This is a genomic window from Enterovibrio calviensis DSM 14347, assembly GCF_000621165.1.
Taxonomy (GTDB): domain Bacteria; phylum Pseudomonadota; class Gammaproteobacteria; order Enterobacterales; family Vibrionaceae; genus Enterovibrio; species Enterovibrio calviensis.
The window spans coordinates 56,410-114,080 of sequence record NZ_JHZA01000017.1; the positions used below are offsets into that span (position 1 = coordinate 56,410).

Annotated in this window: 47 protein-coding genes (1 of these 47 running past the window's edge); 11 read left to right on the forward strand and 36 right to left on the reverse strand. The window is 46.9% G+C overall.

Annotation, left to right across the window (positions count from 1 at the left end; genetic code table 11):
* The 7 genes from Q365_RS0114255 to Q365_RS0114285 all read right to left on the reverse strand — a co-directional run.
* Window positions 1-647: the 5' portion of an L-iditol 2-dehydrogenase gene (locus Q365_RS0114255; RefSeq protein ID WP_028023979.1), read on the reverse strand. It extends 163 nt beyond the left edge of the window; 647 of the gene's 810 nt are visible here — the first part of the coding sequence; it begins with the start codon at window positions 645-647; its stop codon lies off the left edge, out of view.
* The gene (locus Q365_RS0114260; protein WP_028023980.1) at window positions 644-2,044 is read right to left on the reverse strand and encodes a mannitol dehydrogenase family protein; all 1,401 of its coding nucleotides are present in this window, start codon (window positions 2,042-2,044) and stop codon (window positions 644-646) included. Before Q365_RS0114260 ends, Q365_RS0114255 begins: the two co-directional genes overlap by 4 nt.
* Window positions 2,037-3,140, reverse strand: a complete 1,104-nt coding sequence (locus Q365_RS0114265) for an ABC transporter ATP-binding protein (protein ID WP_028023981.1) — start codon at window positions 3,138-3,140, stop codon at window positions 2,037-2,039. The genes Q365_RS0114260 and Q365_RS0114265 overlap by 8 nt, the downstream gene beginning before the upstream one ends.
* On the reverse strand, window positions 3,137-3,970 hold the full coding sequence (locus Q365_RS0114270; RefSeq protein WP_028023982.1) for a carbohydrate ABC transporter permease: 834 nt from the start codon (window positions 3,968-3,970) through the stop codon (window positions 3,137-3,139). The genes Q365_RS0114265 and Q365_RS0114270 overlap by 4 nt, the downstream gene beginning before the upstream one ends.
* Window positions 3,971-3,979: 9 nt before the next feature.
* The gene (locus Q365_RS0114275; RefSeq protein WP_028023983.1) at window positions 3,980-4,840 is read right to left on the reverse strand and encodes a carbohydrate ABC transporter permease; all 861 of its coding nucleotides are present in this window, start codon (window positions 4,838-4,840) and stop codon (window positions 3,980-3,982) included.
* 65 nt (window positions 4,841-4,905) lie between these two features.
* Window positions 4,906-6,222 carry an ABC transporter substrate-binding protein gene (locus tag Q365_RS0114280; protein ID WP_028023984.1) on the reverse strand — a complete coding sequence of 439 codons (1,317 nt, stop codon included), beginning with the start codon at window positions 6,220-6,222 and terminating at the stop codon, window positions 4,906-4,908.
* Between the two features lie 233 nt (window positions 6,223-6,455).
* The gene (locus tag Q365_RS0114285; RefSeq protein WP_028023985.1) at window positions 6,456-7,355 is read right to left on the reverse strand and encodes a mechanosensitive ion channel family protein; all 900 of its coding nucleotides are present in this window, start codon (window positions 7,353-7,355) and stop codon (window positions 6,456-6,458) included.
* A 431-nt stretch (window positions 7,356-7,786) separates the two neighbouring features.
* On the opposite strand from Q365_RS0114285, the gene Q365_RS25740 reads away from it, so the two are divergent.
* Window positions 7,787-10,468 (forward strand): M4 family metallopeptidase, encoded by a 2,682-nt coding sequence (locus Q365_RS25740; protein WP_051563798.1) that lies wholly within the window; start codon window positions 7,787-7,789, stop codon window positions 10,466-10,468.
* On the opposite strand, the gene Q365_RS0114295 is transcribed toward Q365_RS25740, so the two are convergent.
* The 7 genes from Q365_RS0114295 to Q365_RS0114325 form a co-directional block, all read right to left on the reverse strand.
* Complete coding sequence (locus Q365_RS0114295; RefSeq protein WP_028023986.1) at window positions 10,465-11,067, reverse strand: chloramphenicol phosphotransferase CPT family protein; 603 nt, start codon at window positions 11,065-11,067, stop codon at window positions 10,465-10,467. The two genes, Q365_RS25740 and Q365_RS0114295, sit on opposite strands and share 4 nt — an antisense overlap.
* A gap of 204 nt (window positions 11,068-11,271) precedes the next feature.
* Window positions 11,272-12,555 carry a cytosine deaminase gene (locus Q365_RS0114300; RefSeq protein ID WP_028023987.1) on the reverse strand — a complete coding sequence of 428 codons (1,284 nt, stop codon included), beginning with the start codon at window positions 12,553-12,555 and terminating at the stop codon, window positions 11,272-11,274.
* 56 nt (window positions 12,556-12,611) lie between these two features.
* Window positions 12,612-13,136 carry a DUF4136 domain-containing protein gene (locus tag Q365_RS0114305; protein ID WP_028023988.1) on the reverse strand — a complete coding sequence of 175 codons (525 nt, stop codon included), beginning with the start codon at window positions 13,134-13,136 and terminating at the stop codon, window positions 12,612-12,614.
* Window positions 13,137-13,492: 356 nt separating this feature from the next.
* Window positions 13,493-14,155 (reverse strand): hypothetical protein, encoded by a 663-nt coding sequence (locus Q365_RS0114310; RefSeq protein WP_028023989.1) that lies wholly within the window; start codon window positions 14,153-14,155, stop codon window positions 13,493-13,495.
* A gap of 243 nt (window positions 14,156-14,398) precedes the next feature.
* Window positions 14,399-15,148 carry a LytR/AlgR family response regulator transcription factor gene (locus Q365_RS0114315; RefSeq protein WP_028023990.1) on the reverse strand — a complete coding sequence of 250 codons (750 nt, stop codon included), beginning with the start codon at window positions 15,146-15,148 and terminating at the stop codon, window positions 14,399-14,401.
* A complete protein-coding gene (locus tag Q365_RS0114320) occupies window positions 15,136-16,161 on the reverse strand; it encodes a sensor histidine kinase (protein WP_028023991.1) in 1,026 nt (341 codons plus the stop codon). Before Q365_RS0114320 ends, Q365_RS0114315 begins: the two co-directional genes overlap by 13 nt.
* Before the next feature lie 359 nt (window positions 16,162-16,520).
* Window positions 16,521-18,341 carry a diguanylate cyclase domain-containing protein gene (locus tag Q365_RS0114325; RefSeq protein ID WP_028023992.1) on the reverse strand — a complete coding sequence of 607 codons (1,821 nt, stop codon included), beginning with the start codon at window positions 18,339-18,341 and terminating at the stop codon, window positions 16,521-16,523.
* A gap of 317 nt (window positions 18,342-18,658) precedes the next feature.
* Between Q365_RS0114325 and Q365_RS0114330 the strand changes: the two genes are divergently transcribed.
* Entirely contained in the window at window positions 18,659-20,251 is a 1,593-nt protein-coding gene (locus tag Q365_RS0114330) for an ABC-F family ATPase (protein ID WP_028023993.1), read from the forward strand.
* 80 nt (window positions 20,252-20,331) lie between these two features.
* Here the strand turns inward: Q365_RS0114330 and Q365_RS0114335 are convergent, their stop codons facing one another.
* Window positions 20,332-22,131 (reverse strand): M3 family oligoendopeptidase, encoded by a 1,800-nt coding sequence (locus Q365_RS0114335; protein WP_028023994.1) that lies wholly within the window; start codon window positions 22,129-22,131, stop codon window positions 20,332-20,334.
* Window positions 22,132-22,293: 162 nt separating this feature from the next.
* Window positions 22,294-22,503, reverse strand: a complete 210-nt coding sequence (locus tag Q365_RS0114340) for a DUF2986 domain-containing protein (protein ID WP_028023995.1) — start codon at window positions 22,501-22,503, stop codon at window positions 22,294-22,296.
* 335 nt (window positions 22,504-22,838) lie between these two features.
* Between Q365_RS0114340 and Q365_RS0114345 the strand changes: the two genes are divergently transcribed.
* A complete protein-coding gene (locus Q365_RS0114345; protein ID WP_028023996.1) occupies window positions 22,839-23,360 on the forward strand; it encodes a DUF3332 domain-containing protein in 522 nt (173 codons plus the stop codon).
* 149 nt (window positions 23,361-23,509) lie between these two features.
* Window positions 23,510-23,860: a DMT family transporter gene (locus tag Q365_RS0114350; protein ID WP_028023997.1), complete on the forward strand. Its 351-nt coding sequence runs from the start codon at window positions 23,510-23,512 to the stop codon at window positions 23,858-23,860.
* Window positions 23,861-23,965: 105 nt separating this feature from the next.
* Here the strand turns inward: Q365_RS0114350 and Q365_RS0114355 are convergent, their stop codons facing one another.
* Window positions 23,966-24,916, reverse strand: coding sequence for a sensor domain-containing diguanylate cyclase (locus tag Q365_RS0114355; protein ID WP_028023998.1), 951 nt, complete (start codon window positions 24,914-24,916; stop codon window positions 23,966-23,968).
* 164 nt (window positions 24,917-25,080) lie between these two features.
* The gene (locus tag Q365_RS0114360; protein WP_028023999.1) at window positions 25,081-27,054 is read right to left on the reverse strand and encodes a methyl-accepting chemotaxis protein; all 1,974 of its coding nucleotides are present in this window, start codon (window positions 27,052-27,054) and stop codon (window positions 25,081-25,083) included.
* Window positions 27,055-27,404: 350 nt separating this feature from the next.
* On the opposite strand from Q365_RS0114360, the gene Q365_RS0114365 reads away from it, so the two are divergent.
* A complete protein-coding gene (locus Q365_RS0114365) occupies window positions 27,405-27,719 on the forward strand; it encodes a hypothetical protein (protein ID WP_028024000.1) in 315 nt (104 codons plus the stop codon).
* A gap of 157 nt (window positions 27,720-27,876) precedes the next feature.
* Here the strand turns inward: Q365_RS0114365 and Q365_RS0114370 are convergent, their stop codons facing one another.
* Entirely contained in the window at window positions 27,877-28,170 is a 294-nt protein-coding gene (locus Q365_RS0114370) for a hypothetical protein (protein ID WP_035025066.1), read from the reverse strand.
* A gap of 224 nt (window positions 28,171-28,394) precedes the next feature.
* Here Q365_RS0114370 and Q365_RS0114375 point away from each other — a divergent pair, with 224 nt between their 5' ends.
* Both Q365_RS0114375 and Q365_RS0114380 read left to right on the forward strand, forming a co-directional pair.
* Window positions 28,395-29,180 (forward strand): alpha/beta fold hydrolase, encoded by a 786-nt coding sequence (locus tag Q365_RS0114375; RefSeq protein ID WP_051563799.1) that lies wholly within the window; start codon window positions 28,395-28,397, stop codon window positions 29,178-29,180.
* A gap of 187 nt (window positions 29,181-29,367) precedes the next feature.
* A complete protein-coding gene (locus Q365_RS0114380) occupies window positions 29,368-29,637 on the forward strand; it encodes a hypothetical protein (protein WP_028024003.1) in 270 nt (89 codons plus the stop codon).
* Window positions 29,638-29,794: 157 nt separating this feature from the next.
* Here the strand turns inward: Q365_RS0114380 and Q365_RS0114385 are convergent, their stop codons facing one another.
* The 5 genes from Q365_RS0114385 to Q365_RS0114410 all read right to left on the reverse strand — a co-directional run bounded on the left by Q365_RS0114385 (window position 29,795) and on the right by Q365_RS0114410 (window position 35,287).
* Entirely contained in the window at window positions 29,795-30,586 is a 792-nt protein-coding gene (locus tag Q365_RS0114385; RefSeq protein WP_035025055.1) for a substrate-binding periplasmic protein, read from the reverse strand.
* 168 nt (window positions 30,587-30,754) lie between these two features.
* A complete protein-coding gene (locus Q365_RS0114390) occupies window positions 30,755-31,813 on the reverse strand; it encodes an endonuclease/exonuclease/phosphatase family protein (RefSeq protein ID WP_028024005.1) in 1,059 nt (352 codons plus the stop codon).
* Between the two features lie 134 nt (window positions 31,814-31,947).
* Entirely contained in the window at window positions 31,948-33,219 is a 1,272-nt protein-coding gene (locus Q365_RS0114395; protein WP_028024006.1) for a quaternary amine ABC transporter ATP-binding protein, read from the reverse strand.
* Complete coding sequence (locus tag Q365_RS0114400) at window positions 33,212-34,111, reverse strand: ABC transporter permease (protein ID WP_028024007.1); 900 nt, start codon at window positions 34,109-34,111, stop codon at window positions 33,212-33,214. The genes Q365_RS0114395 and Q365_RS0114400 overlap by 8 nt, the downstream gene beginning before the upstream one ends.
* Before the next feature lie 183 nt (window positions 34,112-34,294).
* A complete protein-coding gene (locus Q365_RS0114410) occupies window positions 34,295-35,287 on the reverse strand; it encodes an ABC transporter substrate-binding protein (protein WP_028024008.1) in 993 nt (330 codons plus the stop codon).
* Window positions 35,288-35,707: 420 nt separating this feature from the next.
* Between Q365_RS0114410 and Q365_RS0114415 the strand changes: the two genes are divergently transcribed.
* Together Q365_RS0114415 and Q365_RS25745 are read left to right on the forward strand one after the other, a co-directional pair.
* Entirely contained in the window at window positions 35,708-36,460 is a 753-nt protein-coding gene (locus Q365_RS0114415; protein WP_028024009.1) for a response regulator transcription factor, read from the forward strand.
* 67 nt (window positions 36,461-36,527) lie between these two features.
* Window positions 36,528-38,198: a sensor histidine kinase gene (locus tag Q365_RS25745; protein WP_035025058.1), complete on the forward strand. Its 1,671-nt coding sequence runs from the start codon at window positions 36,528-36,530 to the stop codon at window positions 38,196-38,198.
* A gap of 42 nt (window positions 38,199-38,240) precedes the next feature.
* On the opposite strand, the gene Q365_RS0114425 is transcribed toward Q365_RS25745, so the two are convergent.
* From Q365_RS0114425 to Q365_RS0114475, 11 genes are all read right to left on the reverse strand, one after another.
* A complete protein-coding gene (locus tag Q365_RS0114425; RefSeq protein ID WP_245621554.1) occupies window positions 38,241-39,206 on the reverse strand; it encodes an HlyD family secretion protein in 966 nt (321 codons plus the stop codon).
* A 501-nt stretch (window positions 39,207-39,707) separates the two neighbouring features.
* Complete coding sequence (locus Q365_RS0114430) at window positions 39,708-40,472, reverse strand: enoyl-CoA hydratase-related protein (RefSeq protein WP_028024011.1); 765 nt, start codon at window positions 40,470-40,472, stop codon at window positions 39,708-39,710.
* Window positions 40,473-40,483: 11 nt separating this feature from the next.
* Window positions 40,484-41,821: a ferredoxin reductase domain-containing protein gene (locus Q365_RS0114435; RefSeq protein ID WP_028024012.1), complete on the reverse strand. Its 1,338-nt coding sequence runs from the start codon at window positions 41,819-41,821 to the stop codon at window positions 40,484-40,486.
* A gap of 3 nt (window positions 41,822-41,824) precedes the next feature.
* Window positions 41,825-43,444: an AMP-binding protein gene (locus tag Q365_RS0114440; RefSeq protein WP_028024013.1), complete on the reverse strand. Its 1,620-nt coding sequence runs from the start codon at window positions 43,442-43,444 to the stop codon at window positions 41,825-41,827.
* 364 nt (window positions 43,445-43,808) lie between these two features.
* Entirely contained in the window at window positions 43,809-44,300 is a 492-nt protein-coding gene (locus Q365_RS0114445; RefSeq protein ID WP_028024014.1) for a gluconokinase, read from the reverse strand.
* Between the two features lie 76 nt (window positions 44,301-44,376).
* Window positions 44,377-45,693, reverse strand: coding sequence for a TRAP transporter large permease (locus tag Q365_RS0114450; RefSeq protein WP_028024015.1), 1,317 nt, complete (start codon window positions 45,691-45,693; stop codon window positions 44,377-44,379).
* Window positions 45,686-46,243: a TRAP transporter small permease subunit gene (locus Q365_RS0114455; RefSeq protein ID WP_028024016.1), complete on the reverse strand. Its 558-nt coding sequence runs from the start codon at window positions 46,241-46,243 to the stop codon at window positions 45,686-45,688. Before Q365_RS0114455 ends, Q365_RS0114450 begins: the two co-directional genes overlap by 8 nt.
* A gap of 77 nt (window positions 46,244-46,320) precedes the next feature.
* Entirely contained in the window at window positions 46,321-47,337 is a 1,017-nt protein-coding gene (locus Q365_RS0114460; RefSeq protein ID WP_028024017.1) for a TRAP transporter substrate-binding protein, read from the reverse strand.
* Between the two features lie 369 nt (window positions 47,338-47,706).
* A complete protein-coding gene (locus Q365_RS0114465) occupies window positions 47,707-49,200 on the reverse strand; it encodes a CoA-acylating methylmalonate-semialdehyde dehydrogenase (RefSeq protein WP_028024018.1) in 1,494 nt (497 codons plus the stop codon).
* Between the two features lie 16 nt (window positions 49,201-49,216).
* A complete protein-coding gene (locus Q365_RS0114470; RefSeq protein ID WP_028024019.1) occupies window positions 49,217-50,377 on the reverse strand; it encodes an iron-containing alcohol dehydrogenase in 1,161 nt (386 codons plus the stop codon).
* Window positions 50,374-51,942 carry a BCCT family transporter gene (locus Q365_RS0114475; RefSeq protein ID WP_028024020.1) on the reverse strand — a complete coding sequence of 523 codons (1,569 nt, stop codon included), beginning with the start codon at window positions 51,940-51,942 and terminating at the stop codon, window positions 50,374-50,376. The genes Q365_RS0114470 and Q365_RS0114475 overlap by 4 nt, the downstream gene beginning before the upstream one ends.
* A 277-nt stretch (window positions 51,943-52,219) precedes the next feature.
* Between Q365_RS0114475 and Q365_RS0114480 the strand changes: the two genes are divergently transcribed.
* The gene (locus tag Q365_RS0114480; RefSeq protein ID WP_028024021.1) at window positions 52,220-53,146 is read left to right on the forward strand and encodes a LysR substrate-binding domain-containing protein; all 927 of its coding nucleotides are present in this window, start codon (window positions 52,220-52,222) and stop codon (window positions 53,144-53,146) included.
* A gap of 157 nt (window positions 53,147-53,303) precedes the next feature.
* On the forward strand, window positions 53,304-55,823 hold the full coding sequence (locus Q365_RS0114485) for a CoA transferase (RefSeq protein WP_028024022.1): 2,520 nt from the start codon (window positions 53,304-53,306) through the stop codon (window positions 55,821-55,823).
* Between the two features lie 123 nt (window positions 55,824-55,946).
* Here Q365_RS0114485 and nhaC read toward each other — a convergent pair whose 3' ends face one another.
* On the reverse strand, window positions 55,947-57,377 hold the full coding sequence (gene nhaC / locus Q365_RS0114490) for a Na+/H+ antiporter NhaC (protein WP_028024023.1): 1,431 nt from the start codon (window positions 57,375-57,377) through the stop codon (window positions 55,947-55,949).
* Between the last annotated feature and the right edge of the window lie 294 nt (window positions 57,378-57,671).

The following is a 57,671-nucleotide window of genomic DNA, read 5'->3' on the forward strand; positions in this document are numbered from 1 at the left end:
CGGTGCTCATATTTAGCAAACAACGCATCAACGTTGTCCCACATGGGCGTATCAACCACGCCGGGGGAAATACCGTTCACCGTGATACCGTGTTCAGCCAACGCTAAGGCGGCAGATTGAGTATAATTGATCACTGCAGCCTTGGTTGCGCAGTAATGCGCCACTAGCGCTTCACCGCGACGGCCTGCTTGTGACGCCATATTAATGATTTTCCCCCCGTTACCCGCTTGTACCATTTCCTTTGCGACGTCTTGCATCAAAAAGAACATGGCTTTGACGTTGACGTCAAAAAGTAGATCAAACTGAGCCTCCGTCGCTTCAAGCAATGGTCCCATGTCAAACACGGCGGCATTGTTGAACAGCACATCAATAGCGCCAAACTGAGACACCGTCGAACTGACCAAGTGGCGGCGTGCATCGGCGTCGGTAATGTCGGCATGCAAGTAACAAAGGCTGTCACCGTATTGGTCAAGCAACGCTGACACACCTGTTGACGGTTCTTTGGGTAAATCAGCAATCACACATTTTGCGCCGCTGGCGAGATACGCATAGGCGACAGCAAGACCAATACCGCCATTGGCGCCGGTTAACAGCGCCACTTTTCCTTGAAGTATGGGTTTTCCATGTTGCTCAATGGCGAGTGTCATGGGTAGCGCTCCTCGTAGCTGTCTAAGGTTTGCTGGATCTGGCTTGCAAGGGCTTGGTGGAACATTGGAAAACGCGAGGTTAGTCCCTGCCAAATGTCTGGGTCACTGAGAAATGCTTCGATAGGCTCAGGGCTTTCCATCCAACGTTGTGCGACCGAGAGGTAAGGGTCTTTATAGTTGAACGTAAAACGGCCACTGAGATTGAGGTGAAGGAAGCAGTACCAGTGAGCGATCAAGTTAACCGCTGCTGTTGGCATGTAGTCGCGATCGAGGTTGAGTTTCACCGTAGGCAAAATGAACTGCGGAAACTTACTGATACTGTCCATCGCGATACGCTCAATGGAATCTGCAATGTAGCTATTGCTAAAACGGGAAATGATAATTGCGCGATATTCCTCGAGATCAAACGGGCGATCGTAAATGGTCGGTATCACTTCGTTTTGGTGATACTGCTTGAGCCATTCATTGAGTTCTGAATCACGAATATTCTCGTCATAGGTTATGTACCCTCGCAAAGCCCCAACATAGGAAAGCAAGAAATGACCGCCATTGAGAATGCGAATTTTCGCTTCTTCAAAGGCATGAACATTGTTGGTGAAAGTCACGCCTACTTTTTCTAGCGGCGGGAAAGTCGTGGCAAAATTGTCTTCTATGACCCACTGTTCAAAATCCTCCCCCATGATGGGACACGCATCGTCCATGCCCGTGTGCAGTTTTACGTCTTCAAGCAATGAAGCAGGAGGGACGGGGGTAATTCTGTCTACCATGGAACACGGGAAGGTCACGTTATCATCAAGCCAAGTTTCAAGCTCAGTGAGTTGTGCGGCTTGAACAAACTGATAGAACACTTTCTTGAGCCTATTACCGTTATCGCGCAGGTTATCGCAAGTCGCAACGGTGATGGCACCGTGCGGCATTTTTTGGCGTGCTAATAACGCCAATGCGAGAAAACCAAATAGTGTTTTAGGTTGACCGTGTTGTTGGCGTATTACTTCAACATCATGGGCGATTTCAGCATGGGTGAGATTAAGGTCATCACTGTCCGTTAAATAGTAACCGCCTTCGGTCACCGTAATGGTAATGGCTTTGACTTTGTCATCATTGAGCACATGGGCAATGACACCTGCGTTTTCAGATGCATCTTCAACGGCATTGATACTGCGTATTTTAATGAATTGTGCCGACCCGTCTGGCGCAATACGTTTAAAGTGGTAACTGCCGTTTTGTTTTTTCAGTGCCGTTGGGATCGCTCGTGTTTCCTGCCGAAGATTGATGTCCGTGTAATACCAGCGCTCGTCTTCTGGTAGCGTATCGTTCAGCAATTGGAGGTAATAGGCCTGATGGCCTCGGTGAAAAGCACCGATGCCAAAATGGACGAGACGATTGTTTTCAGACATGGCTTACCTCACCGTAGATGTTGGTGGCTTTATCATCACTATCAAATAAGTACACTTTTTCTGAATCGAGCTTTATACCGATGGTTTCACGCAGTTTCGGTGTGTGGATTGGATCGGCACGCACCACGATGGTTTCTCCGCTTAATGTGCGGACATAGGTCAGTGTTTCACTGCCTAGTTGCTCGATAACTTCCACGTCGCCCTTTAAGTCGCCGTCTTCGGGGCCGCAAAGAGTTAGCGATTCAGGACGAAAACCAATGCTGGCAGAAGACACTGCACGATCTTCATAGGCAGATTTGGACAACTGAATGTTAGCGTCATCGTTAAATTGAACAGTGAGTTTGTCACCATCCACAACCTTATTTACTGGCAAGACATTCATCTTAGGCGTACCGATAAATGTCGCCACAAAGCGACTCGCTGGCTGATGGTACAGTTCCAACGGCGTGCCGATTTGTGCAACTTCACCTTGGCTCATGATCACCACTTTGTCAGCGAGGGTCATGGCTTCGATTTGGTCGTGTGTCACGTAGATCATGGTGCTCTCTAACTCTTGATGCAGACGCGAAAGCTCAATACGCATTTCGACACGCAGCGCCGCATCAAGGTTAGACAAGGGCTCATCAAACAAGAAAACTTTCGGGTTTCGCACAATGGCACGGCCAATGGCGACACGCTGGCGTTGACCGCCAGAGAGCGCTTTTGGCTTACGATCGAGTAGGGCTTCCAGCTTAAGTGCTTTCGCCACTTTCCCGACTTTTTCTTCGATCTCTTGCTGAGGTCGCTTTGCTAACTTCAGCGCAAAAGACATGTTGTCTTTGACCGACATGTGGGGGTACAGCGCATAGCTTTGAAACACCATAGCCACGTCGCGTTTTGACGGATGGGTTTCAATGATGGATTCCCCGTCAAGATGAATGTCGCCATCAGATGACGATTCAAGCCCTGCAATGGTGCGAAGTAAGGTGGATTTTCCGCAGCCTGATGGGCCAACAAATACCACAAATTCGCCTTTCTTGATTTCAAAATCAATGTTCTTAAGTGCCAGCGTTTCGCCGTATTTTTTGTATAAATTTTTGACTTGTAAGTAACTCATTTCACAGCCCCGAAGGTTAATCCTTGAACCAGTTGTTTCTGACAGAACCAACCAAGAATGACGATAGGCGCACACGCGAGTGTGGACGCAGCAGACAACTTCGCCCAGAACAAACCTTCCGGACTTGAGTACGTCGAAATCATGGTGGCGAGGGTTCCAGCATTGGCTGACGTCAGGTTGATTGACCAGAATGCTTCGTTCCAACTCAGCACGATAGATAGCAGCGCCGTTGATGCAATTCCGCCTAGCGACAATGGCAGCAGTACATGGCGAATCTCGCCCAGTGTGTCTGCGCCATCAAGACGAACGGCTTCAAGGATGTCACGCGGGATGTCCTTGAAATAAGAGAACAACATCCAGACCACGATGGGCAAATTGATCAAGGTGTAGATAATCGTCAGTGCAAAGGTGGTATCTAACAGCCCTGTTTTCTGACACAAGACGTAGATAGGAACCAGAACGCCGACTGCCGGCAACATCTTGGTGGAAAGCATCCACAACAGCATATCTTTGGTGCGTTTTTGAGGATAAAACGCCATCGAGTATGCGGCAGGAATAGCGATTATCAGTGCCAAAATGGTCGAACCGAAAGCGGTGATTACGGAGTTAATGGCAAACTTCATGTAGTCACTGCGCTCTTGAACAATGCCAAAGTTCTCAGCCGTTGGTTCAAAAATGAACGTTGGAGGAACAGAAATCGCCTGTTGCTCAGTTTTGAATGCCGTAATAAGCATCATGAAAATCGGGAAGAACACCAGCAGTGCTAACGCCCAGCAAATAATCGGCCTGAGCCATCCCGTTTGATCAATAAGTGAAACATTTTTAGCCATGATGCCTCCTTAAGCGACCAAGTTTTTGCCGATTGCTCGGATAAGAAAGAACGCCACAATGTTGGCAAGAATGACCGCAATCAAACCGCCAGCCGAAGCGACACCCACATCAAACTGCATCAACGCTTGTGCGAAGATCAGATAGGCGAGGTTGGTTGATTCATAGCCCGGACCACCACCGGTAGTCACAAATATCTCTGCAAAGATGGATAGCATGAAGATGGTTTCAATCATCATGACGACGGCGATTGGACGCGCTAGGTGCGGCAATGTGAGGTAACGGAATACTTGCCAGCCCGTTGCGCCATCAAGCAATGCTGCTTCTTTTTGTTCATGGTCCATCGATTGCAACGAGGTAATGAATATCAACAGAGCAAAGGGCATCCATTGCCAACTTATCATGGCGATAATCGACCCCAGCGGGAACTGGGTGAGCCAGTCTATGGGCTCCAATCCTACGCTTTCCCAAAGTGATGCGAGAACACCGTACACCGGGTGCATCATCATGTTTTTCCATATCAGTGCATTCACTGTGGGCATGATGAAGAAAGGTGAAATCAATAAAACGCGCGCTATCCCGCGGCCAAAAAAGGGTTTGTCGAGTGCAATAGCAATCAACAAAGCGCCGAGTACGGTGACCACCAATACCATGCCTACCAAGGTCAAGGTATTGAACAATGCCGGCCAGAAAGCGTCATCTGTGTAGAAGAAATCGAAATTCATCCATCCGACGAACTCGTTCTCTCCGGGGTAAAGCAGGTTATATCTGATGGTTGAGAAATAAATCGTCATAGAGAGCGGGACGATCATCCATAGCAGCAAGCTGATAAAGGATGGGGCAACCAACAGTCGAGGCAACCATTTTTGCATGAGCGACTACCAATAAACGGAAGATGAAGCCGGGCAGAGGGCTGCCCGGCAAAGGGAGGTGCGTATTACTTGTAGTAGCCAGACTTACGCATTTCGCGATCCGCTGACTTGTTAGCACTTTGAAGCGCTTTTTCTACTGTGGTTTTTCCTGCTAGGGCAGAAGACAACTGTTGTCCTGCTGCAATACCAATCGCTTGGAATTCAGGGATCGCAGCAAACTGAACACCAATATACGGGCTTGGGTTCTGCGTGCTGTTTGATGGGTCTGCTGAGTTAATGGCAGCCAGTTCCGCTTCAGCAAATGATGCTGCGTCTAGGAATGCTTGCGTGTCATACGTTGATTGGCGTGTACCTGTCGGTACGCTTGCCCAACCGTTCTTCTCAGCCACAAGTTTGATGTAGTCTTTTGACGTTGCCCAAGTCACGAACTTCTGCGCAGCATCGACATTCTTCGTTGCTGCAGGTACTGCCAACGCCCATGCCCATAACCAGTTAGCGCCGCGGTCGGTAACGGCAACAGGGGACTGAGCGAAAGCGACTTTGTCGTGTACCTTGCTCTGACTTGGGTCTGTGATAAATGACGCAGCGATAGTCGCATCAATCCACATGCCACATTTGCCTTCGTTAAACAGCGCAAGGATTTCGTTGAAGCTGTTAGAGCTTGAACCTGGAGGACCATACGTGCTGAGAAGGTCTACATAGAAGCTAACTGCATGGTTCCATTCAGGTGAGTTTAATTGTGGCTTCCAATCTTCATCAAACCATTGGGCACCAAATGAGTTCGCCATGGTTGTGACAAATGCTGTGTTGTCACCCCAGCCTGGCTTACCACGGAGACAAATTCCGTAAACGCCGTTGTCTGGATCATGGATGGCAGCTGCAACGTCTTGGATATGTCCCCATGAGGCGCGATCAGGTACTGTCATGCCCGCTTTGTCGACTAAGTCTTTGCGGTACATCACCATCGAGCTTTCACCATAAAATGGCACCGCAAACAGTTTGTTGTCTACCGAGAGGCCTGCGCGCATGGCAGGTAAAAGATCATCGACATCATAAGCATCGTCTGTTTCGATTTCTTTTAACCAACCTTTCTTGCCCCAGATTGGCGTTTCGTACATACCGATAGTCATCACGTCAAACTGCCCACCCTTGGTGGCAATGTCAGTCGTGACGCGTTGGCGAAGTACACCTTCTTCCAGTGTTACCCAGTTGAGTTTTATATCGGGATTTTGTTTTTCGAACTCTTCGCTAAGTTTCTGCATTTCAATCATGTGACCGTTGTTGACCGTTGCAATGGTCAACTCAGTCGCTGCGTATGCAGACATTGAGAAAGCGGTACAGCATGCAGCAAAGGCAGTTAACGTTTTCCTTGTAGACAGCATTTTTAGTTCCTCATGGTTATTAAGATGAACATCGGTTGTTGTTAACATCTGTTTAACAATGTAAGTACAAAAAAAGGCGCCTGTGAATAAAAGCAGTGAATAAAAGTACTTTTTAGTATGAGGAATGATGATTTTTTTACTTAGAAAGTGTGCATTGCAGCAGGTTTGACAGGTAAACAAGACACAGTGCTGTCTGTTATATCAGACAGCATTGTGAGGTGTATTAGCGAGAATTAGCAGTGAAGAGCGTTTGAATCGAGTTCAGATAGGAGATCATCAGCGATCGCAACCGGAGCTTGTTTTAGAATTCGTTCGCAATAAAGCGTCATGAAATCTTCCCTGATCATCTGCTCTAATTCTGGCGCACGTTCGGTCGGGCAGAATAAGCGTATGTGAACTTGTGGGTCGCCAAGATCGGTTGATGTGACGTGGATATGAGGATCTGCACCGGGTAAATCCACACCAGCGTGACGCTCAATCATGTGGTTGTATCGTGTGGCGACTTCGTAGAAATCTTCACAATGATCGTCAATGCGTGCGAGCAAACTTGGGACCATTGGGTAGAGGTTTGCGGTCTCTTTTACGGTTATCTTAAATTCATGATAAACATAGCGTTTCATAAAGTTTAGGTTTTTCACTGGTGTCGTGAAAAACAAGCTGTTAGGAAAGGTGACGGTCTTGCCCGTGTAGGTGTAAGTGCCATGGTGAAGGTCAATCTCTTGAATTTTGGTTGCCATTAGATTGTGTTCGATCACTTCACCACACAGTGAGCCCACTTCAATCCATTCCCCTATCTGAAATGAGCGAGAACTTGCTCGTTGGATCGAACCTGTAAAGCAAAGAATGATTTCCTTTGAAGCCACGACAACTGCGACTGCGATGGCGGTGAGTGACAATGCGAACTCGTTGATTTCTGATCGCCAAACCAAAAACATGACGATGAGAAGAATCGTAAAAGAGCCATTTTTTGTCTGTGATATCCATTTACGTTGCTCTTCACTAAGGAAGTTGGTCTCGCCCCATATGAGCTTGATCATGATGCGCCGAATGGTCCAGATAACGAAAATGATCAGTAAGGTGAGGAGAAATTTGTGTTCAGTAAAGAACGTGATGAGCGACTGAAGTTGTTCCACTGGCGTTTCCTGTTATACGAATATATTCAATAGGTAGAAACCTTTTTTGCCACACTACTGACTATATACTGTCTTATCAAGAGAGGGAGGCGACTGTTTTGAGATCAGCGTAATTACGCCTATATCCATGTAACCTGAATCCTGCATCTTCAGGTTACATGGGCATAGGTTGTCGCATTCAATTAGCGTGTTCACCGAAGGTTTGCGGTGAGAGAGAGCCATCTCCTTTTCCACTGTGTTTTCTGGGGGCATCGACTAGAAATAACTCAAAAGATATTCGGCATCAAACGGTTGCAAAGAAGCCTAATTACTGGGCGATCAGCGAACAAAAAATAAACCATGAGAACTGCTGTATCTGACTTTATCAAATCCAAAACCTCTACCATTATTAAATAGAGACCATATGTCTTATTTTAGATTCTGGTGGCTTAATGAAGATACTCCGGTGCCAATGCTTGGTGATACTTTCAGCAATACTCTCCATTGAATCAGCCAACGGGACCGTGGTGGAATCAGTTAATGGTGATGCTTCTTTATTGTCAGATGTGCAACAGGGGCGTTATTCAACACAACGTTCGTCTTTCTCGGGTTTCGTACCAACAGAAACCGTCGTGCTTCCTAACGGCAAAGTTAAGACCAAACACCAACAATATTATCAAGGATTGCCTGTGCGAAAAGGGCGGGTAGTGTCTGACAAAGACATTAATGGCTTCTCGAACGCACGAGGTAAGCACGTTGTAGGACTGTCCCAGAATTTAACGAAGACATCGCCTTCTGTTAGCCATCATCGAGCAAAACAACTGCTAAAAAATCAGTATCCCACCTCCGCACCATACAACAATATCGTCGTGCCAGAAGACGAGTCGAGTGAGCTATTTGTATGGCTTGATGAAAACAGCCAGCCCCATCTCGTGTATGAAGTGAGTTTTTTCATGCCAACGAGAAAACCCACTCGCCCTCATGCTTACATTGATGCTAAGACGGGCGAAATCTTGAAAATGTGGGAAGGTCTGGCGCACGCGTCTGATATCGGCGGCGGCCCTGGTGGCAATGAGAAAACTGGGCAATACGTTTTCGGTTCTGATTATGCAGGCTTTGCTGTTGATAAAGTGGGTACGACATGCACGATGGAAAATGCCAACGTGAAAACCGTCAACTTAAACCATGGTACTTCTGGGTCGACGGCTTATTCCTATACGTGTAATGACGCGAGTAATACCAATTCATACAAAACCATAAATGGTGCTTACTCTCCGCTTAATGACGCGCATTTCTTTGGCCAGTTAGTGTTTGATATGTATAACGATTGGCTAAGTATGTCACCGCTGACATTTCAGTTGGTCATGCGTGTTCACTACAGCAGTAACTATGAAAATGCTTTTTGGAATGGTTCTTCAATGACATTTGGCGACGGCTACAGCACCTTTTATCCCTTAGTGGATGTTAATGTGTCTGCACATGAAGTGAGCCACGGATTTACCAGCCAGAACTCGAATTTGATTTACTCGGGAATGTCGGGGGGCATCAATGAATCCTTCTCTGATATCGCGGGTGAAGCGGCCGAATATTTTTGGAAGGGCACCACTGACTGGGTTGTTGGTTCGGACATATTTAAAACTGGACTTGGATTGCGATATTTTGTCACGCCATCGGATGACGGACGCTCCATTGATCATGCAAATGAATACTATTCGGGCATGGATGTTCATTACTCTAGCGGTGTATTTAATCGCGCTTTCTATCTCTTAGCGACAACCTCCGGATGGGATGTCCGAAAAGCGTTTGAAGCGTTTGCGTTTGCCAACAAACTTTATTGGGAGGCAGACTCAAATTTCGATGATGGCGGCTGTGGAGTGGTGCGTGCTGCAAGTGACCTTGGCTATAACACGTCGGATGTTGTGAATGCGTTTCAGCAAGTCGGTGTCTATGCGTGTTTGGATGCTACCGAGTTAACTGATGAGGTCCCTGTGACAAACGTCAGTGGTGGCGCTGGTTCAGAAACGTCGTTTTATTTCTCGCTTCCGGTTAATACGGATAGTGCCAGTGTGACGCTATCTGGGGGAACGGGCAACGCCAATATGTTTGTGAAATACAATGATTGGCCTTCGCCGTCTGACTATGACTGTGCGTCGACTGGGTCTGACAACAATGAGGTGTGTGATATCACCTTCCAAGGCAGCGGTGAATATAATGTATTGCTTGTTGGAGACACGAGCTTTACCGGCGCAACTATCGAGTTGGATGTCGTACTGACTCCGCCTCAAGCGTTGTCGATTGGCGACAGTATTTTGAACCTTGCGGGGACACGTGGTGACATGCTGTTCTACACGTTCACGATGCCAGAAATTGGTAATGACGTACGCGTCAGTATCGCCAATGGGAATGGCGATGCCGATTTGTATGTGAATAAGGGGAGCGCGCCATCTCAATCAGACTACGATTGCAGACCTTATTACTATGGCAATAATGAAACCTGCCAAGTTACAGGTGACGCTGGTGAAATTGTCTACATTATGCTCCATGGGTACAGTGATTATTCTGGTGTGACGCTGTGGATCGAGCAGGGGAGTGTGGCGTTACCTCCAGAAGAACGCGCAGAGCCCATTGATCCAAATTCACCGATTGCCAACCTTCAAGGCTTGGAAGATGAAGCGATCTATTATTCTTTCACCGTTACGAGCTCGGGTGTGTTGGCGTCCAATCAATCATCATTAAGCGCAACCGCATTAAATGCATCTGCACTCTCTACAAGCACAGTCACTGTCTCGTTATCAGGAGGGATAGGTGATGCCGATCTTTATGTTCGGGAAGGGGTAGTGCCAACAACGACTGAGTATGATTGTCAGTCTAAGGGGAGCTCAAATCAGGAATCATGCTCACTATCTGGGATGAGCGCCGGCACCTACTATGTGATGATATATGGCTCAGAGGCTTTCGAAGACGCAACATTGTCAATGTCTGAGACAACGTCGACTCAGTCGACCGTCGATTCCGGTGGCGGAGGTGGTGGCAGAGCGCTAATACTTTCTTTACTGGGCGCTATCTGTTTATGCAGCAGACAGCACGCCAAGTCAGCTCGTAATTTTAGGTCGTCATTAACTTCATGCAGCTAGATGGTTTCTGTGTCAGATTCTCTTTCCATTTTTGAAGACACAGATTTAAGGCTGGTATCGGCGCCTTTGAATCCTGAACTGTTTTTCAAACTACTCAATATTTTCTGTGCACTCGTCGATGGAGAGACAGACGTGGTATCTAACTCAAGATCGTAATGCATGCTCGCATGGACGTGAGGGAATTCGCTTTCGGCTAAACCAATGGCCCGATCACCGCGTTGACGCTCACGTTCATTTGCCGTTTTCAACTCGCATTTCACGCCGATTAGACAGACGTCAAATTCAGACAATGCTTCAAGCATGTCGCGTTTTTCATCGTCAGGAATCCACGCATTATCAAGGATCAGTTTGCAACCGGCTTTTGCAAGTCCCTTTGCTGCTTGGTGATAACCGCGCACTAGAGTTGGATAGTCATATCCTTGGCGTGTAATGGCTTTTCCTTCCATCATCTTTTCGAGATCACTGGGTGGTAGTGCGTACAGTACGCTGTCTATGCTGAAGTTGAGATACTGCACGGGTAGCATTTCAATCAGCTCTTTCGCGATACTGGTTTTGCCTGAACTACCTGTACCATTGAGCAGAATGATTTGTGGATACATGGCGTTTTAACCTAGCTGGAATGACATGGGGTGATTTAAACACACAGATTTTTCAGGTGTATAGGTACGTCACAATCAATTGAATAGGGAGTCGCAAATTTCTTAGGAGAGCGCCGATTTTTTTGCACTTACTTCTAATTTCTCCTGCTTTTTGCTTCTTCTATTTTTACCCAAACAAACGGCAGAAGAAGGATTCAGCGAGCGTTACTGGCGTTTGAACGTCACGTTTTCTGTGGTATCGAAGTAAACGGATGTTACTGAAGGTTGGGTCTGCGCAATCACCTTGCCTAAACGAATGGAATACCTAACGGGCACTTGCCGACGAACGGCATCAAAGTCATTCTCTGCAGGCAGAATGATAAGGTTGCCAGGTTTGCCAACGTCGATCCCATAATTATCTTCGATGTTTAGCGTGCGTGCAGAATGGTGACTGATCAGATCAAGAGATTGGTTGAGTTGGTCGTACCCCATGATTTGGCAGACATGAAGGCCCATATGTAGCACTTGCAACATATTCGCCGTGCCGAGTGGGTACCAAGGGTCAAAGACATCATCGTGACCAAAACACACATTGATGTTCGATGCCAGCATCTCTTTGACGCGAGTAATACCGCGACGCTTTGGGTAGTCATCAAAGCGACCTTGAAGGTGAATATTAACCAATGGATTCGCAACAAAGTTGATTTCAGACAGCTTCAGTAGCCGGAACAAACGCGAGGTATAAGCGCCATTGTATGAGTGCATCGCAGTGGTGTGGCTGGCAGTCACTTTATTGCCCATGTTGTATTTGTGTGCCAGCGCGGCCACGGTTTCGACGAAACGCGATTGCTCATCGTCAATTTCATCGCAATGCACGTCAATGAGACGACCATATTGATGGGCTAATTCAAAGGCAAAATGCAGCGATTCAACGCCGTATTCTCGGGTGAATTCGAAGTGGGGAATTGCGCCTACAACATCGGCACCCAGTTTGACTGCTTCTTCTAGAATGGCTTTTCCATTCGGGTATGAAAGAATGCCTTCTTGTGGAAAGGCGACAATCTGAATATCAATCCATTGTTTCATCTCATCTCTCACTTCTAACATTGCTTTCAATGCTGTGAGCGTCGGGTCAGAGACATCAACATGGGTTCGGACGTGTTGAACGCCGTTGGCAATTTGCCACGTAAGCGTCTGTTTAGCGCGTACCTTTACGTCTTCACTCGATAGCGTTGCCTTTCGCTCTGACCATCGCTCAATACCTTCAAACAGGGTGCCAGAAATGTTCCAGCTGGGTTCGCCTGCAGTTTGGGTTGTGTCTAAATGAATATGAGGTTCACAAAAAGGAGGGAGAGCTAGACCGCCTTCAGCGTCAATCGTCTCAATATGTGATTCAACATCGATATCATTGGTGTCGATGGCGGAGATCACTCCCTTCTTTATCAATATGTTGGACGGAGAGTTTTGGCCTCGAATGACGGCATTGGTAATAAGCAAATCAGTTGTCATTAAGCAATCTTCCCTGTCATTGAATATTCACCGATCTTCTAGGGTGAAGCATTAAGCTACTTGGGTATAGGCGGAAACTCTTCGAACATTTCTTTAACCTGTTCTTTTATTAACGCGTTTTTACTCGAAGGCGTCATTCTATCCGTTAGCTTTCTTTTCGATACTGCTCGCCAAATCACTTGATTGGACATTGGATCTACCATTTCAACAACGAGTTGTCCGTAGCTTCGTTCTTCATAGCGTGTTGGCGTTTCATAGCCCATCCCGAATCGTCGTGAGCCATAACCAAAACGAACGGATGAGCCAAAAGCGACATTCTCGGTTTTGGGTTCTATAAAGTAACGAACGTTCACGTTTGGCTCGCTGTCAGTTTCAGTGAGTCCCATTGCCGCTAGCTCCGCACTCACCGCTTGCTTCACACGTCCATCGTCAAGCGATGAAGGGCTTGAACCTTCGGGGCCAACAATCTCGTATGACTGAATGTCATTGTACGCATACTGTTGATCATAATCGGTATAAACATTTTTTGCGCATCCTACTAATGTCAGCATGAAAAAGAGTGAAATCAGACGTAAGTACATAGTGTTCTCTCAGGTTCAGTGAAATCTTTGCTTCGCAAGTGCGAGGTTGCTAAGCATGAGCGGTCTTCGCTTTGGGGGCGTGTCAGTGTCCTATCAAGCTTTATACTTCTTAGGATGGACGCTCACGTTAACATTTCGAATATTAACGTGACTTGAATAAGACCACCAAAACCCTGAAAAAGTTGCCAGAGAGTGCGTGATATTCAGCTGAGGGCAAATAGGAAAATTTCGACGATCGATGCATAGATACTCGCGTATTTACGCTTTGGGAAAGAAAGGATGGAATGTATACCCAAGCAATCTGAAGATGCTCGCTGAATCCTGCATCTTCAGGTTGTTTAAGTATAGTGCTTTGATTAAGCCTTGCTGGTGAGTGAAAGTGCTTTTTTGGTCATAGGATGTGTAGGAGCGAGTTTTTGCATGTTTTGGGCCCACATCTTGGCCATGTCGTTCTCTTTCATGTCTAGAGCTGCTTCAACTGCACCAATATGTATCCATGCTTGTGGTCCAAAAGGATAGTTTTGCAAATGTTCAGAAGCCATCATGTGTTTCAACATCTCATAGCCACGTTCTTTTTGATGGAGGTGCTCGGGGCTATTGACGAATGTAATGGCGGCAATTGAACGAATGAATATACCTTCGTTAAGTCCATAATATGGCTTGGAATAAGAATCTATGCTCAATAGCATTAGCGATTTATTGAGATTTTCAAAGCCAAGCTCAATGTATTCCTTTTGTTTCCAAGGGAACCAAGAATCTCGCGCCTTCATGCTTAGCGTGCTGCCATAGTATGCGGTGAGTAGCGGATCGTTGGGGTATTGTCTCAATAGGCTAGCGACAGAGGTAAGAACAACTTCTCTCGCTTTACTCTCGCCAGAGGATGCGTCGATAAAAAAGTCTTGCAGTGTTCTAGGAGCAGGGTCGGCGTTGACCTGCGCGAACCAAATGGGAAAGATGCTGGTTAGTACAACGATAGCGAGGATCAGTGACCGACCAAATAGATTGTTTTTAAAGGTCATATCCTTGACTCCATTAATATATCGTTGGCTTCTGATTAGTACCAAGTGTGTTCAACATGCTTGGTCAGTAAGGTTACTTTATCGCCAGTTGTGATATTGAAAAGGGCTGTGCGACAAACGGTGAATCTTTGCGATGAATGGTAATTGCCTGTCTTATCACTTAGATAAATGCCCTTAAGGCCCAGAAGCAAAGGACATCTTGCTGGTGGGCATTAGCATCAAGGTAAGGGTATCGGTCTTTAGTTACATTTGTTTGAATAGGGTATTGGCATTGCGGCTGACAGGCAGTTTGATATTGCTGTTGTTGAGCTCAACAACCATTTTTCCAGTGATATCTCGAGAAACGCGATTGATTGAAGAGACCCTAACGACAATTGAGCGGTGTATTTGCCAAAAAGTGTTATTGCACAGACTATTGGATAGACTCTTTAGCGGTGTTCGAATGATATATTCGCCGTCTTCTGTGACCACAGTTACGTATTTGTCTTCGGCTTTAAAGTATTCGACATCATCAACATGAATGAGGTGAATATCTTCACCCTTGGCGGCTTTTAGCCAAGTTAAAGGCGTTTCTTTTTTTACTTGTACTTGCGCCAGAATGCTGAGCAAATCGTCACGATTTAGAGATTGCTCTTGCTGATTGGCAAGTCGCTCACATGTCTTTTGCAATCGAGCTTTGTCGATGGGTTTAACGAGGTAGTCTACCGCGCCTTGCTCGAAGGCCTCGATGGCATAGTGGTCGTAAGCGGTGACAAAAATGATATGGGGTAGCACATTTAGATCATTAATGATGCTAGCGACCTCTAGGCCATTTAGCCCTGGCATTCTAATGTCTAAAAATACCACATCGGGTTTGAGTGCTTTGATTTTTTCAACTGCATCAATCCCGTCCTTAGCACTGGCAACCACATCAATAGATGAGCTGAGTTCACCTAGTAATTTACTTAAATGATGACGCAGTAACGGTTCATCATCAGCTATCACTGCTCGCATAGAATAGAAATCCTCGTCGTGAAACCACCTCTGCTATGAGGAATAAGTTCTAATTTCCCACCATCACCATAAAGAGCACAAAGACGTTGTCGCACGTTTTTCATACTTAGCCCATGACCATTTGATGCGTCATTGAAACCAATGCCGTTGTCTGTTATTTCAACCGTTATCGTATTGCCTTCTTTGGAGAAATTCAGTTGAACATGCCCCCCTTTGATGGACGGTTCGATGCCATGCACGACGGCATTCTCAACAGCAGGTTGAATCAGAAATGGGGGTATAAGTGTTTGTGGTGAAATGGAATCATCCAATGAAATGGTATAGCCCATTCGGTCACAAAGGCGTATTTGTTGAATAGACAAGTAACTATCAAGAAGACGTAATTCATCTGTTAGCGAAATGGTGTCTTTGCGTTGTTGCTTCAGGCTTGCCCGGAGCAGATCCGTGATTTTTTCGAGTAATTTTTTTGCTTTTTGAGCGTCGCTATCAATGAGAACTTGGATGTTGGCTAAGGTGTTAAACAAGAAGTGAGGCTCCATTTGTCCCTGTAGGCTTCTCAATTGGCTATTGATAAGCGCTTTTTCTTGTTCAATTTGTTGGAGCTTAATATCCTTTAATTGTGACTCTGCTTTAGCAACTCGTGCCCGAGTAATGAAAAAGTAAGCCATACAAAAAGCAATGACCACGGTGACAGTCAGTGCAGGCAATATGCTATCAACTCGAGTTAAACCTTTGTGACTGTACATCCAAAGCAACATATTTAACGTACCAATAGGCATTCCCACCAAAGTAGCTAAACCGATGTTCTTCCAACTATTTTTATTGGGATATGTTTTTGAGATGAAATTATTGGATATGGTAAAACTAACGCCATACCCGAAAGAGATAGCGACGTGGTAGAGATACGAGCCTTCAAATAGAAATTGGGTGAGATAAGCAATTACAAGACATAAAAGGACTGAGTAACTGATATTGGAGATATCAAAATGTTTATATGTGGAATTATTAGTCATTTGCCCGTGCCTCTTGAGTCTTAGACGATGTTAATTTTTATCAAGGCAAATCGATACATCTATATAGATGAATAAGAGTGATAATTGTCGAGGAAACTACAATTATCATCCTTCAATCGTTCGAATTGGATTTCATTTTGGAATGTTGTCTAAAAAATAGGCGCAGCAAAAAATATGCGCGCCTTTCGATAAGGTATTTCGGATGCACAGTGGCTTTTCCGTCATGTTTGGGAAAACAATATGGAAAAACAACCAACACAAACACGTTAACAAAGAACGTGTTTGTTGTCAGCATGATGAGATAAACGTCAATATGTGACGATAAGTGGTTTTAAAAAGGTGTAGACGGTGAAGGTAACCTAATTCCCATTCGATGTGCTCGAAGAAGAATGCACCGAAATAACATCCGACCGTGTACCATTCCCGCCTTTCCGCTCCGCATCAATTCGCATCATCTCGCTCGTATTAAACATGTGTTGAGGATTAATACGATCTTCGGTGCTTTCGAGTGAGGATAAACCAATGCTTAATGTGATAGCACCTGTTTGCGACAGGATAAACGGGAGGCTTTTTTGCTTAAGCCCACTGTGCAATTTTTGACAGACGACCTGAGAGTTGTCTCGTGTGGTATGTGGCAAAATGATTGCGAACTTTGCGTTTTGAAGGAAAGCGAGAACATCGGAAGAACGCTGGCATGTGTCTTTGATAATTTGGCTTATCGCTACCAATTGCTTGTCGGCATCTTCTTGCCCCTGCGTATTCACATATGCGTCAAATTGGTCAACGGAAATGAGCAAAAGGCTCAAAGGTGTTTTGTAGCGACTTGCGCGGCGTAACTCTTTGTCCAACATATCATTAAAATGACGAGTATTCCCTAATCCCGTTAGCTCATCAACGATATTGACCTCTTCTAACTGATGGGTGACGTCATCCAACGCTTCTTGGTTTAAATCTAAGGCATGGTTAAGTTCAACATTTTCATCGCTGATCTGATGAATGGTTTCTGTTTGGCGTCTAGCGAGCAATACAAAGGCTAGCACCATCGAACTGAGTCCAAACACGATGACGAGTGTGGTCAGTGCTTCTGTTTTATATTCCTGCCAAATAGGCGCTTGGTAGTTAATGAAACGAGATCCTTCAGGGAGCTTCGCTGACTCAATTTGATGCTTTTCAACGGCCTCTAAATCGAAAAATAGTGAGGCAGGGGCAACTTGATCGGCAGGTAGGGGTGCATTGAGGTCTTGATCTAGCACCTGTAGGGCAAGCTGCGCCGCTGCTTTACCTTGACTGAATCCAGTCACGATTTGTCCGCCCACGGGACCATGACCAATGTGAGAATGCCAAAAGGTATAAACCGGGAACGGGGTAACAGAAGCAAGTAGGCGTGCAGTTTCTGCTGGGCTGTAAAGGCTGCCATCCATCTTTGGAATGGTATTACTCAATGCGAAGAGGAGCGTTTTGGCTGACAGCTGGCTGAGTGATTCATCAAGCTCATCAAGTGGTTTATCGAGATAGATTTCAATGTTCAGTTTCTTTGAAAGCGCAGGGATCACGTTGTCCCTAATGACATCAACCATATGCTGGTTGTGGCCTTCACGCTCTGAGCCAATAAACGCGATGGTTTCAGCTTCTGGGTGGAGTGTTAAGGCGATATCGACAGCATTGAGGTAGTCAGTAAATTCCGAAATACCGGTGATACGCGGGGCATCATTGAGTGTTTTCACTGAAAAGTCGGTCAATGCCGTATAAATGATAGGCTGACGTGGAAACAACGTGTCTTGATGAGCCAAAGCAAACTCAATGGCTGGTTTGTCAGAAGTGACAATAAGATCAGTCGCGTCGTTAACTTTCTTTAACGCAAGAATGTCGGCAAGCTTGTCTTTAATTGGAGCCGCATCATGACGAAGCGTATCGAGGTATACGACGGAAAGTTCGATCGGCTCGGCTGAAGCAGCTAGCGTTTCTCTTAAACCATTCTCAACTTCGTCACTCCATCCATAACCTCGGTGGAATGAGTTGATGAACAGTATTTTCTTGGCGCTCATTTCAGCGGAGACAGGCGTTGATGAGAGAGAGGTGGCACTCGCTGAAAGAAGCAAAACCATCACGACGCTTGCAAATTGAATATTAAAACATCGAGAGACTAGGCCTGTGACCTTACATAGAATGCGTTTGCTCATAGCGTTCTCTTCTACTTTTTTGTCATGTTTAATGATCACCTGACTCACAAGTGAGTCGATTAGCTAGTAAGTGTAGTTACCTTTTCAGCTGTTAAGTCAAACAAATAGCAGGTTTTGAGATGTGTGAGCAGTTAGCATTTTTTTGGATCACGACTGGCAGCATTAATAACAATGATTGTTCTAAGCAATCATTCGCTTTCTCGATACTCGATTTTTTATGACAAGTCTGTGACTCAATTCGCTGTTTGCTTGAAGTAATGGAGCAATCTCTGTACTCTTGCGGCGTTTTGTATTCATAGCTCAGGATTGTAATCACTTTGATTAGTACAGCGAATATTACCCAGCAATTTGGCGCCAAGCCTCTTTTCGAAAACATTTCGGTTAAGTTTGGCGAAGGCAATCGTTACGGCCTCATCGGTGCAAATGGTTGCGGAAAATCAACCTTCATGAAAATCCTGAGCGGTGAGCTGGAGCCAAGTGGCGGTAACGTAAGCGTTGATCCTAACGAACGCGTGGCCAAGCTAAACCAGAACCAGTTTGCTTACGAAGAATTTACGGTTATTGATACCGTCATCATGGGCCACAAAGAACTGTGGAACGTGAAACAAGAACGTGACCGCATTTATGCACTGCCGGATATGAGCGAAGACGATGGCATGCGTGTTGCTGATCTGGAAGTGGAATTTGCGGAAATGGACGGCTACATGGCGGAGTCGAAAGCCGGTGAGCTGCTTCTTTCTGTGGGTATTCCATTGGAACAGCATTACGGTTTAATGAGCAATGTTGCACCTGGCTGGAAACTGCGAGTTCTTCTTGCTCAAGTCCTTTTCGCCGACCCAGATATCATGCTGCTTGACGAACCAACGAACAACTTGGATATCGATACTATCCGTTGGTTGGAAGATACCTTGAATGATCGCAACTGCACCATGATCATCATCTCGCACGACCGTCACTTCCTAAACTCTGTGTGTACGCACATGGCAGATTTGGATTACGGTGAGTTGCGTGTTTACCCTGGTAACTACGACGAGTACATGACAGCGGCATCTCAAGCGCGCGACCGATTGTTGACTGACAACGCGAAGAAGAAAGCGCAGATTGCTGAATTGCAAACCTTCGTTGCGCGTTTCTCTGCTAACGCATCAAAAGCAAAGCAGGCGACATCTCGTGCGAAGCAGATCGATAAGATCAAGCTTGATGAAGTGAAAGCGTCTAGCCGTCAAACGCCGTTTATTCGTTTTGAGCAATCAAAAGAGCTATTCCGTAACGCGCTTGAAGTTGAAAATCTGAGCCAAGGTTTTGACCATGACTTATTCTCGAATTTCTCTGGTATTTTCGAAGTGGGCGAGCGCATCGCGATCATCGGTGAGAATGGCGTGGGTAAAACGACGCTGCTAAATACCCTTGCTGGTGTGCTAGAGCCGCGTACTGGTTTCTACAAATGGTCGGAAAACACTAATCTTGGCTACTACGCACAGGATCACGCGTCGGATTTCGAAGAAGATTTGAAACTGATGGATTGGATGGGTCAGTGGCGTCAAGAAGGCGAAGACGAGCAAGTTGTTCGTGGCTTCCTTGGTCGTATGCTGTTCTCACAAGACGACATTAAAAAGTCTGTGAAAGTCCTGTCTGGTGGTGAGCAAGGCCGTATGTTGCTTGGTAAGCTAATGATGCACAAGCCAAACATGCTGTTGCTTGATGAACCAACCAACCACATGGATATGGAATCTATTGAAGCATTGAACACCGCCTTAGAACAGTTCAAAGGCACATTGTTCTTCGCCTCTCATGACCGTATTTTTGTGGATTCGTTGGCGACCCGTATCATTGAAATCAAAGATAACAAGATCACTGACTTCAAAGGTACCTATGCTGAATTCCTTAAGTCTCGCGGTGTTGACCACTAATCGAGCTTAGTACCAATCCGATTGGTATTAGATAAAAAACACCCGCTTCGGCGGGTGTTTTTGTTTGGGTGCGAGTTAACTTATTTTAGTTTATTGACTAAGGCTTCAAACGCCTCAATGCGTTTTTCGGCGATAGAGATACTTTGCTGCCAGAAATCCGGCTGCTCTAGGTTGGCACCAAGATGTTTGAGTGCGACTTCTTCTGCACTCATTCGTCCTGTATCTTTTAGCAGCGATTTATAGTCTTCATAAAAGCGCTCGCCTTTACTGGTTCGCTGCGCGTAAACGCCCGTGCTGAACAGATACCCAAACAAGTAGGGGTAGTTATAAAAGCTGATTTCCGCGATGCTGAAATGAAGCTTGCTCGCCCAGAACAAATCATTCGGTTCAGACATGGCGTCGCCATACCAATGCTTCCATGTGTCTGACATCAGATTACGCAATTGTCGTGGCGTGAGTTCGCCTTGAAGACGCTGCTCATAGAAAGCCCGTTCGAACTCAAAGCGAACAGGGATATTGAGCATCAGCGCGACGGCAGTTTGCGCTTCTTCCCATAGCATCAGCAACTTGTCGCTGTCACTCTCGGCTTCTTCCAATAACGCATCCCGTACCACATTTTCAGCGAAAATAGAGGCTGTTTCCGCCAATGTCATTGGGTAATCTGTTTCCACCATTGGCATATCTTTCATTACCCAATTGTGGAAAGCATGACCAAGTTCGTGCGCAAGCGTCAGCACATCGGACATACTGCCGCCAAAACTCATGAACACTAATGGGGTTCGCGTTTTCGCAATTTTCGTGCAGAAAGCGCCCATGACTTTATTAGGCTGTGGTGCGGCATCGATCAAGTGTTGTTCGACCATCATATCGACGAACTCTGCCATTTCGGGGTGAACAGAGTTGAAAGCACGACGAATGATGGCTATAGCTTGCTCAAACGAGTAGCTAGTAGGCGCGCTGGCATCCTGCGAGGGCATAGCTGCCATTTCATCCCACGGCGCTAGTGAGTCGCTACCAAACATTTTGGCCATGCTCTTGGCTGCTCTACGTGAAAGGGCTTTATGTTTCTCTGTCACACCCATCATGGCATCAAGCGTTTTTTGCTCGATACGGCTTTGTTCTAGCGCAGGCGCTAGGAAGTGAAGCGGCTTAGTGTGGCTACGTTTTTGGTATTCGGCTAAACGCCCTCCCGCCAGTGCATTAAGAATGGCAACGAAGGTAATTTCCTGTTTTTCCATGGCGCTGTGGATTGCTCGCCACGCAGGCTCACGACGATAAGCGTCTCCGCCATACAGTAAGCTGGCAGCTTGCGACAGCCCTATGACTTCTTGGCTACCGTCTGGAAGCGTGAGAGATACCTTGGCAGTGCCAGTGATCGAATCATAGAGTCTTCCCCATGCGTTTCGTCCATCAACTTGAGTGGCGGATAGAAGTTGTTCTTCAGGCACGGATAATCGGAATACGCGATGTTGACGCATGCGCGAGAAGCGAAACGCATGGCGATCAAAGCTTCCCGTTTCGTCACTACCAGACATGACAGCGTCAAAAAACGCGTTATCACACACAGAGAGTTGGCTTTCGAAAGGACTGAACGCTTGTGTCAGTGCGGATTGCATAACATCGGTTTTAATCACCAATGCTTTGGCGGCCTCGTTTGTTGCATCGACAGCAGACTGACAAGCGGCGTAATTGGATACGGATTGAATAAGGGTATCGATGGAGTCATAAAGGCTTAGCGCTCGCTGGCATCCTTCTACCTCGTCGATAGATAAGTGTGCTAAAGCGTCTAAATGCTGCTTGCTGAGTAGCAAGTCATTATTGATTTCTGGGTCTTGAAGGCTTTGGTAAACAAATGAAAAATCCCAACTTGGCGCTGACATTCCGTCTTCCTCTTGCTTGCTTGTGTGAGGTAACCATAGCGCAATACAGAGGGGGAACGTAACTGTGGTGGTTCAACACCAAGCTGGAAGTGATGACTGCTTCGAAATTTTCGGCAGCAGTCATCGATAACCAAGCGTCTTAACGTTGCTGGTTAGTTAAGATCATGCGTTTTCTTGAGTGCCGGAATTTTCTTCAGCACCTGAGTTTTCAGCGGTTGATACTTGCGCTTCCTCGGCAGCTTGTGCTTCTAGTGCAAGCTTCTCACGATCAGCTTTTGAAACGTATTTTGGTTTGTTAGAAGTGTGCAATTTGGCCTTTTGCTTCTTCTCACGTTTCTTTAGCGTTTGAATGATTTTCTTTTTTCTGTTCATTAGGAATGACCGTCAATTTTTCGAGGGGGGATTGTAAGGACAAATAGCACATAGACTCAAGCACAAACACGGAACATGACGATATTAGTGTAAATAAGCAGCAATTGAATCTTGCTAGACTCATTCGCGCGATCAATGATTTGAGGTTTTGTTGGGCGTGATGCGTGTCACGTTTGGCGGGTTGTAACCAGATGTTAACCGTGCTGACTTTGCGCTGACAAATGGCTGTTAATTGGCTGTTATTTGTCGTCCGTTCATGGCTATTTCTCGCGCTTTTAAAATGGAGAATTCGCTGTATACTTCGCCAACTTTTTGAACTCTTAGTGTGTAAAACAATGAAAAAAATTGCGATTAAAGCTATTGCAGCTGTTGTGGTGGCTTCATCTTTAACGGGATGTATTGGTCAAATGGCAACGTCAGGTATGGTAATGAAAATGAACCTGACTGCTGTTGACAACCGTTATGCTCGCGCGGGTCTGTACTTGCTGATGAGCCCAGTTTACGGTATTGCCGCGACTGCTGACCTTTTCATTTTCAACTCTATCGAGTTTTGGACCGGTACTAACCCAATTTCTGGTAAGTCTCCTGCTGTTGCGGACATGCCTGCTGATGCTATTTTCAGAATCAACCAGAAACTGGACAAAGACCTGACTACCGCACCGATCAAAATTTCTTCTGCTGATGTTAAGCAAGTTAATGACAAGTCTATCGAAATGTCAGTAGCTTACGCAGACGGTACAACTCAAGTACTGCGTGGCGAGAAGGACGGTGAGATGGTGAACTTCTACTTGAACGACGAATTCATCACCACTGTTTCTGTTGAAGAATTGAATGAGTACGCGGCAAACCGCGTGTAACTTGCTCTAATTCGATATGCAGAGCCTCGTCCTTTTGGGTCGGGGCTTTGTTATTTGTACCAAAGTAACCTTAGATCCTGCATCATCAGAGAGCTGGGTATAGGAAGCGTCAAACCACTAAGGGATGCTGAAATAGAGCAGGCAGGATTATGATTAAAATTTTAACCACTGTACCTCCACTGGCTTCGCTGTCGTTAGCGATTCTATTCGAAATCATCGCTACATCTATGATGCCTAAAACGCAGTCTTTCACGAATCCTGTGATCACTGCAATCGTACTGTTATGCTATGCCATATCATTTTATCTGCTCTCTATTACTGTGAAAACAATGCCACTAGGCATTGCTTATGCAATTTGGAGTGCCGCAGGTATTGTGTTGGTGTCATTGGTCGCATGGCTATGGCACGGTCAACAACTTGATCTTGGCGCTATCGTTGGCATGTCGTTGATCATTATTGGTGTTGTTGTCATAAATTTGTTTTCAAACATTGTGCACTGAACAGTGCTGAATGGTTATCGCTAGGCGCTGAAAGGCGTCTTGTTTTTCGCGATGCACCCCATGCTTAATCTTCGGTTTCTCGTCCTCTTTTTCTAGCTCGTGTTTTCAGGCCTTGGTTTTTAGCGCGAGGTTTTTCGCTTCGTCAAAAAGATTATCGAAGTCATAATCTCCTTCAACATCTACCCATGACACCCCTACATTGTAATCAAGCGTATAGGAAAGCCGATTTTCAACGGCATACCTATCCACTCTCTCCTTAAAACGATCCAAGATATCTCGTGTATTGGCAATCGATGTATTGGTGAGCAGTACAGAAAATTTATCGCTGGCTAGCCGAGACAACACATCTGAATCGCGAAACCCAAAGGTTAATAGCTCTGCAAAAATCATGAGAGCGTGGTCTCCCTCACTATTGCCTTGCTTTGTGTTTATCTGCTTCACGTCTCTCACATCAAAATATGCCAATGCCGCGGGTGCCCGCAAACGTTCACACATATTGAGGCTGTTTTGAGACAGAACACGAAACCCATTGGCATTGAGAAGTCCTGTTAACCGATCTTGCGTGGTCAATTGAATGGCATGCAATTCGCTCTGAACTAACTCTCCCATGTCTTTAAGGCATTTAATGTCTTCGGCGTCAAAGCCTCTGGGTTCGTCATCCATGATGGATAGCGTACCGATGATTGCGCCATTGACATGCTTAAGAGGGTATCCGGCATAGAACTGTATATTCGGCTCTGATGTTACTAAGGGATTATCGTGAAATCGTGAGTCATTAGCAGCGTGATTTACCACGAGTGGTTCTGCATTCAATATGGTGTGGGCGCAAAAAGAAAGGTCACGAGGGATGGTTCGATCAAGCGGTCCAATGCAGGATTTAGCCCATTGGCGATCGGTGTCAATAAGACTAATAGCGGCGACTTTGGTTGCAAACATTTGTTTCGCAAGCCGGCATATTCTGTCAAATCTCTCATCATCGCCAGTGTCCAAAATATTCAGGTCATGTAGGGACTTGAGTCTGATCGTTTCATCAGCAGGCATCGCGGGCTTTTTCATGAGCAATCCAGTGCATGAGTGTTTTCATTACTATAGTCCATCCCAATGGGGCGTGAGGATACGGATGAAAGAGGCTGGATCAAAAAGGGCATTTAGAATGCCCAGATCCACTTACTCTAGCGGCACTATTCGAAATAAGTGGTTCTGGGCTTTAAGACGTCGCGCTACGCGCGTGCCAATGGTGAGGTTGTTACGTCTAGAGTTTGGTCCCTGTGCGCAGAGTTTGTCTTACCAGAATAAGCGCCATCTCGTTTACCTGTGAATGTTCCGACTAGACCATCCAATTCGTTGGCCAATTGTTCAATAGCACTCGCCGAATGATTTGATTTCTGCGCTGCTGAAGCGGTTTCTCCTGCAAGTTCAGCGATGATCACAATGTTACGGTCAACGCTATCAGTCACCATGGTTTGTTCTTCTGATGCCGTCGCAATTTGCATGTTTTGTCCCGCAATATCTTCAATTTGTTCCACCATTGCACTCATTACCGACGCACCTTCTCGTGCTTGATTTACACTGATGGTGGCCATTTCACTGCTTTGATTCATGACCGACACGCTATGGCGAATCCCGTCTTGGAGTTGCTCGATGATCTTGGTGATCTCATCGGTAGATTGGTGGGTTTTCATCGCCAGTTCGCGCACTTGATCGGCGACAACCGCGAAGCCTCGACCTTGCTCACCGGCGCGAGCTGCCTCTATCGCCGCGTTCAACGCCAGCAAGTTGGTTTGTTCAGTGATAGAACGAATCACGTCGATCACCGAGCCAATATCTTCACTGTCATCATTTAATCGCTGCATGTTCTCGCTGGCACTTCGCATACTTTCTGAGAGCTGGGTCGCTTTGACAGACGTTTCGCTGTTCACTTCACGGCCAGTATTGGCAGACGACTGTAGCTCTTGGGCGACACTGGCAGCTCGCGCCACACTCTGAGCAATTTCTCGGCTGGTGGCTGTCATTTCATTCATTGCGGTTGAAACCGAATCAGACTCCGCGCGTTGCTTTTCAGCGTTGTCAGCCGTTGATCCTGCCATCACAAGGCTGTGTCTGGCATTCGATGACAGCTCTGTGGAAATGGCCGATATTTTCTCCATCGTATGCTGGAGATTTCCTATAAATTGGTTGAAGTGGGAGGCAAGTTGGGACAACTCGTCATTCCCTGGGAGCTTCATGCGAACATTGAGCGAGCTGTTTCCTTTCGCAATATTGGCCATGAGGTGATTTGCCACAGCAATTTTCTGAGTGACATGGCGGATAACAAGTACCAGCGATAAACAAACCAGCACAGCGAGAGACCCAGCTATTAACGCGAGCGTGGTTGTGACCTGATGCTCTCGTTGATCAATGGCGGTAATCAACTCTTCACTGAGCAATTTCATTTGTGATTCTGTTTCTCGCACTGATGCTCTCAAACTGCCGTGCAAACCTTCTTGTGGCGTTAGACCAATTTCTTTCAAGCTCATCGCTAAGGAATTAAACGCTTTGTGGTAGTCATTAAGCGAGGTTTCCATCAGAAGACGATGACTTGTTGGAATTTCACGAGTGGCGATCGCCAAGCCTACATTGGAAAATTGGGCATTAAATTGGTCGATGTATTTCTCGTCTGCGCGCAGTAGAAAGTCTTTTTCGTGGCGGCGCAGCATAAGCAGCATTCGGTAAATGGTGTCATCTTCGATACGTTGAATGGCTTGTTCCACTCTGTGCGACGCTGCTCGGGTCGTGCCTTTTAGCCCTGCGTCATACTCAACCCCAACGTTGACACGCTCTGTCACTAATGAATCAAAATCCTGCTGATAATTGCGAAGCGTTGACAGCATGTTGCTGATAGCGTCGCGCCCGGGCATATTCAACGTGGTCAGCTTCTCCAACGCGCTAGACAGTCGTATTCTGATCGCATTGTATTCTTGGTCAAATTTGTCTTTATATTTTACGTCGCTACGAGCCATAAAATCTTTTTCATGGCGGCGTAACATTAATACTGAAGTTTGGCTTTTCAATATATCAACAGATGCGCTATCTAGCGTGCTTAGCTCTTTGAACGACAGCTGAAACGTGATGGCAAATACAACGACGGAGGCCAAAATCAGAAGGACAATACTGCTTAATTGCGCCTTGATAGTTTGAGGAATGGGCTTACGCATTTTCGCTCCTATGATTTATTGGGTATCGCTACAGCTTTGATGACCACTGCTTAGATGACGACTGTTTCGATGACCGCTGCTTGAAGACCATGCTGTTAAATATGTTTGTCTGTACAATTTATGTCTTAAATGTAGGACATATAAACGATACGTCACGGAAAATGTTGCAAAAATATTACATTGCGACTTTTTAATGCGATGCATTCTAATTTTTAAAGGGGCTGGGGTCGATTTGTGGCGTTTTGCTTGATTCAACGTCACATCTGACGACTTGCATTCGTACTGGCATAGAGTTCAGTGGCGAACTATGTTTAAAGGCATATATATCAATAATAAAAAGAGAGGATGTGATGAAAAAAATCATAATTGCAGTGGGAATGATGTTGGCTTCTTCTACCGCTTTCGCAGGCGCAATGAATAGTGGCGTTGATATGCGTGTGACCACTGCGGGTCAGGGAGCTTGGGCTCAACTGATGAAAAATGGAGAGCCTGTAAAGGGGGCAACGATTACGCTATCTGGTGAATTGGGAACTTACGTCACGCCAGAGAATGGTCGTGTATTTGTCATGACGTCTGCGCCGCAAACACGAACAGGTGTATTCACCGCAATGTTAACGGATGGTCAAGAGATTGAACGATCTGTAGTGATCCCGCGTGATCACTAGTGGGTTGCCACATTGAAAACCGCTACTCGACGTGATTCGTGTAGAACCGTTGAAAATCCTGCCTGCGATGGCAGGATTTTTTGTAGAAATCCCTGTGAGTAGGAAGTTCTGTAAGCAGGAAGCCCAGTGAATAGAAATATTATTAATAGAAAGCTTATTAATAGAATGACTTTTTAGATACATAGCACTGCTCATACCCGTCATTCCATCCGTTTGCATAACGTGCTTCTTTAAACATGCGTTCTGGATCTTGCCTAAAGCCCTCACCAATCGTTTTTGCTGCCGTGACTTTACTATGGCAACCGTCGTCGTAGCCTTCAAGGTAAGGCGTAGCAAACCCTAAGTCTGCGAGTTGGTCGTGTCGTGTACTCGTGCAAGCGCTGAGAGTGATTAATGCACCAAGCAAACCGACAATATATAACGTAGGTTTAATTCTAAGGAGAGTACTCATGCCAAACATCCTCTTACTGACATGCTGAGGCAATATGCCTTCAATGACATATGGCTAGAGTACATGGGTGTTACGCTCGGAATCTGTCTCAATAGTAAGTGCAGGTGTAAAGTCTCTTTTTCGGTACATTTAGTCGTGATGCGGTGGGATTCAAATGACGTTTAAGCGGTCTATACCTTAGCTGATATGAGGGAGTCGTCATTGATGGGGATAAGGTACACATAATGAAAAAAACATTGTTACTGATAGCATTTATGTTGAGCGCTCCAAGCCATAGTGAAATCACGATGAACGATGGACATGATCCAGAGCAGAAAGCGGTTATTCCTTCCGTGTCTTTGAAAACGTCTGGCGATCCTGAGTCTGATCACCGAATAATCTTCATTCACGGTTCACCCGGTAACAAAGAAGCCTATGATGACTATCTTGGTCATCCCGCGCTGCAAGATGTGGATCTTGTCGCTGTTGACAGGCTTGGCTTTGGGCAATCGAAAACACCTGTTGAGACCTCATTGAAAAAACAAGCACAAGCTTTGCTCCCGTTGTTACAAGAGAAAAAGAAAACCTTATTGGTTGGTCACTCTCTTGGCGGTCCGATTGCTTTGCAACTGGCTTTGCTTGCACCTGACTATGTGGATAGCCTGCTGCTGATCGCGTCTGCATTTGACCCCAAACTGGAAGCGCCTAAGTGGTATAACTACATGGCAGATACCTTATTGGCGAAATGGGTCATTCCAGACGATATGATTCGCTCGAATGAAGAAATGATGGTGTTAGATTCGGAATTGCAAAAGCTGGCGGCGCAAGATTGGCAAGCATTAACCATGCCTATCGTTTTAGTGCATGGTGAAGATGATGATTTGGCTGACCCGAATAACTCGCTCTTTGCAAAAGAACGATTACCTCATGCCAATTTGAAAATGTTAAAGGATGAGGGGCATTTCGTATTGTGGCAAAATGTGCCTGTATTAGTGAGTCAAATCAATGAAATGATTGCGTCGGCCCAGTAATGAAAGCCGCCTGTTTAAAATAGGGTTGTGCGCAAAGAGTGTAAATATCTGTAAAGTACCCTTGAAAAGTGCCAGTGCTAGGCGCATTTTAACACCTATACCCAAGCAACTTGATGCAAAGATGTTGGTGATGGCAGGTTGTTTGGGTATCTGAAGTCAATACGATTTTAATCCACGGGAAATATACATGAGACAAATCCTGATCGGTGTGGTTACACTTATTCTCGGCTTCTTTACCTTGATGTTTGCAGCGGTGTTTGGCTTGATCGTGTCAGTGAGCGCACTGATCGCGAAGCCATTCATAGTGAGGAAGCTACGCAAAGCACAAGCAGAGCAAGCAAATCGTTACCAAGAACAATACGAACAAAAAACGGAACAAACGCCGTTTGGCCCAAAGCAGCGTCATCAAGGGCAAACCATTGATGGGGATTATCAGGACGTCACTGATAACCGCTAATAGCGATTAGTCAGTTAATAGGCTTGACGCCAAGATCAAAAAAAGACGCCGGTGAGAATCGGCGTTTTTTTGTATCTGAATGAACGTAGAATCTATGTTGAAGCCGCTTGGGTATAAAGCCCATAGCCTCTAATCTAAGAGGTTATTTGGGTATATCTCAAAAAGGAAAATATTCCCATTCGTAGTCTTCAAACATCGTTTTGAGCTTGCCAGAATGCAATAACTCCTCAAAACCTTCGTCATAGGCGCGGCGCAGTTCTTCACCTTGGGGAGTATTTGTAAATGCAGGGTAGAGCTTCAAGTCGGTGAAATTTGAAATAACAAAAGCATTTCTGTCTATGTTTACTTTTTCAAATTCTTCTTCAATCTCGCTTCTCGCATCAATCAACGCATCGAGCCTGTCAGAGTAGAGCATGGTTAATCCCTGTCTGCGTGACTTAACTTCTCTAATATTTACTGTGGTTCCCATGTATTCGTTATAGTCATATCCTTTCACCCATCCTACCGTTTTACCTTGCAGTGACTGCTCTCCTTCCCATTCTGGAATCGCGTAAGATTTGTATACCGCAGCAACTTGCTCGGCATCAAAATGCCAGTAGGGATATAAGACGTCTTCTTGTTCATCGATGTATGAACCGAGAAAGGCATGCATTTTTTTTGTTTGAACTAAGTAAACACTGCGCGAATAGGTGGTTGTGAGGAAATTCAGTTTATAACCTAACGGCTCGAACACCTCGCGCATGATGTCAAAGTAGAGCCCTGAACCGTTTTTATTTGTTGCGTCTGCCCAAGCTTCACTGACGATGGTGACTTCTTGGCTGGGGGTTTGGGCATCAACCGTTGCATAGGCTGGTAACGGAGCAAAGAAACTGACGAGTAGCAAACTAATGAGTGTACGCAGTTTGATGGAATGCGTATTTAAAAGGGGCGTCCAGGTGAAGCCAGTCATTAACATTCTCCAATACAAAAAAATGCCCATCATGTCTTAATATCGAGATGGTCACTTTAAAGCTATGCCAAATCAGGGCGTTCCGCGAGGAAACCGGAGATTGTTTTTGTGGATGATCACGCCCAAGCTCGCCAAATTGAGTATTTTCAGGTTGCCTGGGTATAAGTGCTATCGACGCAATCCGATCGTGACACTAACAATTGCGTGGTCACTGCTATAGGCATCTTGATCGAACTTGGGGTTGATAAGGTGGCTATCTTCACAATGAAAATCACCGACTTCTGCGAGGCTCGCGGGATCGCTGCTGTTAAATTCGTTTGAAAGTAAGATGTAGTCCAGCACAGAACCCTTGGCGTGAAAGTAGTGTGTGCTAGGGCGTTCTAATCCTGTTTCTCCCGTATTCTTAACGAATAAATCCCAACTATCATGGAGTTGATAGTGAGATAACGGCATGTCGGCCATGTCTTCGGTGATGGAACGTAGGCCGGAAACATGGAAAGCGCCTAGCACGTCTGAATTCATGTCGTCGTTAAAATCACCCATCACAATCGCTGGGTTGTTGGTTTCAAACCGGCGCTGAATGATGGCGGCCATCAGTTGGCATACCTCAGAACCGCGCTGAATGGATGAAGCCCAAGAGCCTGCAATTTCAGCGCGCATGGATTCGTGCAGTGTTTTCTTGTTTTCTTCGCTTTGCTCACTCTCATCTAAAATTGGGCGTTTGGATTTCAAGTGCACCACATACACATCGGTTTGTCCCAACGACGGTAATTCGAGCGTTGCGCAAAGCGGCAAGCGGCTGTATTCAAAATCTTCAGTCATTCCGATTTGTTCAGACAACACAGGGTCAGCACGCAGTGGTAGCGCGCTTAAAATGGGGTAGCGAGACGCTAGGCAAACGACAGGGCTTTTGTATACATAGTCGTTCACGGAGTTGATGGGCTCTGGCTCGTCAACCACCGAAAAGAATCGGTAACCTAAGGGTTCAAGCAATGCCTTTAGTGCAGACGCACTGAAGACTTCCTGAAATGCAATAATGTCAGGTTGATAACTGCCGATATAGCGATTAAGCCACATCTTTTTTTGTCGCCATTGGTCTTCGCTGTAGATATTACTGAACTCGTAAAACGCACCAGGGGGTTCGATGAAGTTAAACAAATTAATGGTTGCGAGCTTGAGGCCAAAGGCACTGTGAGCGTATGAGCTTTTGCTATTGGTAGCGAACACAATCTCGTCTCAATATTGAAAAAGATTTCTTTAGTATAGCGAAGAGTTTGAGGCTGATCGGTGAGGTGGGTAGGATAAAAATGCGCTTCGGGACGAAGCGCATTGAATGGTGAAACAAGTCACTCAGTGTTTTGTTACGCTGATGCCTTGGTTTGATCAGTGCCTGTGCTGCTAGGTCTGCTGAATTTTTCTGCTTCAGCATTGCCATTAGCGGGTTGATCACTTAATACTTCAACAACACTTTCGCGAGACAGCTGACCTTGAACTTCACCGTCCTGATCAAGCACTGGAAGCGGCAACTCATGCTCTATAGTGTCAGGGATCACGTGCTCAATCAGTGCATCGGATTGAATACCCGGCAAATCTTCTAGAACCTTGTCATCAATGGCATCGTCATGGCGAGATGAATCCACTGACTCCAGTTTATCAATGCTCAATGCACCCTGATAGCCCTCATCATTGACATAGTAGCCATGCTCTACCTTCGCGCTGCGCATTTGAGCCAGAGCTTCACCAATGGTGTCAGCGCTAATGCGAAGGCTTTGAGGCTGCATGACGGTATCCACTGTCAGTGCGCGCGCACGGTTTACATCTTTAACGAATGCTTCAACGTAGTCATCAGCAGGGTCAAGAAGGATGTCAACCGGACGACCTTGTTGAACGAGTTTACCGTCTCGCAGAATGGCGATGCGATCACCTAGACGAAGCGCTTCATCCAAGTCATGCGTAATGAAAATGATGGTTTTATGCAGCTTCTCTTGAAGCTCAATCAACTGATCTTGCATTTCGCTTCGGATCAGTGGGTCGAGGGCCGAGAATGCTTCATCCATCAAAAGGATTTCGGCGTCCGTACACAATGCTCGAGCAAGACCAACACGTTGCTGCTGACCACCTGAAAGCTGTGAAGGATATTGGTGCTCATAACCGCCGAGTCCAACGGTGTCCAACCATTCAGCAGCCTTTTTGTCGCGTTCTTCTTTGCTGACTCCTTGAACCTGCAAACCATAAGCAACATTCTGTATCACTGTGCGATGTGGCATCAGGCCAAAGCGTTGGAAAACCATCGACATTTTATGACGGCGGAAATGCTGAAGACCTTTTTCATCCAGTTTCATGACGTCTTCGCCTTCAACAATGATTTGTCCTTCAGTCGGATCAATCAAACGGTTGAAGTGGCGAATCAGCGTCGACTTACCTGAGCCGGATAGGCCCATGATGACGAAGATTTCGCCGCGCTCAATATCGAGGTCAATTTGTTGTAGGCCAACAGTGTGTCCAGTAGCAGCAAGAATGTCGTCTTTCGATTTTCCTGCTTTCACATCAGGGAGTACTTTCTCCGGTGTCTTACCAAAGATTTTGTACAGACCTTTAATCTGAATCAGAGGGGTTTTGTCTCGCTTACTCATGGTGACCTCCACTCAAATGCTGCTGAGTGCGTTTTGCATAGCTCTGTGAAACCCTATCAAAAATGATAGCAAGGGCAACGATAGCGAGGCCGTTGATCAAACCGAGGGTAAAGTATTGGTTGGTGATGGATTTGAGTACAGGTTGTCCCAGCCCTTTCACACCGATCATAGAAGCGATAACCACCATGGCTAGTGCCATCATAATGGTCTGGTTAATGCCCGCCATGATGGTTGGCATTGCCAACGGCAACTGAACACCGAACAAACGTTGTGTCGGGCTAGCGCCATAGGCCGTGGCGGCTTCAAGTACTTCTTTGTCAACAAGACGGATCCCTAGATTGGTCAAGCGAATCACCGGTGGAATCGCGTAAATGACAACCGCGATAACGCCTGGGATTTTACCAATGCCCAATAGCATGACGACTGGAATAAGGTAGACGAATGCGGGCATGGTTTGCATGACATCCAAAAGGGGAGTCACAGCAGACTGAATGCGGTTCGAACGCGCCATTGCGATACCAATGGGTATACCGAGGAAGATGGCCACCATGGTACACACCAATATGATGCTCATGGTGCGCATCGTGTCCTCCCACATACCAAAATAGCCGATAGCGAGGAATGAGAAGATGACCGCGACGGAGAGTTTCCATGAGCGGCTGGCAACGAAAGATACCCCAGCAAGAATGGCGATCATTAACCACCACGGGGTGCCAAGAAGAAGTTTTTCAAACCAGATAAGGAATTGGAGAAGCGGGTCGAAGAAAGATTCGATAGTTTCGCCATAGCTTCGCGAAAATTCGCGGTAAGCGCCATCGAGTGTTTTACGAATTGCCAGAAGGTCGGAGCGTGACATCTCCGGAAATTCGGTCAGCCAAGAATTGTCTGCCATAACAGTACAGCGTCCTCTGCGTTTTAGAATAATGAGAAACTTTATACCCTTCAATGAAGGGTCAGTGGCGACTTTCTTTGAAATTCAGAAAGATGGGTCGCAAAGTCTTGCTAAAAAAGTGTTGCTTAATATGTCGCGAAAAATGGCGGGCTGGAAAACCAGTCCGCCTTTATTACTTTGAGATTAAAGTGCTGCTTTCAGTTTCTTAGCAACATCAGCGCTGACCCAAGAACCCCAAATATCTTCGTGGTTAGCAAGGAAGTATTCAGCGGCGATTTCGCCATCAGCTTGGTTTTCTTCCATCCAAGCCAACAGGCCGTTCAACTCAGCATTAGTGAAAGAGCGATTAGACAAGTAGCTCACTGCTTGTGGAGAGTTTTGCGCAAAGCTCTCGGTAATAACAGTATCAACCGCCGAAGGTGGATACATGGTCACCTTAGGGTCTAAACAGTCTGCATCAGTGGTACAAGTTTTGAAGTGTTCTTCATCAATGCCTGAACCGAAGTCTACTTTTACCATTTCGTACTTACCCAGTACTGCCGTTGGTGCCCAGTAGTAACCGAACCAACCTTCACCGCGCTCGTATGCTTTAGCGATAGAGCCAGAAAGACCAGCGCCAGAGCCTGGATCAATCAGTTCGAAACCTTTGTCTTCTAAGCCCATTGCGGTGAACAGGTTGCCAGAAGAAATCTGACAGTTCCAGCCAGCTGGACAACCGTAAAATGCAGATTTTGTTGGATCTTCTGGGTGTTCGAATAGCTCGCGGTTTGCAATGACGCCGTCAATAGTTGCTAGGCTTGGGTTCTTGTCGACCAAAAATTTTGGTACCCAAAAACCTTCTTCTCCGCCGTCTGAAAGAACAGCACCTGCAAAGCGAAGTCGACCTTCCTCAACACCGCGGTCTAGCGCGGCTTTCAGGGAGTTACTCCAGAATTCAGGAGCGATGTCCGGCTCACCTTTCTCAATCATTGACGTTCCGGTTGGCATGGTGTCGCCAGGAACAAGCTCAGCGTCGCAGTCGTAGCCTTCTGCGAGAATGAAGCGGTCAATATTTGCGATGAGGGTTGCGGAGTTCCAGTTCATGTCTGCGATGGTCACTTTGCCGCACTCTGCTGCAAAGCTTGTCATTGGCATTGCCGAAAGCAGCAGACATGAAGTGGTCAGAAGTTTTTTCATGGAAGTTCCCTCTCATTTAAATAGTTACGATAAATGTATATAGCTCTAATCATTTATCTCGCTAATATTGCACTACGTTATCTATCCATTTGCAGTTTAAATAACTGAAAAATATGTGCGCAATGACGTTAATCATAACAACTCTGCAGCAAAATTTCTTTAGTGCTGTTACTTAATCTGCCGAGATGGGTTCGAGTGATAATCGATTTTGCGGCGTGGAGCGAGAAGCTTGGTTTCAATAACTTAATGATTTGAAAAGTGAAACTGTCGGATGTCTGATACTGAATGTATGAAATGTAAGAAAGCGTAATCAGAACAAAGATTCATACTGAAATTTGCCAAAAATAGTCATTTCTGTGAAATAAATGCGCACATTGGCGGTTCTTTGATAAGAACGTTTTCAGCTGAGTGGAGCTTTCTATGCAACAGTCTGTTTTGGTTTTAGAAGATGATGCCGATATTGCGGGACTCATTGCTTTGCATCTCAAGGTCATGGGCTTTGAAGTGACGAAAGGCACGTCGCTTGCCGCGGGGTATCAAGCGCTGGTGGAGAACAATATCGTTGCCGTTGTATTAGATCGTGGGCTGGATGATGGCGATGGAAAAACCTTCTGTGAATACCTTCGCCAAAAGCAAAATGGCATTCCTGTCCTGATGTTAACTGCCTTGGATTCTGAATCTGACATGGTAGAAGGGTTTGAATCTGGCGCTGATGACTACTTGGCGAAACCGTTCAGCGTGGTTGAATTCCAAGCAAGAGTACGAGCACTGATGCGACGAGCGGCAGTGCACAACCATTGGCAAAATGCCCCAGCAGAAGTGATGGAAGCAGAGAGTGTCCAAGAAAATGAAGCGTCTTTGATGTTCGATCACTTGGAAATCTCGACTGAGACTCACAGTGTGACATTAGGCGGTAAAACCATAAACTTAACGCCCACAGAGTTTTCTCTTTTGTGTTGCTTAGCGAAGCGACCAGAACGCGTTTTTAGTAAAGACGAACTGTTGAGCCGCGTGTGGAACACTGACTATGACGGTTATCGACACACCGTCTGCTGCGCGATAAATCGCCTTCGTAGCAAACTCGAAAGTGACCCTGATATGCCGAAGTACATACATACTGTTTGGGGAGTAGGCTATAAATTCAGAGAGGCAAACGCACTACGACAACTGTAGAAAACAGGTCGTCAGCGAAAAGGCAGTCCCGTTGAGTGGATGTTGAGGTGGTTTTTGGAGTGGGATATTGACGTTTAAACACCGATTAATGCTATTCACTTTGGTGTGGTTTTTTATCAGTGCAACCATACTGACAGGCTTAAGTGTGTCTGTGTGGCAAGGTAACGAGCTCAGAACGCAGCAAATCCTTCATCGAGATCTCGCTGTACACATGCGTGACGATAACCCTTTGATGGTGGGCGATGACTACAGCACAGAAGCACTCTCATCAATTTTTCATACTTTGATGCTGCTTGGCCCTGATTTTGAAATCTATTTTCTTGATCCACAGGGTAATATCACAACGTCTGGCCCGCCGATTGATGAGGTTTCACGTCGGCAGATCGATATTACGCCCATACAGCAGTTTTTGGACAATCAGCCATTTCCAATTTTGGGCGATGATCCGCTATCTCAAGATGGTAAGAAGGTCTTTTCCGCGGCGCAGATTGAAGCCGATGGCAGTGTGGCGGGTTATCTGTACGTCTTGATTGGCAGTTCCCAACGTAGCCTTCCATTAGACCCAGATACCCTGGTGCTTTATATCCCTGTCGTTATCGCCGCGCTGGTGGCTATTCTATTGTTTGCTTTTGGTGTGTATCGCATGGTTATTCGGCACATTATTACGCCGGGCAGACTCATGGTGAATCAGATTGAACAAGCCGCCACGTCCGAATTTCGCGTCACGCCCCCGCTTCAATTTTCCGCTGCCGAACTACAAGAAATGGCGACCCAATATCGGCGCATGATGGCGGTGATACAACAGCAATTCATTCAACTTCGGGTTCAAGAAGCGCAACGCCGAGAGCACTTGATGCAACTCAGCCATGATCTAAAAACACCATTGGCAAACGTGCTGGGCTATCTAGAAACGTGGCGCATTCAGCATAAAGAAGGTCGAAGCATGATTGATACGGCGTATCACAATGCTCAACGACTTCAGCGTCATTTAAAAGAGCAATTAGAAGCGGCACGATCGCCAACAGCAAAAATTGTTTTGTCATACCAAGAGCTTGATGTCGACGCCTTACTTCAAGAAATCAAAGAACGCTTTACGTTGTCTGCGCAGCAAAAAAATATCGAGATTTTAGTTAATGTAAATGTCCCTTGTACCATTTTGGCTGATGAACAACTGATCAATCGAGTCTTTGACAACTTGCTTGAAAATGCGGTGCGTCATAGCCCTGCGCAGTCGACGATAGTGTTGGAGACGTTATCTGTTGGTGCGCGTCGCGTTGGTTTCAGAGTTTCAAACTCAATCGATGAAAATGCAGCCCCAGGGTCTCTGGGTATGGGGACAAAAATTGTCGATGCCATATTAAGCCTGCATCAAAGCCAACTTGAGCACCTTTTTGAGCAAGAGGGAGGGCATGGTTTTTGTGCTTATTTTGAGTTGTCATCTCTTGCAAGTGCCTCTTCACGTCAAGTGCGCGCAGTGCCCGATACGGTGGTGTCTGCAATGGATGAAGATGACGAACCCAAAATCAATTCATCACTGCCCAGGGTATTGATGACTGATGCGGACAATGGCCAAGACGCGCCAGTTAGCGCCCCAACGATGGTTGCTGAGGAGGATGTTGATAAGAATACGCCCTTACCGTCATTTGCAGCATCAGCGAAGCGAACCGATGAAACACATCCTGAGCCGGGAACTCACCAAGAAGACGGCAAATTCGATGCAAGATCCAATGATAAGTAGCGCGTTAACCATTGGTGTTGTCAAGACTAAAAGACCGTAGCGTTAAACATAGCTAATGTAACTCCAAAGCCATGTCCAAAAATCCAATAGTACCTCACCAAATTCAGATTCCCTTGGATAAAAACTCACTGTCGCGAGCCCGCCATATCTGAGTGTGACGTCTTCAGGGATGTCAAAAAAACGAACATTAACGGGAAACCGCTGAGGGTATTGAATTTCCGTTGGTGAATCAAACAAACCTGTGGTGCTATCTATTTTAAGGCTGCCATTTCCGCTAGTTCCCCAGCCAATAGACGTGACTTCACCATGATAGATCTCTCCGGGATACGCCTCAAAGACGATTTTCACGAGTGTCCCTTTGTCGATATAAACAAGAGATCGCTCTTTTACCATTGCCGTCAGCCACAAGTGGTCAGTGTTTAGATAGGTCAACAGTGGGTGACCAATGTTCGCATAATCTCCCGCTGATACAGTGATATTTGTCACCACGCCCGCGGCGGGAGCCCTAATATCGGTATATGAAAGATTAAGAAGAGCTTGATTGAGTTCAGTCATTGCAACGTTTAACGCAAGATTTTTCGCCGCTTTCGGCCCCAGCGCCTCATGCAGTTCCTCAAGCGCTGTTGAGGATTCAGCTAGCGCTGTTTGGGCAGAAATCAGCGCCAGTTGACTGGCATCTAGGCTTGCTTGATCAATAACCCCTCTGCGTGCAAGCAAGGCGTTCCGTTCAGTATGTTGCCTAGCCTTGGCCCATTTAACGCGAGCGGTAACTTCACTGGCTTTCGCCAAAGCTACGGATTCTGCATCTACTTTGAATGCCTTCAGCGCTCTTTGTAGCGTCAATCGTGCTGATTCTGCGGCTAACTCGAACGGCTGCTTCTCAATACTCAGTAATGCTTGCCCACGACGGATTTCGGCATTGTTCATGACCGAAATACCAGATATCGGCCCCGATACCTGAGGACTAATGCGAATAAGCTGCCCGTTGACTCTGCCGTGTTTAGTCATGGGTGTGAAACGCTCCGCCCATTGTGCATAAACCCAAACTACGAGAGCAAATACGATCAAAAAACAGCTTAAACGGCGAGCCTTATTCAACGCATACATCCTTATCGGCAACGCCCTTAACGAGAGGGCAAAGTGAGGGGGATACTCAAGGAATGTAAGTCTATGAAGAGAAGAGAGAAGAAGTTGTCTAAGTTAAGAAACTTTTCTGCAAACTATGTTGTGCAATGCCAACAGCCGATTAACCGTCTTGTTGGATGTTTCAATTGGGTTCGGTGCAATTGTTCTGTGAGTGATGCTCGGTTAACTTAACTCTGTTTGAGATAAGCCGAATGTTTCCATATTCGTAAGGAGCGGAGAATTGGGAAATGATTGTGACGTCACTGAAGAATGAAAGGCGAGTCTATCTATTTCGTCATAGGCACGGCCTTGCCACTTTGCATATGTGGTCATCAAGCAAAAAGGCATTCAACTCGTGAATGCCTTTGAGCAAGCATTGCTCAACTATCTGCCTAAAAACTGGGGCTTACGTTTTTCCACAAACGCGGACATACCTTCTTTTTGGTCGTGTGTGGCAAACAGGCCATGAAAGAGTCGACGCTCTATCCGCACACCTTCATTCACGGGAAGCTTTTCTGCATTTAGGACACATTCCTTTGCCAGTGCCACCGCAGGTTTGCTATAGCTTGCAATGGTCTTTGCTGCTTCAATCGTTTCTTCAAGAAGTCTGTAATCAGGGATCACGCGAGACACTAAGCCTGCGCGCTCGGCTTCAGTCGCATCCATCTTTCGGCTGGTTAAAATCATGTCCATGGCTTTGGCTTTTCCCACCAGTTTCGTCAGGCGCTGAGAACCGCCCATTCCGGGGATCACGCCAATGGTGAGTTCAGGTTGTCCAAACCGTGCCGATTCGCCAGCAAAAATGGTGTCGCACATCATCGCGAGTTCACATCCTCCACCTAGCGCAAAGCCCGACACTGCAGCGATGATTGGTGTGCGAATGCGATCAATGGTTTCCCAGCCTGAGAAGTAATCGTTGGCAGCCATATCTTGATAACTCATGGCGGCCATTTCGCTGATGTCTGCTCCCGCCGCAAAGACACGATCGGACCCCGTCAGGACGAAACAGCCGATATCAGGGTTATCGTCATACTCCATCAGTGTTTGGGTTAGCTCGCGCATAAGTGCGTCATTGAGCGCATTGTGTTTCTCGGGACGATTTAGGCGAATGACGACGACGCCATCAGCCGCTTCTGTGTTGATAAACATAATGATTTTCCTTAACTGTCCCAGATAGCGCCAAAGGCGGGAATGCCTCGGCTTTCCATGCCATAGACCACTTGGCGCGTGAGTTTTTGATTGGAAATACAGATAACTGCCTCTGCGTCGAACGCATGGTAGGCGGCATAGGCGAGTTGAACCATGTCGGGCTTGCCCTCTTTGTCGGTGTCCCAGATGAGTGCGTCAGGCTGTGCAGCGAGAATTTCATCCACCAGTTCGTCACCATAAGTTTTACGGGGATCTCGTGTTGACCACACCAATTGAATTGGCAGCTTCTGAGCGAGTAGGTGTGGCAAACATGGGCCAATACCACTGCCAGTTGCGATATAAACCACGCGTTTAAATAACACTTCGATGTTAGCAACGCCCGCAGTTGGAATTCCCTTTACCCACACGTGGCTGGGTTTGTCGTCTATTAGTTTTCCTGTCCAATCTCCTGCTCGTGAAACCGTTAATCGATAACCTGGTTCGGTGGGAGAGGGAACATTGGCAAAGTGATGCCATTCAGATAGTGGCGAGCGACTGATTGCCATTGAAGAGCCCGCGAAAGGGGTAACGCCATAATTAAACTTGAGTAAGGCGACATGGCGAGAAGGCGTTGATATCGCAACGGGCACTTTGCGAAGGCGAAGCCAAGGCAGAATGATGCTAAATGTCATGGCGCATAGCAGCCAAACCGCAGGTGTCTCTAATGCGTGTTGCCAAAACGTCCCGCTGGTATGTTGGTCAGAATGAATAGCGATGGTTTGCACCCAAAATAAGATAAGTACAGACCAACCAGCGAAGCGATGAGTACGCTCAAAGGCGTTGTGAAATTTCCGACGAATATTGGGCATGGCCATGGCAATGATGATGACCAACAACATTAAGATACCGAGTGTGGCATATAGACTGGTGTCAGACACTGAACCTGAGCCTTGTGAATCTTGATAGATTAAGGCTCCAGTAAACAGGGCAAACCAGAGTGAACCATTGACCGCGCAACCGCTGTGAAGACCACCGTGGTGATATACCTTGCCTAAGTGCCAACGCACAGACAAAGGCCAAGTAACAGGTGCGCGCGTGGCAAGCCAAAATAGCAAATTGATGACGTATTGTTGGCGAATAACAATAGCGACGAAGAAATTGGCAATCACCATGTTGCTGAGGCTAGATAAAGCCACGTTACCTTGAGTAAACCATTGCCCTTCCGTTAAGCAGTATATCAGCCAACCGATGTTGATGGCAGACACTAAGATGATTAATCGGACATAATGCTCGAGTGCAGGATTCTTCCACACGCGTTGAATCCAGCCCTGCTTGGCCGGTAATTCTGATTGTGAATAAGGTGCCATCATGGGTTATTCCCCGTCCTTGAGGATGGATTGTTGATACATTTCGAGTAGTAAGCGTTTATCGATTTTCCCTCGTGGAGTCAGCGGCAATTTTTCGAATACCATCACGCCGACTGGCACGCAGTAATAGGGAAGGTGCGCGGCAACATGGTCAGTGGCAGTTTTCTCGTCAACCGAAGAAGGAGTGACGAAGGAGACAAGGTGATCGTCATCCAATTTCAATGTCACAGCTAATTGGCAGTCAGGAAGGCTCTCTAGCATGGTGGAGATGGAATCAAGCTCAACGCGGAACCCTTTCACTTTGACTTGGTCATCTGTACGACCATAGTGCTCGAGCTCTCCGTTTGCTGACCAACGCCCGAGATCTCGTGTTCTAAACATCACGTTTCCATCGCCTAAAAATGGGTCGGGGCGATAGCGTGCCTGACTGAGTTCTGCATTGGCTAAGTACCCTTTGGTGACACAAACGCCGCCTGCCCACATTTCGCCGACCTCACCAATGGAGCAAGGTTTGAGTTCATCATCCAAGATATATACGGTGTTGTTTGGGGTAGGTTTGCCAATGGAAAGCTTGTCTCCAGGGCGATATAACTTAGCTGTGTTGATGATGGTGGTTTCTGTTGGGCCACAGCAATTATAGAAATCACAAAATCCACCCCATGTTTCAGCGAGTGGCTCTGGGCATGGCTCGCCGGCTACCGCTACCACACTTACGTCTTGGCACTTAATGGGGTCAATTTGACCAAGAATGGACGGTGTGGCGACGATTACATCGACGTTTGTCGCGGTGTTTTCAATCACGCTGTCTCGAATCAGCAATGTCGCGCCGTGGCAAAGCGCGACAAAAATTTCCCACGCTGCCATATCAAACGCGATGCTAAGAATTTGTGCGACCCGCATACCCGGTTTAACGCCAAGGTTGCCCGGTGAAGTCATCACAATATTGCAGACATTTTGGTGCGTTACCTGAACGCCATTTGGGTTTCCAGTTGTCCCCGACGTAAAGAGAATAAAGCAGTTATCGTTGGGTTTTGACGTACGCTTTTTGGTGACATTGAGATCATTAAACTCGCGGGTTTTCATTAAGCTATCGAGGGCGATAACGCTGCTGTTCTCGAAGTCGGGCAAGTACTTTTCATGACGACTGAGGGTTAGTACGATTTTAATACGAGCCACATTCGCAATGTGCTGCAACTGTGAATTAGGGGCAACACCAGCATGTTGAGGGACATAGTTTGCTCCTAGTTTTAAACAAGCAATAATCCCGACGAGCATTGGCAAAGAGCGTGTGAGAAACAGACCAACAGAATCGCCGCGTTTGATTCCCTGATGATGAAGTAGGGTAGCGAGCTTTTCAGCATAGCTATCCAGTTCTTGATAGGACATGGATCGATTGCCATGAATGGCAGCAATAGCGTATGGCGTTTTAGTTGCATGATGTTCGAATGCACTGTTCAGGGTATTAAATGTGGGCTTTTCATTGGAACCACGACCAAATTCGATAAATTTTCGGACATCGCCCGCGTTGAGACTTTCCAGCGGTGAGATGTGGAATACGTTATCGTCGTTTGAGAGAAGTGAGGGTGGTGTTGGTGGAAATGCCATCGAGTTAAGTGTCACGGTCATTGAATTCTCCTTTACATCGTCTTCTCCAATTTGCTGAGAGCAATATGAAGAGATACAGAGAATCTAACTGACAAATCTCACAAAATTATCGCAGAGGTTTCGCAATCTCCTATTAACGGATAACTGGTTGATTAATCGAAGCTGATTTGATTTCTACTCGCTTGATGATCAAATCTGACCAACGTTTTTGATTGAGAAGAAAGAGAAGGCGGCAATCACGCCTTATCTCAGTCTATTTTGGGTACACCAATAAGTGACATTGTCACTTATTGGTGTGAGTGAACGTTGCTGATTTCAAATCAGTAGCCTGCTTGTCTTAGAGCTATGGGTAGGTCGTGTTTCGCGCTAACCGTGCAAAATGTTGTTAGTTCTGCAGTGCACGCATTACTGCATTGACCACATCTTCAGCGTTATGAGTAATATCGATGAAAATGGCTTCATCAAGTGTGGGTTCGACGAGGGTTTCGAATTGGCTTTTCAGCATGTCTTCCCCATTAAAATAGTGGTCGGTACGCTGTTTGTGACGTGACCAAATCGTATCGAAATCGCCGCGCAAAAAAACAATGATCATGTCTTCATTATTCTGGCGTAACGTCTCTCGGTACTCATTTTTTAGCGCAGAACAAGCGATGACGACCTCATCGTTGTTAACAAACAGCCTGTTAAGCGTGCGAAGCCAGCCCTGACGATCTGCATCACTCAAAGGGATCCCTTGGCGCATTTTCTTCACGTTTTTTTCTGGATGGTAATCATCGCCGTCATAAAAAGGGACTGCGAGCCTTTGAGCAATGAGGCTACCAATCAAGCTCTTTCCAGAGCCTGATACGCCCATCAATAGAATCTTCTTCGGTTTCATCTGAATCGATATCCTCTGGCCTTGAGCCACCTGGCGAGACATGAAAAAGCGACGGCTTTACTAGAATTCACTCTCATTATTTCCACCACATAGCGAGTTGAGGGAATGCGATGGTCAGGGTCAGCACGCAGATTTGCAGCGCGATGAACGGCAACAAAGAGCTGAAAATCTCTCCCAGACTAATGTCTTTTGGGGCAACGGATTTGAGGTAAAACGCGGCTGGGCCAAATGGCGGTGATAAGAAAGACACTTGCATGTTGAGGCAGAACACGACGCCAAACCAAATCGGGTCATACCCGAGTTCGGTGATCATCGGAACAAAGATTGGCATGGTGAGCAGCGCCACTCCCACCCAATCCAGAAACATGCCGAGCACTAGCAAGATAAGCATCATGATCAGGAGGGTGGACAGTGCCCCACCGCCACTGAGTGAGAAGATAACGTCGCCGACAAAATCAATCCCACCCATCAAGTTGTAAATGCCCACGAGGGCGCTGGCCCCAATGCCTATCCAAATGATCATGCCGCATGTGCGCATCGTGGCGATAGCACTGTCTCTCATCATGGGGAAGTTTAACTCTCCACGTATCCATGCACTCGCCATGATGCCAATGACGCCAAGCGCCGAGGCTTCAGTGACCGAAGCAATGCCGGAATAGATACTGCCCAGCACCACTGCGACAGAAAGCAATGGGAAAAACAGCGCCTTCATGTAGCTGATTTCTTCCTCTTCTTCTGCATCAAACTCCGCGGTGTCTGGGGCGAGGGAAGGGTCTAGATAACAACGGATCAGCACATAGGCGACGTAGAAACTTGCCAATAGCAAGGCTGGGACAAATGAGGCTTTAAACAAATCCCCAATCGAGACACTTGCAGTCATGCCGTAGATGATCAACACGATACTAGGCGGCAGCATGGTGCCCAATGCACCGCCCGCGCAGGTTGTGCCGATCGCGAGCTTTCGGTTATACCCCAAGCGCAGCATCTGCGGCAAAGCGAGAATACCAAGCAACACGGTTTCGCCGCCAATGACGCCACTCATGGAAGCGAGAACAACAGCTACTAGTAGGGTTTGCACAGCGACCCCGCCACGCACGCGGCGTCCAATTACCCGCATGGCGTTGAACAGATCTTTTGCGATGCCTGAACGGTCGAGAATCGAAGCCATGAGCACGAACATCGGCACAGCAAGAAACACATAGCCGGAAACAAAACTGTAGGTGCGGCTGGCAATGAGTGGCAATGCATCTGGGCCAAACCAACCTAAGGTAAAGAACAGCGCGACGAACCCAGTTACGAAGGCAAGCTGCATCCCCGTAAGCAACAACGCGATCATCATTCCTAGCATGAGAATGCTGCCCCAACCGAGGCCGATTGAGGACAATTCAAACATCTTTGGATTTCCTAAAACTGCTGACTTCTTGAATGAGGTGTAACGTAAATTGAATCACCAACACGCATAACACAGCGAAGAGTAGACCTTTAAGCAAGGCTGGATAAGGGGCATTAAGCACAGAACCTGACGTTTCAAGGCGCAGGTCACCCCAAGGCGCAAACCAAGATTCTTCAGCGGTGAAGTAGGCCGAATAAGCCAGCATGCCAGCAAACGCGAGACCAACGATGTGATGGAAGATATTGAGGTAGCGTCGCTTTTTCGCAGATACCGCATCATAAATCAGTACCACGCGAACATGTCTGTTGGTCGCGAACGCATAGATGCCACCAAAAATGAAAAGTGAGCCTCCAATAAACGAAGCGGTCTCATGTACCCAAGTTGTCGGTGCATTAAAGGCATAGCGCATGACAACTTCGTAGAAAGAGATCAATGCAGTGACAATAAAGAGAAGACTGAGCAGATTGCCGATACGAACAATAGCCCGATCTAGCGCATTACGGGGCGCGTTTTCATCTGCTTGAGCTGACGCGGGTGGTTTATCATCCATAACAATTCTTCCCAAAGATGAAGAGGGCAAACGCCCTCTTCGGGTCAACCATGTGTACTTTCAACAAACATGTGTGCTTACAACAAACCGTTGGAGGTTAGGAACGTCGTGACAGAGTCATAGACTTTTTGCGCGTTAGGAGAACGCTCTGCAAACACCTTCCATTGTGTCTTCGCGATTTCACGGAATTTCTTACGTTCATCGTCTGACCAATTGTGGATGGTGATGTTTGGATTGTTCTGCGCTTCGGTCAATGCCGCTTGGTCAGCAATTTTTAGTTGGGTGGTAATGTCGTAAGAAAAGTCCCGCACCGACGTTTGCAGAATTTGCTGAAGATCGGCGGGCATGGAATCCCATTTCTTCTGCGAGATGGAGACGTCAATAAGCGGCAGAGAGTGGAAGCCGGGTTGAACAGGATGCGTTGCAATGTCATTCATGCCCGCTTTTTGGTTGGTGGAGAACACCGTGTAATCAGCCGCGTCGATCACGCCTTTGCTCAAGCCTGTGAACACTTCGGAACCGGGGAGGTTAACGGGTGTTGCGCCTGCTGCGGCAAACACTTGCTGTACCAAGCCTTCAGGCGCTCTGAGTTTCAGGCCCTTAAGATCATCAACACCATCTAATGGTTTTTTCGAAATGAAGGATTCTACGCCCGTGGTCGATGCGCCAATGAATTTCACACCATAAGGCGCGTAAAGCTCAGTCATTAACTCGTTGCCGCCACCGTAGTTCATGTATTGCAGCAATTGAGTGGTGTCTGACCACGCGCCAACCATGTTGCCAATTAAACCAAATGCAGGGTCTTTGCCGGAGAAATAACCTGTCGCGGTGATATGGCCGTCGAGGATGCCTAATTTGATCGAACCTAATGTTTCAGTATGCTTAACAATAGAGCCGACAGGCAGCAAGTCGATATCGATTCTGCCATTCGACATTTGTTCGACACGCTCTGCCCAATCTTGCTGGATTTTGAAGTTAAGGTCGCCTGACGGATCAGAGGACTGAATTTTTAAATTAAAATCAGCGGCTAAGGTTGATGCAGAAAAGAGGCCAGTGACAGTAGCAGCTAACAAAGCTTTAGATAGCATGTTCATTTCAGAGGTATCCTTATGGGTTCCACGTTGGAAAATAACAGCGTTTCCACTGAAGGTTTCTTGTTCTGTTTGTTACGAATGTTACCGGTAACTTTGCAATAGTGTTACCGGTAACTTAATTCCCTTCCGAGATCTAGATCCCAAATTCGGCCTTTGGTTAATTTTATGTTAACTAGCTGCGTGTGTGGCGCGCGTAAGAGGTGCGAATTATTGGCGGGGTAAATTGTTTAAAATTAGCGGCTTGTGGTGCTTTTGTTGTTGGTAGCTGAGTGGAAAAAACACAAAACAAGAAGAAAGAAAACGCCCAAAACCGGTTGAATGGTTTTGGGCGCTGTTTATTTCTACTTGCTGATTAAGCAGGTAGTGCGGTTAGAGTGTTGGCATGGAGAACACCGCACCTTCGCGAACATTGGCTGATGGCCAACGCTGTGTGATCGTTTTTCTGCGGGTGTAGAACTTCACCGAGTCCGGACCATAGGCATGCAAATCACCAAACAGGGATTGCTTCCAACCCCCAAAGCTGTGGTAGGCAACCGGCACAGGTAGTGGCACATTGATCCCAACCATGCCGACTTTGATGTTGTCTGAGAAGTATCTCGCGGCTTCCCCGTCACGGGTGAAGATGCAAGTGCCGTTGCCGTACTCATGGTTGTCGATGAGCGTCATGGCTTCTTGCATTGAATCGACGCGAACAATTTGCATAACAGGGCCAAAGATCTCTTCTTGGTAGCTCGTCATGTTCGGCATCACGTTGTCAATCAATGTTGGGCCAACAAAGTATCCGCTTTCATAGCCTTCTACTGCGGGATTTCTGCCATCAACCACAAGGGTCGCTCCGTCACTTTCGGCAGAAGAAATATAGCCGTTCACTTTCTCTTTGTGCTCGCGACTGATAACAGGACCGAAGTCGTTGTCGTTATCATAAAATGCGCCCACACGAAGTTCGTCCAGTTTTGGTTTGAGCATCGCTGCCAAGTTATCTGCCGTTTCTTGGCCGACAACAACAGCCACTGACAGCGCCATGCAACGTTCGCCGCTAGAGCCATATGCAGCGCCAACCAATTGATTCGCAGCATTTTCGAGATCGCAATCTGGCATGACGATCGCGTGGTTTTTCGCCCCGCCCAACGCTTGGCAGCGCTTACCGTTTTGTGTGGCTTGCTCATAGATATATTTGGCAATCGGCGTACTACCAACAAAGCTCACCGCCTCAATGCCTTTGTGCGTTAGCAGGCCATCTACCACAGATTTACCGCCTTGAAGAACCTGCATCACACCATCAGGAAGGCCAGCTTCTTTGAGCAACTTCGCAATGAACAACGAAGTGCTTGGATCTTTTTCTGATGGCTTGAGGATAAAGCAGTTACCGCATACCAAGGCCATTGGGAACATCCACAGTGGCACCATCGCTGGGAAGTTGAACGGTGTGATACCCGCTACAACACCCAGAGGTTGATGCTCTGACCATGAGTCAATGGAAGGGCCGACATTCTTGCTGTATTCACCTTTTAGCAACTCTGCTGCTGCACAGGCATACTCGACGTTTTCGATACCGCGTTGCAGTTCGCCCGCTGCGTCGTGCGCAATCTTGCCGTGTTCTTCGCCAATGAGTCGGCAGATTTCATCTTTATTTTCTTCAAGCAACTGCTTGTATTTAAACATGATGCGCGCACGTTTAATGGCGGGCTGGTCGCGCCATGCTTGAAACGCGGCGTTAGCGACATCAACCGCTTCGTTAACAAGAGCGTCGGGTGCGAGCATTAGCTCGCGGATCGCTTCCCCAGTTGCTGGGTTATAAACCGGTTGCGTGCCTGCGTTGTCTTCGCGCAACTCGCCGTTAATGAGGTGTCCAATATTTTCCATGGGTGGCTTCCTTTTCTTAAGACCAAAGGCCTCGATACAATGATTTCATTTCTTCTGGGTCGGGAACTCTTGGGTTGTTCGCGGGTGATCCTGATGCCAGTGCTTGCTCGATCATGGTGTCGACCACTGATTCAAAGTTGTCACGCGTCACGCCAAACTCTTCCAATGTTGGGACTTTGAGCTCTTGATTGATCGCAGCGAGTTCTTCCACCAAACGCGTATTAGCAACATCAATTGGATCTGCCGCACTGGCCAGCCCCATCGCGACGGCACACTGTGCATAGCGCTCCGGTGCTTCTTGAATGGAGAAGGCGGTAATGCTTGGCAAAAGCATGGCGTTTGATAGACCGTGAGGAACGTGGAAGAACGCACCAATCGGGCGGCTCATTCCGTGAACTAAGGCAACGGAGGCATTGGAAAACGCAATCCCTGCTAATGTTGCGCCTCGCATCATGGCTTCGCGGGCATTGGTATCGCTGCCGTTGTGGTAAACCGTGCGAAGGTTAGGTGCAATCAATCGCATCGCTTCGAGCGCATTGAAGTCACTAAACGCACTGGCTTTGCGGCTGACGTAGGCTTCAATGGCGTGGGTTAATGCGTCGATGCCGGTATCTGCCGTAATGCGTGCGGGCAATGACATGGTCAATTCATAATCCACGATCGCCGCAGTAGGGGAGAAGCCTAATCCAACACACAGCATTTTCTCGTCGGTGGCGTCATCAGTGATCACGGTAAACTTGGTCACTTCAGAGCCGGTCCCCGCCGTGGTCGGAATGGCAATAATCGGTAAACCTTGCTCATTCACAATGCGCGGGACTTTGTAGTCACGCATTTTTCCGCCGAAGTGAGCAAGAATCGCAATGGCCTTGGCACTGTCTATGGCGCTGCCGCCGCCGAGCGCAATTAAACAATCGAACCCGCCGTCTTTAGCGATTTGTACTGCTTCATCGACCGAACTCGCCGTCGGCTCTGGGATGGTGTCTGCATACACGCGAGATTCAATATCTGCTTGGGTGAGCAATTGTTGAACCTTATCGGCATAACCAAACTGCACCATGGTTTTATCGGTGATTAACAGCACGCGTGATGCGTTTAAGTTCTTGACCAAATCAGGCGTACGAGCGATCGCGCCGCCGCCAATTTCCATCATTCTTGGTAAGGTGACTGATGCGCTCATTTTGTCGCTCCTATTACGTCTGGTTTTCCTGGAAGGGGTTCGCTGCGTAGCGCTCGGTAAAGTCCAATAACGGTCGCAATCACAACAAAGGAATAGGGCAAGGCGGCCACTATGGATGCGGTTTGAAGTGCGCCCAGTCCACCCGCAAGCAGTAGAACGGCAGCCACAAAACCAATCGCCATGCCCCAGAAGATACGGTAGCGGGTAGGTGGATTATCACTGCCCATTGAAACGAGTGTACAAATAACCAAGGTCGCTGAGTCCGCAGATGTGACGAAGTAAGTCACCAACATAATGGTACAGATAGATGCCCCGATCGTGGTGAGGACAGTGCCGACGTCCATAAATTCTATGGTCTTAAATAATGCCAACGTGAGGTCACTGTTCACGGCGTCGACCACGCCTCCTTGTCCGAACAATTCAATGAACATGGCCGTGTTGCCGAAGATGGTGATCCAAAATGTAGCCAATAGTGTTGGAGCAAGTAATACGCCGAGAATGAATTCACGGATGGTGCGTCCACGGGAAATACGCGCAATGAAGATGCCACAAAACGGTGCCCATGCAATCCACCATCCCCAATAGAAAATGGTCCAAGAGCCCTGCCAAGTGTGCTCAGGATCAGGGTCAACCCAGAGGCCGAGTGACGTGAAGTTCAGCAAGTAGTCACCGAGATTGGTAAAGAACGAACCGATGACATAAGCCGTTGGGCCAAGGATGATAAAGAAAGCGAGCATCACGACGGTGAGTTGCATGTTGAGTTCGCTGAGAATACGAATGCCTTTGTTGACGCCGGTAATCACAGAGAAGGTGGCGATCATGGAGATCACAACAATGAGCACGACCTGAACCGTGGTGCTGATTTCAATGCCAAATAAATAGTTGAGACCCGCATTCATTTGTTGCGCGCCGAGGCCGAGTGACGTGGCAATACCAAATACCGTCCCAAAGACAGCAAGCAGATCGGCGGCATGCCCAATCGGTCCGTAGATTTTGTCGCCAAGTAAAGGGTAAAGACCGGAGCGAATAGAAAGAGGAAGACCTTTGCGATATGAGAAGTAGGCGAGTGATAGTCCACAAAGTGCAAATAAGCCCCAACCATGGAGACCCCAGTGGAAGATGCTTAGTCGCATCGCTATCTGAGCTGCATCAATGGATGATGTGCCTTCTGTAATGAAAGGGTTGCTCTGAAGGTGGTACATAGGCTCGGCAATACTCCAGAACAGAATGCCTATACCAATACCTGCGCCGAATAGCATGGAGAACCATGAGAAAAAGCCAAACTCCGGTTTTTCATCATCTTTCCCCAACCGGATGCTTCCATAGCGACTGAAAACGAGATAGATAGATATAAATAAGAATATGCTCATTAATCCGACGTAGTACCAAGCCAAATTGGTTGCGATATAATTCTTTGACGCAGAATAAACGCCACTTGCGTGTTCTGGAGCTAACGTGGTGTAAATAACAAACAATATAATAAGAAAGGAAGACCCTGTGGCCATTACAGGGTTTACCCCCGCAAATATTCCTTTTTTATTATTCCTACTTATCTCATTGCCCATTGCAACACTCCTTGTTAAAGCATGTTCTTATGATTTTTAGTGACGATTGTCACGTTATGTTGTTATTGTCTGGTTTCCTTAACGTCTCTAATCTTTCCAATTTTCCATTGTTCATATTTAAAGCCAGCTAAACATCTACGTTCACGCTCATTTAGACAATCAAAAAAATTACAGCCATTGGCATAAGAAAATTTATACATCTAAATAGACGCTTAATTTATTGCGCAAATTACGTTTTATTGAGTTACATTGAAAAAGTACTTACAAGGACGTAAACATGAAAAAGAGACTTCCCCCATTGAATTGGCTTCGCTCTTTTGAGGCCGCAGCAAGGCACTTAAGTTTTACCCATGCATCGCAAGAGCTGCACATCACTCAGGCGGCGATGAGCCAGCAAATCAAAGGCCTAGAGAGCCAGTTAGGTACGGCGCTTTTTGTGCGTCTTCCGCGTGGCCTTCAATTAACCGAGGCGGGGGCGGCCTATATGCCTGTAGTGCATGATGCCATTGAGAAACTTTCTGAGGTTACTGAAGAACTCTTTGGTCAGGGTAGGTCTAAGCTTCTGAATATTAGAGTTAATCTGGTGTTTTTTATTCATTGGCTCGCCCCGAGATTAGAAGCCTTTACCGAGAAACATCCTGAAGTGAACCTCAAAGTGACCAGTAATATCTGGGTGAACAATCGCCATGGTTCGAACGATTGCGATTTGGAAGTCACTCACGGAAATGGGCGCTGGCCGCACTTGACTGCACATCGATTAACGTGGGACACCTTAACCCCTGTGTGCAGTAAGCAATACGCAGCACGGCTTCCCGAAAACATTACTCCTGAGGCGCTGTTAAAAGAGAAATTGCTGCATGTCATTGGTTATGAGGATGGCTGGGGGCACTGGTTTACCAGTATGGGATTACCCTATGCAGAGTTTCAACAAGGCAGCCAATATGACACCTTGGTAAATGCATTAGAAGTGGCTATTAATCATGGTGGTATTGCACTTGGTCGTAGTAGTTTGGTGAAAAGATATATTAATGAGGAAAGGCTTGTTCGCTTATTTGAGACAGATGTAACGACAAAAGAAGCTTTCTATCTTGTTAGTTCAAATTCAAGGGTTTTACATCCTCACGCCAAGTTGTTTATTGATTGGATGCTAATGGAAGTCGAATTGGATTCGACGAATAATGATTACAGGGATTTATATAATTAAAGTTGTCTCGTATTAATTTTTTATACGCCGAGCCCTAATTTTTATTAATAGTCGTTTATTTTTATGCAACCTATCATTGCCTGTAATGAAACTCCGACTCTGTGAGTAGGAGGTTTCTCATTTCAGGTAAACATCTCTATGGTAGGAGCATAAATAAATGAGAAATACACTGCCGCTTGCAGGAATCAACGTTGTGGACTTTGGGCAATATATCGCAGGCCCTGCTGTAGCAATGATTCTTGCCGATTTAGGTGCCAATGTTGTGCATATCGACCCACTTGGTGGCCCTATGTGGGATGATCCCGCAAATGCGGTTCTAAACCGAAACAAACTGTGTATTGAGCTGGACTTGCAAACCAGCGAGGGGCGAGAGAAAGCCCTGTATCTCTGTGCTTCTGCAGACATCATCATCGAAAACTTCCGCCCAGGAAAACTTCAAGGACTCGGCATTGATTTCGATTCACTTCGAGAAGCCGATCCAAGGCTCATTACCTTGTCTATGCCCGGTTTTGCTTCCAATGACACCCTAAGAAGAGAATGGAAAGCCACTGAAGCGGTGATTGCCGCCAGCTCGGGTGTTTATACCGACATGGGTTTTAACCGTGTTCTGATGGGCTGTAATCCAAGCTTTTCTCCGTTAACGTTAGGGTCAGCGTATGCGACAACGCTTGCCGCCAGTGCTGCATCGCTTGCCCTGTATGCACGCGAAAAAAGCGGCCGCGGCGATCACATCGAAGTCCCTATTGCTGCCGCTCTGATGGAAGGGCTGTCATATAACTCAATCGTGATTGAAGGGATGCCAGAGCGTTACCACACCATGCGTGAAAATGAGATTGCTCATCGTCGCGAACATGGGCTGGAAATGGATGTGACCTATGAGGAATTACAAGAATTTCTTGATCCGTTTTTCCGCACCTACGAATGCAAAGATGGCCGTTTTTTCTACGTTGTTTGTCCGTCACACCGTAATCATGCAAAACGCTGTCTGGAGCTTGCTGGGCTTTATGATGAGCTGGTTGAAGAAGGGCTTCCAGATGTGGAGAACTTGTACTTGCCTATCGCTGAGTGGGATGGTGAGACCTCAATCGGTGTGTACCCATTACCTAAAAAATGGGCAGATATTATTGCCGCTAAAATGAAGCGCGCTTTTTTGACCAAAACCTCTGAAGAGTGGGGCGTGCTATTTGGTGAGCATGGCATTCCTGGTGCGCCTCATCGCTCTACGCAAGAATGGATGCATAATCCACATAACGTCGAAAGCGGCCTGACTGTCACTGTGAACGATGAAAACTATGGTGAAATGAAACAACCCGGGCCGCTCGTTTGGTTTGAAGGTATGGGCGAGGAGCTGTGCGACATGTCACCTCGTCAGTACGGTGATTTTAATGATGCAAAATATCTCTTTTCTTTCCGTTCAGAACCTACGCGGAACACCGCTTCTCTCGATGAAGAGAATGGCCAACAAGACGGTACCAATCCCCTTTGGCTAGACGGTGTGCGTGTACTCGACCTCACCAATGTCATTGCAGGGCCACATTCAACAGGGTTCTTGGCGCGCTTTGGAGCCAAAGTGACAAAACTGGATCCGACCAAATCGCTTTACGATCCGCTCATTGGTGTATTGTTTAGCTTCTTGTCTAACTGCGGAAAAGAAAGCCTATTGATGGATATGCTGACTGACCAAGGTAAAACTATTTTTGAGCAACTGGTCAAAGAGAGCGACGTGGTTGTGATCAACGCACCAGAGCGTCAAGTTGAGGCGCTAGGGCTAAGCGATGCTCGGTTAAAAGCGATTAATCCCAATGTGATATTTTGTCGCTTAGATTGCTTTGGCGGCCCTAAGCGTGGCCTAAAAACCGATTACATTGGCTATGACGATATTATCCAAGCCAATAGCGGGATCATGAGTCGTTTTGGTGGGGCGCAAACCCCAGAGGAACATGCACATATCGGCACTCTCGATGTGAATTGCGGCTTTGCTGGTGGTTTGAGTATTGCAGTGGCTTTGTATCACCGTGAGAAAACGGGCCAAGCGTTACGTGCTAGAACATCATTGTCTTCGACCACTAACCTTGCGCAGATAAAATATAGCCATGACTACGCAGGCCGCGCGCCGTTTAACGAGCCATCAGGCCGAGAGGCACTGGGCTACAATAGCCTGTCACATATTTATCCGACATCCGACGGTTGGTTGTATCTTGATGCGTCTGAAAAAGATCTTGCGACATTTGAGCTGCTTAAGCACTTTCAAGGAATCTCATCACGTGATGATGCAGAGCGAAAAGCGTTTATCGCTGGCGCGTTGGCAAAGCAGTCATGCGATTACTGGATGAACACCTTCTGTGAGCTGGACATTGGCGCGGCTGAAATAAAGAGCATTGAATGGCTTCGCGAAAAGTACAGCCGAAAAAGTGACGGGAAAGTGGGTAGTGACCTAGGAAGCTACGCATTCTCTGTTTATGAGGACCACCCAAGCGGCTTAGAAACCACCACGGTCGATCATTACGCTATTCGTCCTTCTCACGCAGAGATCATCGCATTGAAACCGACGGAAAGGTTTGGCACGTCAAGCCGCGAGGTTCTCTCTCGTTTGTCGTTAGATGATGATGCGATTCAAGCCCTTATCAATGGCGGGATTGTGAGTGAAGGGTGGTCAGAAGCCTTCTTGCCTAACTAATCGTTAGTTGGATATTTGGATATTCAGTTGTGTAGATAATGGTTTAAGCAAAATGTAGAAATGATAATGGCGCTCAATGAGCGCCATTTTTTTGGTGACTATTTCTGCTTATGCTGACCGCAATTATAAATCACGCTCAACACTCGATTCACGGGGTTCTTCGTCGTCTGTTTTCCAAATCGTCCAACCCATCACGCCAAATATTATGGTCACGATTGGAGAGATCCAGCAGAAGAAATTGAAGGGTAAATACGCAAGCGTCGCGACACCCAATGTGGCTGCTTGATAGGCACCACCGGAGTTCCAAGGAACAAGGTTTGCGGTCACTGTGGCGGAGTCTTCAACCGCGCGTGAGAGGTTTTCTGGCGCAAGCCCTCGTTCTCGATAAGCCTCAGAGTAACTGCGCGCCGTCATTACAATCGCCATATATTGGTCACACAAAATCAAGTTTGCGCCAATGGCGGTTAATACTGTCGACACGATCAGTGAGCCGGTAGATTTCGCAGCAGATAGGATTTTGTCCGCGATCACGCGAAGCTGGTTGGTTCGCTCCATCACGCCGCCAAACATCATGGCAACAATGATCAAACTGATGGTGTACATCATCGAATCCATACCGCCGCGAGAAAGCAGTGAATCCACATCGGAGACGCCCGTTTCTGAGGTGAAACCACCAAACGCAACACTTGCAATCGCGTTGTAATCTGCGCCTTGCAGGCTGGCTGCACAAATCGCACCCGCGATGACGCCCAGTGCAATGCCGGGAATCGCAGGCATTTTCTTGTAAGACACACCAAGCACAATCAAAAGAGGCAGAAAGAGAACTGGGTTGATGAAGAAAGTGCTGTCTAACGTGGTGAGAATAGTGTCTATGCGTTCTATGTTGCTGCTGCTCGCACTGTATTGAAGCCCAAGCATGATCTCGATGACCAACGTAATACTGATCGACACGCCTGTAGTGTACGACATGTGCTTAATGTGGGTAAAAAGGTCAGTGCCAGCCATCGCGGGGGCGAGATTGGTGGTGTCAGACAGTGGTGACATTTTGTCGCCAAAGTACGCACCAGATAACACCGCTCCGGCCACGAGCGGCAAAGGGAAACCTAAACCACCGCCGACGCCCATGAGTGCAACACCAATGGTGCCCGTTGTGCCCCAGCTGGTGCCTGTCGCGAGAGAGGTGACGGCACAGATGATCACACAAGCAGGCAAGAAAATTTCAGGCGCAAGCACTTGCAACCCGTAGTAAATCAGCGTGGGTACAACCCCAGCGAGAATCCAAACCCCAATGAGTGAGCCTACAATCATGAGAATAATCATCGCGGGGAGCGCGTTGTATATGCCGTTCACCATGCCTGCTTGAATGTCCTTCCATTGAAAGCCACATCGAAGCGCGACAATACAGGCGACAATGACCCCGAGAAGCATGGGTATCTGCGGGTCTAATCCATAGATGACGATTGATATACTGATACCAAACACGAGTGATAAGAGTGAGATGATGGCTTCCCATAGAAGCGGTGCTCTTGCACCTTCAGGAATATCCGTCTTCATGTTACCTCCAGTTGTTTACATTTTTTGACCGGAAAATGCCGCATTCTTAATCTAGGTTCATGCATTTTGTGAACGGAAAAAGACGCGGTTTCTGATAAAGCACGGGTGTTATACCAATCAGATTAAGTAGGCGATGGGTACTCGAAAGCCATGCCGAAGGCGCTAATGGCCTGACATTTCTATTCTCGTTTTGGCGGGAGATCGTATCCGTCATAGGAAACCCACTACGATGAATCAAGCGCTTTCATCGAAGAACACTGCACATGCTTATTATTATTTGCTAAGGGCAAAAGC

What these genes read in the sequence shown, in the direction of transcription:
- nhaC (WP_028024023.1), bottom strand. Translation starts at nt 57,377, where the DNA reads ATGAAGACGGATATTCCTGAAGGTGCAAGAGCACCGCTTCTATGGGAA.
- Q365_RS0114425 (WP_245621554.1), bottom strand. Translation starts at nt 39,206, where the DNA reads ATGACTAAACACGGCAGAGTCAACGGGCAGCTTATTCGCATTAGTCCT.
- Q365_RS0114315 (WP_028023990.1), bottom strand. Translation starts at nt 15,148, where the DNA reads ATGCGAGCAGTGATAGCTGATGATGAACCGTTACTGCGTCATCATTTA.
- Q365_RS0114345 (WP_028023996.1), top strand. Translation starts at nt 22,839, where the DNA reads ATGAAAAAAATTGCGATTAAAGCTATTGCAGCTGTTGTGGTGGCTTCA.
- Q365_RS0114430 (WP_028024011.1), bottom strand. Translation starts at nt 40,472, where the DNA reads ATGTTTATCAACACAGAAGCGGCTGATGGCGTCGTCGTCATTCGCCTA.
- Q365_RS0114380 (WP_028024003.1), top strand. Translation starts at nt 29,368, where the DNA reads ATGAGACAAATCCTGATCGGTGTGGTTACACTTATTCTCGGCTTCTTT.
- Q365_RS0114275 (WP_028023983.1), bottom strand. Translation starts at nt 4,840, where the DNA reads ATGCAAAAATGGTTGCCTCGACTGTTGGTTGCCCCATCCTTTATCAGC.
- Q365_RS0114480 (WP_028024021.1), top strand. Translation starts at nt 52,220, where the DNA reads ATGAAAAAGAGACTTCCCCCATTGAATTGGCTTCGCTCTTTTGAGGCC.
- Q365_RS0114415 (WP_028024009.1), top strand. Translation starts at nt 35,708, where the DNA reads ATGCAACAGTCTGTTTTGGTTTTAGAAGATGATGCCGATATTGCGGGA.
- Q365_RS0114445 (WP_028024014.1), bottom strand. Translation starts at nt 44,300, where the DNA reads ATGAAACCGAAGAAGATTCTATTGATGGGCGTATCAGGCTCTGGAAAG.
- Q365_RS0114265 (WP_028023981.1), bottom strand. Translation starts at nt 3,140, where the DNA reads ATGAGTTACTTACAAGTCAAAAATTTATACAAAAAATACGGCGAAACG.
- Q365_RS0114300 (WP_028023987.1), bottom strand. Translation starts at nt 12,555, where the DNA reads ATGACAACTGATTTGCTTATTACCAATGCCGTCATTCGAGGCCAAAAC.
- Q365_RS0114280 (WP_028023984.1), bottom strand. Translation starts at nt 6,222, where the DNA reads ATGCTGTCTACAAGGAAAACGTTAACTGCCTTTGCTGCATGCTGTACC.
- Q365_RS0114450 (WP_028024015.1), bottom strand. Translation starts at nt 45,693, where the DNA reads ATGTTTGAATTGTCCTCAATCGGCCTCGGTTGGGGCAGCATTCTCATG.
- Q365_RS0114365 (WP_028024000.1), top strand. Translation starts at nt 27,405, where the DNA reads ATGAAAAAAATCATAATTGCAGTGGGAATGATGTTGGCTTCTTCTACC.
- Q365_RS0114355 (WP_028023998.1), bottom strand. Translation starts at nt 24,916, where the DNA reads ATGAAAAAGCCCGCGATGCCTGCTGATGAAACGATCAGACTCAAGTCC.
- Q365_RS0114335 (WP_028023994.1), bottom strand. Translation starts at nt 22,131, where the DNA reads ATGTCAGCGCCAAGTTGGGATTTTTCATTTGTTTACCAAAGCCTTCAA.
- Q365_RS0114360 (WP_028023999.1), bottom strand. Translation starts at nt 27,054, where the DNA reads ATGCGTAAGCCCATTCCTCAAACTATCAAGGCGCAATTAAGCAGTATT.
- Q365_RS0114350 (WP_028023997.1), top strand. Translation starts at nt 23,510, where the DNA reads ATGATTAAAATTTTAACCACTGTACCTCCACTGGCTTCGCTGTCGTTA.
- Q365_RS0114385 (WP_035025055.1), bottom strand. Translation starts at nt 30,586, where the DNA reads ATGACTGGCTTCACCTGGACGCCCCTTTTAAATACGCATTCCATCAAA.
- Q365_RS0114320 (WP_028023991.1), bottom strand. Translation starts at nt 16,161, where the DNA reads ATGACTAATAATTCCACATATAAACATTTTGATATCTCCAATATCAGT.
- Q365_RS0114400 (WP_028024007.1), bottom strand. Translation starts at nt 34,111, where the DNA reads ATGGCAGACAATTCTTGGCTGACCGAATTTCCGGAGATGTCACGCTCC.
- Q365_RS0114310 (WP_028023989.1), bottom strand. Translation starts at nt 14,155, where the DNA reads ATGACCTTTAAAAACAATCTATTTGGTCGGTCACTGATCCTCGCTATC.
- Q365_RS0114375 (WP_051563799.1), top strand. Translation starts at nt 28,395, where the DNA reads ATGAAAAAAACATTGTTACTGATAGCATTTATGTTGAGCGCTCCAAGC.
- Q365_RS0114295 (WP_028023986.1), bottom strand. Translation starts at nt 11,067, where the DNA reads ATGTATCCACAAATCATTCTGCTCAATGGTACAGGTAGTTCAGGCAAA.
- Q365_RS0114460 (WP_028024017.1), bottom strand. Translation starts at nt 47,337, where the DNA reads ATGAACATGCTATCTAAAGCTTTGTTAGCTGCTACTGTCACTGGCCTC.
- Q365_RS0114475 (WP_028024020.1), bottom strand. Translation starts at nt 51,942, where the DNA reads ATGGGCAATGAGATAAGTAGGAATAATAAAAAAGGAATATTTGCGGGG.
- Q365_RS0114370 (WP_035025066.1), bottom strand. Translation starts at nt 28,170, where the DNA reads ATGAGTACTCTCCTTAGAATTAAACCTACGTTATATATTGTCGGTTTG.
- Q365_RS0114485 (WP_028024022.1), top strand. Translation starts at nt 53,304, where the DNA reads ATGAGAAATACACTGCCGCTTGCAGGAATCAACGTTGTGGACTTTGGG.
- Q365_RS0114325 (WP_028023992.1), bottom strand. Translation starts at nt 18,341, where the DNA reads ATGAGCAAACGCATTCTATGTAAGGTCACAGGCCTAGTCTCTCGATGT.
- Q365_RS25740 (WP_051563798.1), top strand. Translation starts at nt 7,787, where the DNA reads ATGAAGATACTCCGGTGCCAATGCTTGGTGATACTTTCAGCAATACTC.
- Q365_RS0114470 (WP_028024019.1), bottom strand. Translation starts at nt 50,377, where the DNA reads ATGAGCGCATCAGTCACCTTACCAAGAATGATGGAAATTGGCGGCGGC.
- Q365_RS0114395 (WP_028024006.1), bottom strand. Translation starts at nt 33,219, where the DNA reads ATGAGTAAGCGAGACAAAACCCCTCTGATTCAGATTAAAGGTCTGTAC.
- Q365_RS0114340 (WP_028023995.1), bottom strand. Translation starts at nt 22,503, where the DNA reads ATGAACAGAAAAAAGAAAATCATTCAAACGCTAAAGAAACGTGAGAAG.
- Q365_RS0114270 (WP_028023982.1), bottom strand. Translation starts at nt 3,970, where the DNA reads ATGGCTAAAAATGTTTCACTTATTGATCAAACGGGATGGCTCAGGCCG.
- Q365_RS0114465 (WP_028024018.1), bottom strand. Translation starts at nt 49,200, where the DNA reads ATGGAAAATATTGGACACCTCATTAACGGCGAGTTGCGCGAAGACAAC.
- Q365_RS0114410 (WP_028024008.1), bottom strand. Translation starts at nt 35,287, where the DNA reads ATGAAAAAACTTCTGACCACTTCATGTCTGCTGCTTTCGGCAATGCCA.
- Q365_RS0114305 (WP_028023988.1), bottom strand. Translation starts at nt 13,136, where the DNA reads ATGTACTTACGTCTGATTTCACTCTTTTTCATGCTGACATTAGTAGGA.
- Q365_RS0114440 (WP_028024013.1), bottom strand. Translation starts at nt 43,444, where the DNA reads ATGACCGTGACACTTAACTCGATGGCATTTCCACCAACACCACCCTCA.
- Q365_RS0114455 (WP_028024016.1), bottom strand. Translation starts at nt 46,243, where the DNA reads ATGGATGATAAACCACCCGCGTCAGCTCAAGCAGATGAAAACGCGCCC.
- Q365_RS0114260 (WP_028023980.1), bottom strand. Translation starts at nt 2,044, where the DNA reads ATGTCTGAAAACAATCGTCTCGTCCATTTTGGCATCGGTGCTTTTCAC.
- Q365_RS0114435 (WP_028024012.1), bottom strand. Translation starts at nt 41,821, where the DNA reads ATGATGGCACCTTATTCACAATCAGAATTACCGGCCAAGCAGGGCTGG.